Origin of the sequence: Actinomadura parmotrematis (assembly GCF_019458805.1) — a bacterium.
In the GTDB taxonomy this organism is placed as follows: Bacteria; Actinomycetota; Actinomycetes; order Streptosporangiales; family Streptosporangiaceae; genus Spirillospora; species Spirillospora parmotrematis.
The window spans coordinates 276644-322699 of the sequence record NZ_JAIBOA010000006.1 but is presented as its reverse complement, the minus strand read 5'-3'; the positions used below and the strand labels follow the sequence as shown (position 1 = coordinate 322699).

Here is a 46056-nt window from a genome sequence, read left to right as displayed (position 1 = left end):
TGAACGCCGTCTGCGCCTACACCACCCCCGACGGCCAACCACGCCTCGCCACCGGCGGCGACGACCGCACCGTGCGGATCTGGGACCCCGAGACCGGCACCGCCCTCAACGTCCTGCACGGCCACAACGGCCTGGTGAACGCCGTCTGCGCCTACACCACCCCCGACGGCCAACCACGCCTCGCCACCGGCGGTAGCGACCACACCGTGCGGATCTGGGATCAAAAAGAGCTGATCTCAAAGATGCCGGTCCACCACCGAGTAAACGCGATCACCATGTGTCCGACTGGGCTGTCTATTGGACTAGCCGCGGGACTACTCATGCTCGATATAAAAGAAGATCCCACTTCGTGAACATCCTCTTATAAATCGAATAGAAAGAAGTTGCATCCACTCGCTGCAACCATCCAAAAAACCTGGGTTCATCTTCCAGTCACTTCATGGAAGAACGAATCGGACTACACACCGATCACGATGCGATGAATACCGTCTATAACGGTGTCGGGGGCATGGGGGGATGGTTGCGGTCCCCCCTCGGACACGCATCGAACGCACATGTGGGGGCCAGGCGGCAGCCGGCCCCCACCGGCGTTTTCGGGGGCGGTGGGTCCGGCTGCCGGGGGAGATCCGCCTTGCCGGGCGGGCGGATCGTGGCAGAGTGGCGGGATGCCTGGTGCGCGGTACGGGATGGATGCGCCTTACGGGTTCGGCTTCGTGGGCCTGGTCGTGCTGGGGTTCTGGGTCACCGGGCTGGTGCTGGCGGTCACCGGCGGTCCGGGGGACGCGGTGCCCGCGCTGGTCTCCGGGACGCTGCTGGCGGGATGCCTGGTGCTGAGCCTGCACGCCACGCTGCGCGGCAAGTTCCTGGTCTGGCGGGACGTGCTGGACGGGCTGGACCTGCGGGGCGACGAGCGGCTGCTCGATCTCGGCTGCGGGCGCGGCGCCGTCCTGCTGGCCGCCGCCCGGCGCCTCCCGCGAGGTCGGGCGGTCGGCGTGGACCTGTGGCGCGGGCGGGACCAGTCCGGCAACACCCCGGCGGCGACCCTGCGCAACGCCCGCGCCGAAGGCGTCGCCGACCGCGTCCACGTGGTCGGGGGCGACCTGCGCAGGCTCCCGTACGCGGCGGAGAGCTTCGACCTGGTCGTGTCCAGCCTGACGGTGCACACCATCTTCGGCGCGGACGCCCGCGCCCAGGCGATCACCGAGGCGTACCGGGTATTGCGGCCGGGCGGCCGCCTGCTGATCGCCGACCTGGCGCGGACCCCCCGCGAGTACGCCGCGGTGCTGGCCGGGCTCGGTGCCCGGGACGTCGGCGTGCGCGGGCTCGGGTGGCGCGCCTGGTGGGGCAGCCCGTGGGTCCAGACGCGCCTGGTCTCCGCGCGCAAGCCCGCCGCCGGCTGAGCGGCGGCGACGGGTCAGGTACGGGTCCGGGCGATCCAGCGGTCGATCGACAGGTCCAGGGTCTCGCCGAGCTCGGCGAACCCGGCGGCGAGGTCGAAGGTGTCGGGCGCCAGGTGGTAGGCCAGGAACAGGCCGTCGGCGGCGGCCAGCGTGAAGGTCGCCAGGTGGGTGGCGACCTCGTCCCGCCGGGCTTCGGGGACCTCGTCCAGGACCGCCAGGAACTCGGTCCGGGCGAAGGCGAGGACCTCGCCGCGGATAGCGACGAACCGCTCGCGGGCCTTGGTCTCCACCGGCCGGTTCTCCAGCGTCAGCATGAGTCCGAGGCGCAGGAACTCGGGCTGGTCCTGGAGGCTGGCGGCTATCGCGGCGGCCATGGCCCGGGACGCGGCCGCCCGGTCGGCGGTCGCGGGCCGGTCGCGCCAGGCGGCCATGAGCCGGTCGCGCCACAGGTGGTAGCCGCGCTCGATGACGGCGGCGAACAGGTCGTCCTTGTCCTTGAAATGCCAGTAGATCGAGCTGTTGGGCAGGCCCGAGCGCTGCCGCACCAGCGACATGCTCGTCCCCTCGTAGCCGCGCTCGGCGGCGATCTCCACGGCGGCGTCCAGGATGCGCTTGCGCGACACCTCGCCGTGCTGCTGCCGCCGGTCGGTCTTCGGTCCAGCCATCGTGTCCGCCTCCCTAGGTGATTATCGCAGCCCCGGGCGGATCGCTGGACCGTTCGTTCCAGGGAGGTCTTGTCTCCGGCGGCGCCGTCGTCCATACTTCCCGTACTGATCGGTCCGGAGTGTATTAACCGATCCATTACTGGAAGGGGGCCGTATGGGGCTGCTGGAGACCGCGAAGGGGCTGGCGCCGGAGCTGGCGGCGTCGGCGGCGGAGGCCGACCGGTTGCGCCGGCTCCCGGACGGCACGTGGCGACTGCTGGTGGACTCCGGGCTGACGCGGGCGTTGCAGCCGGCCCGCTGGGGCGGCGGCGAGGTGCCGCTGGCGGAGTTCCTGGACGCGGTGATGGAGGTGTCGCGCGTCAACTCCTCGGCGGGGTGGGTGCTGGGCGTCATGGGCGTGCACCCCTGGCAGCTCGCGCTGTTCGACGAGCGGGCGCAGGAGGAGATGTGGGGCGAGGACCCCGCGCGCGTCCACTCCTCGTCCTACATGCCGACGGGCGAGGCGGTCCGGGTGGACGGCGGCTACCGGCTGAGCGGCCGCTGGTCGTTCTCCTCGGGCTGCGACCACGGGCACGGCGTGAACCTGGGCGCGATCGTCGGGACGGTCGACCTGGGCGAGGTTCAGGTCCCCGACTACCGGTCGCTGCTGCTGCTGCCCGGCCAGTACGAGATCGACGACAACTGGCGCACCGCCGGGATGCGCGGCACCGGCAGCAACGACATCGTGGTCGCCGACGCGTTCGTGCCCGACCACCGCGCCCAGTCGCACCTGGACTACCTGGGCTGGGCGCCGCTGCCCGGCCAGGAGCGCAACACCGGCCCGCTGTACCGGCTGTCGTGGTCGATGGTGTTCAACTTCGCGCTGGCGGCGGCGTTCTTCGGCACCGCCCGCGGCTTCTACGACCGCTGGACCGCCGAGACCTCCCGGCGCCGGATCCCGCCGGGGCTGTTCCAGCGCGACGAGCCGCTCGCCCAGGTCAAGCTCGCCGAGGCCGAGTGGACGCTGGACGCCGCGGTCGCCAAGCTGCGGCGCGCCTGCGCGGAGACGCAGGCGCTGGCCGAGGCCGGCGGCCGTCCCACCGACGCCGAGCTGGCCCGGGTGCGCTGGGACGCCGACCACGGCGCCGACCTCGTCGGACGGCACGTCAACACGCTGTACCACGCCGCGTCCGGCCGCACCGCGTTCACCGACCACCCGCTGCACGCCCCCTACCAGGACGTCCAGACGATGCTCGGGCACGCCTACCTGGCCCCCGACGCCCACGCCCGCAACTACGCCGGGGACCTGCTCGGCGCGGGCCACCAGGTCATCGCCGTCTGAGGCCGAGGAGGCCCGCCATGATCGAAGCCCTGGACTACATCGGCTTCCGCTCCCCGAACGCCGCGGAGTGGGAGACCTTCGGCCCCGAGGTGCTGGGCGTCCAGCTCGCCGCGCCCGGCCCCGGCGGCGCCGTGCGGATGCGCGTCGACGACGCCGCGCACCGCCTGACGATCCACCCCGGCGACGCCGACGACCTCGCCTACCTGGGGTGGGGCGTGCGCGGCCCCGCCGCCCTCGCCGACGCGGCCGCCCGGCTGGAGGCCGAGGGCCTCGACGTCCGGCGCGGCGACGCGGGCCTGGCCGCCGAGCGCGGCGTGACCGAGCTGGCCTGGTTCACCGACCTGTTCGGCTTCCGGCACGAGCTGGCCTGGGGGCAGCTCACCGAGCCCGCCGGCTTCCGTCCCGGCCGGCCGCTGTCGGGGTTCCTCACCGGCGGCCAGGGCCTCGGCCACGCCGTCCTGATCGTGCCCGACCTGGACGCCGCCGAGGCGTTCTACGGGCGCGTCATGGGGTTCCGGGTGTCCGACCAGATCGACATGCACGGCGTGCCGGTGCGGTTCTACCACTGCAACGGCCGCCACCACTCGCTGGCGCTCGTGCACGTGCCCGGCGTCGTCGGCTACCACCACCTGATGCTGGAGACGACCGCGCTGGACGACGTCGGCACCGCCTACGACGTGGTCCTGGAACGGGGGATCCCGCTGGCGATGACGCTCGGCCGCCACACCAACGACCTCATGACCTCCTTCTACGTCCGCACCCCGTCGGGCTTCGAGATCGAGTACGGGTACGGCGGCGTCCCGATCGCCGACACGCCGCCGTCACCGCGGGCCTTCGCCAAGACCAGCATCTGGGGTCATCACTTCCCCGGCGAGCCGCTGCTCCCGGGCATCGCCAAGCCGTTCCCGCAGGAGGAGCAGTGACCATCGCCCGCGACGTCGCCGTCGGCGACCGCACCTTCCACCTGCTGGAGTCCGGCGACCCGGCCGACGAGACCGTGCTGTGGCTGCACGGCTCGGGCCCCGGCGTCACCGCCGCGACCAACTGGGAACGCGTCCTGGCCGACCTGGCCGGCGACTTCCACCACCTCGCCCCCGACATGATCGGGTTCGGCGACTCCACCCATCCCGACCCCGCCCCGGCGAGCGCGTCGGCGTTCAAGGACCTGCGCGTCGACACCCTGCTGGCGCTGCTGGACGAGCTCGGCGCCGGCCGGGCGCACCTGGTCGGCAACTCCTACGGTGGCATCGTCGCGCTCGCCCTGGCGCTGAAGGCGCCCGAGCGGGTCGGCCGGATCGTCCTCATGGGCGGCGCCGGGGCGCCGGTCCCGCCGACCGGCGAGCTGCTGAAGCTGATCACCTACTACGACGACCCGACCGTCGAAGCCCTCGCGGCGCTCCTGCGGTCGATGGTCGCCGACCCCGGCGCGCTGGGCGCGGACCTGGACGCCATCGCCGCGTCCCGCATGGAGCGCATCGGGCGGCCCGAGGTGCGCCGCTCCCATCTGGCGACCTTCGCCGCCGACCTGCCCGGCCTCTACACCCCCGAGGACCTGGCCCGCGTCGACCACCCCGTCCTGGTCCTGCACGGGCGGCAGGACCGGCTGATCCCGCTCGCCGCCGGCGAGTACTTCGCCGAGCACCTGCCCGACGCGCGGCTGCACGTCCTGCCGAACGCCGGGCACTGGGCGATGCTGGAGCAGCCCGACCGGTTCGCCTTCCTCACCGGCGCGTTCCTGGCCGGGCGGTTCTGATGGACCCGGCGCGCTCGTTCCGCGACGTCCTCGGCCGCTTCACCACCGGCGTCGTCCTGGTCACCGCCGCCACCGACGACGGACCGGTCGGGATGGCCGCGAACTCCTTCACCTCGGTCTCCCTGGACCCGCCGCTGATCGCGCTCTGCGCGGCCCGCTCCTCCTCCACCTGGCCGCTCGTCCGCGAGCGGGGCGGCTTCGCCGTCACCATCCTCGGCGCCGGCCACCGGGACCTCTGCCTGACGTTCGCTACCAAGGGCGCCGACCGCTTCACCGGCCGGACGTGGGCGCGGACGCCCGCCGGGCATCCGCTGCTGCCCGACGGCCTGGCCTGGCTCGACTGCGAGATCGACACCGTCCACCGGGCCGGCGACCACGAGCTCGTCATCGCCCGCGCCGCCTGCTGGTCCCTCGCGGACGACGCCGGCCCGCTGGTCTTCCACTCCGGCCGCTACGCCCGGCTCGCCGGCTGACTCCCGGCGCACCCGCCCCGCACCGCCCGTCCTTCAGGAGCGCTCATGACCGGCAGGATCGACGTCCACCAGCACATGGTCCCCGACTTCTACGCCGCCTGGCTGCGCGAGCACGGCGTCGAGGCGCCCGGCGGGCGCGACCTGCCCGCCTGGAGCCCGCAGGAAGCCGTCGAGCTGATGGACCGCCAGGGCATCGCCGCCGGCGTCCTGTCGCTCACCACCCCCGGCGTGCACCTCGGCGATGCCGCCGAGGCCCGCGCCATGGCCCGCGAGGTCAACCGGTACGGCGCCGAACTGGCGGCCGGATCCCCGCGCCTCGGGCTGTTCGCCTCGCTGCCGCTGCCCGACGTCGGCGCCGCCGTCGCCGAGGCCGTCCACCCCCTGGACGACCTGCACGCCGACGGCGTCGTCCTGCTCGCCAACAGCCGCGGCCTCTACCTGGGCGACCCGGCGCTCGAACCGCTGATGCGCGTCCTGGACGAGCGCTCGGCCGTCGCGTTCGTCCACCCCGCCGAACTCCCCGGGACGCCGGGCGTGCCCGGCATCCCGCCGTTCGCCGCCGACTTCCTCCTGGACACCACCCGCGCGGCGTTCAACCTCGTCCGCAACGACGTCCCGCGCCGCCACCCCGGCATCCGGTTCCTCCTGGCGCACGCGGGCGGCTTCGTCCCCTACGCCTCCCACCGCCTCGCCGTCGCCGCGTTCGCCGAGACCGGCCGCGACCCCGCCGACGTCCTCGACGACCTCGCCTCCTTCTACTTCGACACCGCCCTGTCCTCCAGCCCCGCCGCCCTGCCCACCCTGCGCGCCTTCGCCAAGCCCGGCCGCATCCTGTACGGCAGCGACTGGCCCTTCGCCCCGGAACCCGCCGTCGCCTACTTCAACGACGCGATCGCGGGCGACGAGGCGATCTCCGCCGGCAACGCCCGCCCGCTCTTCCCCCGCCTGCGCTGAGGCGACGGGCGCGCTCTCGGCGGTTCAGCGGGAGGCCAGGAGGGGCCGGACGGGGGCGGGGTCGGCGCCGAGTTTCAGGTAGAGGCGGATCCAGGCCCGGTCGGCGCCGGTGGCGTCCTTGCGGTCGCAGTACCCGCGGGGCGCGTTGGCGGTGTAGTAGCGCAGGACGGTGAGGCCGCGGGCGCTGTCGCGGGCGTAGTCGCCGGACGGGCGCGCCGTCTGATGCCGCATGCAGGGCAGCGGGTACGGGGCCGCGCCGGTCTGGAACGCGCCGGTGCCGGCGCCGCAGGCGGTGAGGGCGCCCGCGAGGAGTGCGAGCAGGGGGAGATGGCGTTTCATGCGGGGCCTTCCTAGACCGATCCGTTGAGGCTGCGCAGGGCCAGGCCGGCGCCGACCGCGATGACCAGGGCCGCCGTGGCGAGGGGCGTGTAGCGGGTGAGGCGCCCGGCGCGGCGGGTCAGGGGGATCCTGTCCAGTACCCCGTGCAGCCGGACGAGCAGGAGCCCGGCGGCGGTGAGGGTGGCGGCCATGCCGAGCCCGTAGGCGAGGACGAGGCCGGCGCCGAACAGGGTGCGGCCGAGGGCGATCGCGCCCAGCAGGACGATGAGGGCGGACGGGCTCGGCACCAGGCCGCCGGAGATGCCGAGGCCGATCAGACCGGCCCGGCCGGAGCGCTCATGGGAGTGCCCGTGGCCGTGCCCGTGCCCGTGGCCATGCCCGTGCCCGTGGCCATGGCCGTGGGATCGGGGGGCGGGGGCGCCCACCAGTTGGAGGGCCGGGGCCGGTTCGGTGAGGACGGCGGCGTCCGCGCGGGAGCGCCAGGCCGAGCGGAGCAGCCCGACGCCGATCGCCGTGACCAGGAGGCCGCTGACGACGCCGAGCCAGGACAGCAGCGACTCGCCCGCCAGGCTCGCCGACGCGCTCAGCAGCAAGCCGAGGACCAGGACGCCGCCGGTGTGGGTGAGCGTGACGGTCGCCCCGACGGTGACGGCGTCGCGGATCCGGCCGCGCCGCCCCGCGATGTAGGCGGCCATGACGGTCTTGCCGTGGCCGGGCATCGCGGCGTGCGAGGCGCCGAGCACGACCGCCAGGAGCGTCGCCAGCAGGCCGACGCCGAACGTCAGGTGCGGCGTGCCGACGAGGGCGTTGAAGCGGGCGGTCAGGCCGCCGACCGCCCGGCTGAAGATCCCGGCGGTGGGCAGGCCGGGCAGGTCCCGGACGGTGGAGCCGAAGCCGGGACGGACGTCGAGCCGGGCGGAGCGCACGTCCAGCGGCGAGGTCAGCAGGTCGCCGGGGTACCTGCGCAGCTCGTCGCTGACGCTGCGGGCGGGCACCGGGGAGCGGTCGATCCGCACGTCGTCGCCGGTGGCGGTGATCTCGCGCCAGCCGATGCGGTCGGTGCGGAAGCGCCCGGCGAACTCGACGGTGGTCGCCGCCGTCAGCGCCGCCTTCGCCGTCAGCCGGCAGGTCAGGCGGCTGGTGCGCAGCCCGGCCGAACCGGGGGCCAGGGCGTAGGCGGACGAGGCGACGCGCCAGGTGAGCGGGCGTCCGCCGGCCTTGAGGGTGCTTGCGGCCGCGACGCCCGCGCACTGCTTCGCGGCGTAGGCCGCCGCCTCGGGCGGCGAGACGGCGCCCGAACGGTCGGTGTCGACGGCGTCCTGCTCCTGGAGGGTGGGGATCTCGGCGGAGTCGACGATGGCGGTGTCGTCCACGCGGTCGGCGGACAGCCGCAGCCCGTCGTAGTGGTTGACGGTGAAGTTGCCCAGCGGGTGCGCCGGGACGGCGGCGTCCGCGGCGGCGGGGAGCGCCGTCCAGGCCGCCAGGCCGGTGAGCAGCGCCGCGAGGGTGCGGGTCGTGGGGGTCATGTCGCCCTGCCGATCGCCGGGATCGTGAGATCGAGGTGAGGGTTGATGTCGCGGGCGGTGGCGCGGTCGCGGGCGGCGCCCGCGCGGTCGCCGAGGGCGGCCTTGATGTCGCCGCGGTGCCGGTAGAACAGCGCGTTGCGCCAGCCGAGGCGGGTGGCCTGCTCGGCGTAGCGCAGGGCCTCGGCGTCGCGGCCGTTCAGGTGCAGCGCCCAGGCCAGGGCGTCGGCGACGATGACGCTGCGGCGGCGGGACCATTCGGCGCGGGCGTGACGGAGCGCGGCGGCGCGGTCGCCGGTGTCGGCGGCGATCTCCGAGGCGGCGAGGTCGTCGACCACGCCGTTGGCCGCCTGGAGCCGCTGCTCCTCCGCCAGGACGCGCTCCTGCCCGGCGGCCTCGCCGGCACGGCCCGCGGCGCGCAGCAGCGCGGCGAGCTCGGCCAGGTACTGCGGCTGCGGGACGCGCGCGACGACCTGCCGGTAGCCCTGGATCGCGGCGCCGAGGTCGCCGCGCACGGCCTGCACCTTGGCGATGCCCTGCAGCGCCGGCACCGAGGACGGGTCGGCGGTGCGGGCGGCCCGGTACTGCCGGTCCGCCCGGTCGAGGTCGCCCGAGTGCAGGGCGAGCTCGCCCAGGTAGTAGCGGCAGAACGCGGTGTCGGAGGGGGTGTAGGCGCTCCGCAGCGCCTGCTCCAGGACGCGGCGCGCCCCGGCGTCGTCGCCGTGCGTCTCCAGCTCGTAGGAGGCGCGGGTGAAGGCCGCGACGCCGGGCGCCAGCTCGTTCATCCGGGCGACCGCCGCCGTGGCGGCGGGGTAGTCGCCGAGCTGGGTGTAGGCGTCGTCCAGCACCCCGTACAGGTCGGGGTCGGACGGCACGATCCGCCGGGCGCGCTCGCCCCAGCGGGCCGCCTCGCGGAACCGGTGGCGGGCGTTCGCCAGCGCCGCCATGCCGATCATCGCGGGGTGGTTGCCGTCGGACCCGTTCAGGGCGAGCGACCGCTTCAGCGCGCCCTCGGCCTTCGGGTAGTAGGCGGGATCGACGGTGATCCGCGCCTGCTGGACGTAGGCGGCGCCGAGCGCGGCCCACGTCCGGTAGTCGTCGGGGGTGTCGCGCAGGGTCGCCTGGTAGCGGGCGATGGTGCCGGCCGGCGCCGCCTCCGCGAGGGTGGCCGCGGACGGGTCGGGACGGCCGCCGCGCAGGACGGCGGTGGCGAGCAGGGCGGTCAGCGCGAGCGCCGCCGCCGCGACGCCGTAGCCGGCGTGGCGCGCGTTGATCCTGGTGAGCACGGTGCTCCTCCCTCGGGGTGGGGCGGCGGGCCGCGGGACGGCGGGCGGCTCCCGCCGCCCCGCGGCCCCGCGCTCAGCCCGCCTGGTTGACCGAGGCGGTGTGGGGCAGCGCCACGTAGGGGAACGTGCCGCCGAACGCCGACTCGTTGGCGTTGACGCCGTCGCCGTTGGCGAGCGCCGGGACGAGCTTGCCGGTCTGCGCGGCGCCCTCCAGGGCCTGCAGCGCGATGTCGATGACGTCGTCACCGAGGCGGCGGCCGTTCGGGAAGCCCTGCAGGTCGCCGCCGAGCACGCCGAGCCGGTTGGGGCGGGCGGCGGCCGGGACGGCCATGTTCAGCCGCAGCGTCTCGGCGGGGGTGAACCGCTTGGCCGAGACGTCCTTGTTGAGGAGCTGGCTGTTCAGGTCGGCCTTGATCGGGCCGGTGCTCTTGGCGATGCCGGTCAGGAAGATCTCGGCGAGGTCCCTGCGCGGCGTCGCCGGGGCCTTGATGCCATAGATCTGCTGGATCAGGGCGGGGACCTCGGGCTTCAGCACGCGGTCCACCAGCGGCTTGACCGTGTGATCCTGGGAGGGGTCGAGCCGGTTGAAGGCGTCCTTCAGCCCGGCCGGGGCGACCGCCTCGTTCACCAGCGGGTTGCCGAGGCGCGAGACCTGGTGCCAGCCGCCCGCGCGGTGGCCGCCGAGCCGGGCGTCGGCGCCCTGGCGGTCGGTGGTCGCCCAGACGCCGACGACGGGGTTGCGCCCGGCGTCGCCCTTCAGCGCGAGCGCCTTCTTGGGCACCTGCAACGCGAGGGTGTTCACGTTGTAGCCCTTGAGGGTGTCGTGCCCGGTCTCCTTGAGGTTCCCGCCGTACAGCAGGTCGAAGACCCGCAGGTCGGCGAAGAACGGGTCCTCGGCCTGCCCGGCGTAGGTCTTGCCGCCGCCGGCGACCGGCCGGACCGCCTGGGCGCGCAGCGCGCCGTAGTCGGGCATGGACGCGGCGCCGGTGCTGGACGGCGCGGCGATCGCGTCCTTGACGAGCGTCCGGGTGCGCTTCCCGGTGATCTGCTGGAGGGTGTAGTGCTGGCGGAACAGCAGCGTGGCGTCCTTGAGCGAGCGCACCGGCCCGTTGCTGTACAGGAACGTCCTGTTCCCGCGCCGGTCCTCGTTGCGGAACGTCCACCGGTAGGTGATGTCGGCCCGGCCGTCGCCGTCGTTGTCGATCTTGATGTTGTAGCGGGCGCCGGTCGCGAAGGGGTAGAAGTTCGGGCCGCCGTTCGGCTCCTGGAACGGGATCCAGTTGGCCACCAGCGACACCGTGCCGGGCGCGTCGGGGCTGGTGAAGGCGTACAGGTCGGTGGTGTCGGCCTGGGGGTCGCCCGCGATGAGGGGCGCCTCGCGGTGGCTGGAGGCGCTGGAGGTCGCCGGCGCGAGGGCGGCGAGGGCGCCGGCCGCTGCCAGGAGGCCGGTGCCGGTGGCGAGCACCACCGGCTTCTTGATTTTCTTCACGTTTCCGCGGAATCCCTTCGGGGCATCCGTAACGAGCGGGGGTCGCCGTTATCGGGATGCCGTTCCGCATCGATTCGGAGACGCCGCCCGCCCGGATTGGCCACCGCGACAATCGCCACCGACAATCACCTGCGAATGGCTCGCAGTTATTTGCGGGTATTAACGTCATTCGGGAATTAAGCCCGATTTGCGACCCCCGCCGGCCGCGCCGCCGGGACGGGCGCCGCTCAGCCCTCCAGGTCCTCCGCGGTCGGGACGGGACCGCCGCCCTCGGGGATCCAGCGGCCGGAGTCGTGCCAGGCGACGGCCTCGTGGAAGCCGTGCGTCGCGGCGAACTCCTGGAACCAGCGGCCCTCGGGCGAGTGGCGGGCGATGCCGTCGATGGTGTCACCGGTCAGCAGCATCCGCTTGGCCCGCTCGGCGCCGAGGCGGTAGACCCGCATCGCGGTCGTCGGGCAGCCCCAGATGCGGGCCGGCATGTAGCCGATGCGGGCGTCCTCGGCCATGACGACCAGATCGCAGGACAGGGCGATGTCGCTGCCGCCGGCGACGGCGAAGCCGTGCGCCTGGGCGATGGGTCGTCGGTGAACTCCTTCCTCGCGGCGAAGTCGCCGATCGGGTCCCAGGCCGTGCCGCCGTCCCCGGCACCCCCGGATGCTCACCGAAAGTGACGGTTATATCACCTGCGAGAGGGGGCGGACGGCGCCGCCGGACGGCAGGAACCGCGTCAGGCCGGAAAAATTGGCCTCAGGTGGCAAATTTCTTGACCCGTTCGACCGGCGGGCAGCATGCTCCCGTCCCCATGAAGGAACGAACTCACCGCTTCGCCCTGATCACTCTGAGTGCGGTCGGGCTGCTCGCGCTCGGTGCCTGCAAGGCGGATCCCGCACCCCTCGCGGCCGTCTCGCCCGCGTCGAGCCCGGCGGACTCCGCGTCCGTGTCCGCATCGGCGTCCGCGACGCCCGAGGCGTCGACGGCGACGAAGAAGGTCACCGAGACCCGGCCGATCCCGTTCACGACCAGGAAGGTCCGGGACGCCTCGCTCGCGCGCGGGACGACCCGGGTGAAGCGGCGCGGCGTCAAGGGGATCCGGACGCTCACCTACGAGGTGACCCTCACCGGAGGCGTGCAGACCGCGCGGAAGCTGGTCGGCTCGAAGGTCACCAGGAGGCCGGTCGCGCGGATCGTCGCCGTCGGCGCCAAGCCGGCGTCGCGGTGCGACCCGAACTACTCGGGCGTGTGCGTGCCCGTCGCGAGCGACGTGGACTGCTCCGGCGGCAGCGGCGACGGCCCCGCCTACGTCCGGGGGCCCGTCCACGTGATCGGCAGCGACATCTACGACCTGGACCGCGACGGCGACGGCGTCGGCTGCGACACCTGACGCGGCCCGCTACCGCGAGCGGGCGGCCTCCGGAGGCTCGCCGTAGAGGCCCAGGGTGCAGCACTTCGGGCCGCCGCCGCCCATCTGGAGCTGGGGCATGTCGATGGCGATCGTGTTGCAGCCGCGCTCGTCGAGGACGCAGAGGGCGGTGTCCAGGCGGTAGAACTTCTCGTGGATCAGCTGGAGGCCGAGGAAGGGGCGGCAGAAGAACTCCTGCGCCTCGAAATGCGCGGACTGGTCGGTGCGGAAGCCCGTCCCGGCCAGCATGGACCGCTCGGTGGCCAGGAAGTCGCCCTCGCCCTCGCTGGTCGCCTCCGACACCTTGACGTCGTAGCCGAGATAGATGCCGCGCAGCCGCTCCCACTCGTCCATGGCGGCCGCCAGGTCCGCCTTCGCGGCCGGCGGCGCCCGCGGGTTGTCCCCGGTGATCTCGTAGTGCTCCGGCGGGCACATCACCAGGTACAGCCGCCCGGTGTGCCTGATACCAGCGTGTCGCATGCTCTCCTCCGTCCTTCCGGAGAGCCCCTGCCCGCTACGCCGCCCGCTCGAATGGAAGAGTGCGCCGGGTTTTGTTGACGGAAATTCCAGAAAAGGCGTGGTCTGCGGCGATCACCCTGTTCGCTCCCGTTCGCGCTTGAGGAAGGGTGACGGGCGCTGCTAGCTTCGCCCGCGTGGACGACGCCAAGCGTGCACAGATGGAGGCCGTTGCGGGCTTTGCCGCGCTTCTTCGGGAATTGCGCGGCTCCGCGGGCGACCCGCCTTTCCGGGAGATGTCCGGGCGTTCCGGGGCGATCTCCCACACGACGCTGCACGAGGCCACGAAGGGGAACCGGCTCCCGAGCTGGGGGACGACCGCCGAGTTCGTCAAGGCGTGCGGCGCGGACCCCGGGGAGTACCGCGAGCGCTGGGAGAGCGCGAGCCGGACGGTCCGCGGGGCGCTCGCGGCCGTCCCGGCGGCGGTGGAGCCGCCCGGCGCGGTCGCGGCGCCGGTCCCCGACGTCGCGCCGCCGCCCGCTCCCCCGCCGGCGAGCGCGGGGCGCCGGATCCGGCCGGGGCTCGTGATCTGGCCCGCCGTCGTGGTGGCCGCCGGCGCGGTCGCCCTCATCGTCGTCCTCCAACGGGACTCCGGGGCCGGGGCGGACGCGCCGGGCGCCGTCCCCTGCCCGGTGCGGCCGACGCAGCCGGCGTCGGCGGCGGCCCGGCACGCGGGGGACGCGGCCGCGTTCGTCGCGGACGTCACGCTGCCCGACTGCGCGCACGTCGCCGGTGGCAGGACCGTCACCAAGACCTGGCGGATCCGCAACACCGGGACCGTGCGGTGGAAGGGCTACTCCCTGGTCCGCCTGGACGCCCCGCAGCGGGACGGGCAGTGCCGGACGGCGGAGCGCGTGCCGATCGCGGACACGCGGCCGGGCCGGACGGTCGACGTCCGCGCCGCCGTCACCACGCCGGACGGGCCCGCCTTCTGCTACGTGCGGTTCAAGATGCTGGACGCCGCGGGCAGGGTCGCCTTCCCGGGGAACCGGCCGGTCAACTTCCAGGTGGTCGTCGACCGCCCCTGACCCCGGGGGCGGGATCAGGGGCGGCCTGCCCGGCTCAGGAGCCCTCGGGGGTCAGGAGCTCAGGGCGATGCCGGCGTAGTAGGACTTGAGGATCTTCGCGTGGGTCCAGCCCGCGTTGGCGTGGTCCCGGGAGCCGTACTGCGACAGCCAGTCCCCGGTGACCCACCCGCCGCAGGCCGTGGACGTGGAGCAGTAGTGCGCCTCCAGGATCCTGCCGCCGCGGGTCATGCGGGTGGCCCAGGTCGCGTCCACGGCGGCGCTCGTCGCCGCGAGCGCGGAGCCGGGCCGGTAGACCTGGTTCGCGGTGGTGTCCTTGACGTCGTAGCACTGGCCCCACGGCGTCCTGGCCGCCGAGTGCAGCGCCCAGTACCAGCCGTAGCTCTTGACGGCCACCGCCCCGGCCCGCAGGGACTCCCTGGGCCAGCTCGGCACCCACTCGTTGGGCAGGACGTTCTTGACGTAGGTCTTGAACGCCACCCGGTCCACGCGCTGGAGCGAGACCCGGTACACGAGGATCGACGTCGGCGGCTCGCCGTTCGTGCCGTCGGTCTTGCACGACGTCGTCGCCGGGGAGAACCGGTGCGAGGCGTTCTGGTTCTTCAACGCCGCGCTCAGGTTGCCCTTGGCACCGGTCTTGAAGTCCTGGTAGGTGCCGCCGTAGTCGCTGTTGAAGTACACCCGCACCGTCTTGGACGACCGGTTCCACACCGACGCCGCCGCGTTCTTCACGCACCTGCCCTTACCGGCACCCGACCCCTTGAAGTCGAAACACGAGGGCTGCTTGGCACCGTAATCGGCCACCGAACCGGTGAAGTCCGACACCGACCCCTGCTGACCACTGTTGAAGTACAGGCAGAACTCCCCCGCCTCGCACACACCGTTCCGACCCGCCGCCGAGGCGGCCGGTGCGGCGGCGAGGGCCGTCCCGCCGAGCGCCGCCGCGAGGGTCGCCGCGGCGAGCCGCGCGATCAGCCGTGTGGTTCGCTTCGCCACCGTCGCCTCCGCCGCGCTACCGGACGTTGTAGCCCTGGGAGACCCAGAACGCCGTCGGGTTCGGGTTGTCCAGGTGCGGGTCGCCGACGCTCACGGACGCGTGCGTCTGCCGGCCGGGGCGCATCTCGACGTGGGTGTGCGCCGAGCCGCTGGACGAGACGCCGTGCCAGGACTCGTCGGCGATGACCTGGCCGCGGGCGACCGCCTGCCCGGCCTTCAGGCCGGAGCGCGGCGCGGTGTGCAGGTAGATGACGGTCTTGTTCGCGGCGGCGTTGTAGATCGCGATGGTGGACAGCCCGGACCGGCCGGTGGCGCCGCGCGCCACGTAGGTGACGGTGCCGGCCACCAGGGCGTGCACGTCCGAGCCGACGCTGCGGGCGATGTCGATGCCCTCGTGCCGGCCGACGGTGCTGGTGTAGCCGTCGAAGCCGCAGGTGATGCGGCCGCCGCTCGCCTTGTAGAGCGCGGTCGACATGTTGGTGCGCGCCGACGGGGAGAACTGGTGCGAGGCGTTCTGGTTCTTCAACGCCGCGCTCAGGTTGCCCTTGGCACCGGTCTTGAAGTCCTGGTAGGTGCCGCCGTAGTTGCTGTTGAAGTACACCCGCACCGTCTTGGACGACCGGTTCCACACCGACGCCGCCGCGTTCTTCACGCACCTGCCCTTACCGGCACCCGACCCCTTGAAGTCGAAACACGAGGGCTGCTTGGCACCGTAATCGGCCACCGAACCGGTGAAGTCCGACACCGACCCCTGCTGACCACTGTTGAAGTACAGGCAGAACTCCCCCGCCTCGCACACACCGTTCCGACCCGCCGCCGATGCGAGGGACGCGCTGGCGAGGCCGCCGCCGCTGAGCGCGACGCCGCCGAACGCCGCGCCGCCGAGCGCGGTGGCGGCGGTCGCCGCGATGAGGGCCTTGTTCCGTGTTCTCATTCCGGTTCTCCTTGTTCTCTGCACGACCTGGGCTCCGGGCGCGGATCAGCCGCGCCGGTACTCCTCCCAGGTGCGGACGGTCACCTTCGGCCCGTCGTCGGGGCCGCGGTTCGCGAGCCCGTTCAGGCCGAGGCAGTAGTCGCCGGCCTGCTGCTGGGCCTGCCGGGACAGGTCGGTGTCGCTGATGGCGACGGCGTGGATGTGCCAGGGCCAGTCGCCCTGCCGCGGGCTGCGCACCCAGGCGGCGAACCCGACGCGGCGGAGCGTCCGCGCGACCCGGACGCGGGTGGCGGCGTCCATCCCCTCGGCGGAGACGTCGACGACGCCGCCGCCGTCGTGGGTGCCGGCGGACGTGGGGTCGCCGCCGGGGTTGTAGGACCCCTGGTCCAGGGGGAGGCTCCGGCCGAGCAGCCGCTCCGCCTCGGCGAGCATGCTCCGCGTGCGGGCGTTGACGACGGCGCCGCCGACGGTCACGCGGGCGCCCGGGACGAGGGCGCGGGTGACGGTGAAGTGCCCCGCGCCGAGCTTGACGAGCGAGCTCTTGCCGGGCAGCCCGGTGGCGCCGAGGCCGGTGTAGCCGAGCGACTTCTGGTACTTGGCGTAGGCGGCGACCGTCGTCGTGCCGAAGGACCCGTCGACCCGCTTGGCGTCGAGCAGCTTCCGGTCGCGGAGGGCCCGCTCGACGAGGAGCACGCTCGCCTTCGCGCCCGGCGTCGGCTTCCGGTCGGGCCGGCGCGGGTCGATCTGGGCGGCCTTGACGACGGCCTCCATGTCCACCGCCGGCAGCGCCGCGGCGCCGGCCGTCTGAGCGCCGGCCGTCCGGACGGCGGGCGCGCCCGGCGCCCCGCCGAGGGAGGCGAGCACGGCGGCCGCCCCCGCCACGACGGCGGCGGCGGCGAGGGGGAGCTTCATCGTTTCTCCTGATGTGGCCGAGGGCGGTCTCCGGGGCGGGACCAACCGTCGTGAATCGCACATCTGTCCACAAGAGAAACGGTGTTGTCAGGTTGTCCCACGCACTTCCCGTACAGGCGTACGTACCGCCTTACGGGCGATCGGCACCGAAAGGGACGGCCAACTAATGATCATCAAGTGCGCGGTGCCCGCGCGGGCCGAACGCCGTTCCGACGGCGCCTGACGCGTTTCCGGCAGCGGGCCGGGGCGCGCGACGCGGAAGGCCCCCGCGTCGTCGACGCGGGGGCCTTCGGGTGCGGGGGACGCGCGGCGCGTCAGCCGGCGAGGACCGTGAGGCTGCGGCCGAGGCCGGTGGCGCGCAGCAGCTCGGCCATCTGCGGGCGGGGGCGGGCGAGGCGCAGCGCGATGCCGAGGCCGGTGGCGCGGCGCTGGGTGCCGATCAGCACGGCGAGGCCGGCGGAGTCGCAGCACCCCGCCTCGCCGAGGTCGAGGATCAGCAGCCGCGTGCTCCGCCCCAGCGCGTCCCGCAGGTGCTCGCGGAGCGCGGGGGCGGCGGCGGCGTCGAGGTCGCCGCGCAGGGCGACGATCGTGGCGGACGGTCCGGTGGAGGCGGTCGGGGACGCGGCCGGGGCGGCGGCGCTGCGGGCGGCGGTGGGGGTGGGCATGGCGATCTCCGATCGCTGGTGGACCGTCGCGGCCGCGGCGGGCGCGGTACGGACGGTTCCGCGGGCCGGCACGGCGGGCGCCCCATTACCGGATATTTCTACATTACAGCAGAGGAATGCCTTTTCCGATGCTGAACAATTTCCGACCGGATTTCCCCGTCGATTCCCGGCCTACCGGTCGGCGGCCTCCGCCGCGGGCGGCGCCCGCTCCGGCGCGGGCGCCGGGAGGGGCTGGGCGAGGACCAGGGTGAGGTCGTCGCTCACCGCCCGCGGGCGGATCAGGTCGAGCGTCTCGGCGAGGGCCTGCTGGAGGTCGGGGGCCGTCCGCGCGGGCCCGGCGAGGACGTCGGCGGCGAGTTCCTCGCCGCGCGGGCCGCCCGCGTCGGTGAGGCCGTCGGTGTAGAACAGCAGCCGCTGCGCGGGCGCCAGCCGGACGCGGTGCAGGAGCGGCTCGGGTTCGAGGCCGAGCGGCGGGGACGGCCGCGGCGGGTCCAGCGGCGTGACGCGGCGGCCGATGCGGAGCGGCGGCGGGTGCCCGCAGTTGACCAGGCGGACCTCGCCGTCGACGAAGTCGGCGAGCAGCAGCGTGACGAAGTCCTCGGGGCCGAGCTCGGGCCGCAGGCGGGCGTCGATGGTGCGGGCGAGGCGGACCGGGTCGGGCTCGGTCGCGGCGTGGTGCCGGAAGGCCGCGAGGACGGTGGCGGCGAGCGGCGCCACGTCGATGCCGTGACCCTTGACGTCGGCGATGAGCAGCCGCGCGCCGTCCGGGCGGGCGACGGCGTCGTGCACGTCGCCGCCGATCAGGGCGCCGTCGGTGGCCGACCGGGAGTGCGCGGCGAGGGCGACGCCGCCGAGCTCGGCCGGGAGCGGGCGGACGATCGCGCGCTGGGCGACGTCGGCGATGTGCGCCATCCGCGTCAGCGACGCGTTGGCCTGCGCCAGCGTCCGGTTCCGCCGGGACCGGGACCGCGCGGCGAGGACGGCCAGGCCGCCGCCGGCGGTGACCAGCAGCGCGCCCACCGGGGAGAACGCCCGGCCGGGCGGCGGGGCGGCCGCGGGCAGCACGAGCGCCAGGCAGGTCGCGGCGGCGGACGCGGCGGCGGTCAGCCGCACGCCGAGCCGGTGCGCGGCGAGCAGCGGGCCGGTCAGCAGCAGCCCCGTGAGCAGCAGCCCCGGCGGGGGCGCGGCGCTCCGGACGATGGCGAGCGCGATGGCCGCCTCGGCCGCCAGCGCCGCGAGGATCCAGCGCCAGGCGGGGCGCCGGTCGGGCTGGGTGTGCACCGTGCGCCTCCACGAGGGAATCCTGGATCCCGGCACTGCTCGCATGAGTAGCCAATTTCTCACTCTTGGTGATATCGCGCGAGCCGTTCCGGCAAACTGGTCCGTCTCCCGACCGGACGACCTGGGGCGTTGATCGCGATGACCCGAGCACGGCGGCCCGGCCGCCCGCCCGCCGCGACCGGCCGGCTCGTCGGCCGCGGCGCCGAGCTCGACCGCCTGACCCGGCTCTGCCGCGCCGCGCCGCTGGTCACCGTGACCGGCGTCGGCGGCGTCGGCAAGACCCGGCTGGCGCTGCGGGCCGCCGCCGAGCTGGAGCCCGCCTTCCCCGACGGGGTGTGGTGGGTGGAGCTGTCGCCGGTGGAGGACGCCGCGTCGGTGCCCTACGCGATCGCCGAGGCGCTGCCGCTGGTCGACCAGACGCGGCGGCCGATGCCGGAGGTGCTGACCGGCTACCTCGCCCCCCGCGACCTGCTGCTGGTGCTGGACACCTGCGAGCACCTCGCCGGCGCCTGCGCGCGGGTCGCCGGAGAGCTGCTCGCCGCCGCGCCGGGGCTGCGGATCCTCGCCACGAGCCGCCGCCCGCTCGGGCCGCCCGGCGAGCGGGTCGTGGTCCTGGACCCGCTGTTCGTCCCGGACGCCGCCGCCGTCCCCGCGCCGGGCGCGCCGGGCGAGGACGCGGTGACCCTGCTGGCCGAGCGCGCCCGCGCCGCCGACCCCGAGTTCCGGATCACCGCGGCGAACCGGGCCGACGCGGTGCGGCTCTGCCGGCGGCTGGACGGGCTGCCGCTCGCGATCGAGCTGGCCGCCGCCCGCCTCGGCGAGCTGCCGGTGGGCGAGCTCGCCGACCGGCTGGCGGACCGGTTCGCGCTGCTCGGCGACGGCGGGACCGCCGTCCCGGACGCCGACCCGCCCTGGCACCGGTCGCTGCGCACCGCGATCGGCTGGAGCCACGAGCTGTGCGGGCCCGCCGAGCGGCTGCTCTGGGCGCGGCTGTCGGTGTTCCCCGGCGAGTTCGACGCCGCCGCCGCCCGCGCCGTCTGCGCCGACGCGCGGCTGCCGGCCGAGCGGGTGGACGCCGCGCTGGAATCCCTGGAGCGCAACTCGATCCTGCTGTGCCGCCCCGCGGCGGACGGCCCGCGGTTCCGGCAGCTGGACACCCTGCGCGAGTACGGCCGGAGCTGGCTCCGCCTGCTCGGCGAGGAGGGGGCCGTCCGGCGGCGCCACCACGACCACTACCTGGCCCTGGCGCGGCGGTTCGACGCGGCCTGGCACGGGCCGGGGCAGATCGCCGCGATGGAGCGCGTCCGGCTGGAGATGCACAACGTCCGCGCCGCCCTGGAACACGGGCTCGCCGAGCCGGAGCGGCACCACGCCGCGCTCGACCTCGCCGGCCGGCTCGTCTTCCTGTGGATCGCGCACGCCCCGAAGGAGGGCGCCCACCACCTGGACCGGGCCCTCGCCGGCCGCTCCGGCCCGTCGCCCGAGCGCGCCCGCGCCCTGTGGAGCCGGGCCTGGCTCGCGATCGTGCTCAACGAGCCGGCGGAGGCGGCGTCCCGGACCGCCGAGTGCCGCCGCCTCGCCGCGTGGCTCGGCGACGAGGAGGCGGCGGCCTACGCGCTGTCGATGGACGGCGCCCACCAGGCGCTGTTCGGCGATCCCGCGCGGGCCGCCGACGCTCTGTGCGAGGCCGCGGACCGGCACCGGGGCCGTCCCGACCGCACCGCCGGGCTGCTGACGGCGCTCATCGTGCTCAGCACGGCGCTGCTGCGGCTCGGCGACGTCGCCGGCGCGATCGGGACGCTGGAGGAGGCGCGCGCGCTGAGCGAGCGGCACGGGGAGGAGTGGCTGCGCTCCTACTGCGACCTCTACCAGGTCAAGCCCGAGCTGGCCGCGGGCCGCCCGGACGCGGCCGAGCGGCGCGCCCTGGCCGCGCTGGCGGCCAAGGTGCGCATCCACGACACCCTCGGCGTCGTCCTGGCGATCGACGCGCTCGCCGGCACCGCCGTCGCGCTCGGCGACGCCGGGCGCGGCGCCCGGCTGCTCGGCGCCACCCGCGTCCTCGCCGAGGACGCCGGCATCGGGCTGCGGGGGCTCGCGGAGCTGCGCGTCGCCACCGCCGAGGGCGAGGCCCGCGCGGTCCTCGGCGACGGCGCCTACGACGCCGCCTTCCAGCAGGGGCGGGCGCTCGACCGGGACGGGGCCGTCGCCTACGCGCTGCGCCGCCGACCGCACCCGGAATACCCCTGAGGGGTATGTGGTTCTTCCCGCCGACGGTACGGGAACGCCACGGAAGGGGCAGTGATGGAGCACTCATCGCACGGGCACGCGGGACACCACGGCGGGGGCGCCTCGTGGCGCACGGCCGCGCAGGCCACGCTGCACTGCCTGACGGGCTGCGCGATCGGCGAGGTCCTCGGCATGGTCGCCGGGACCGCGCTCGGGCTCCACAACGCCGGCACCGTCGTCCTGTCCGTCGTGCTGGCCTTCGTGTTCGGGTACGCGCTGACGATGCGCGGCGTGCTGCGCGCCGGGGTGCCGCTGCGGCGGGCGCTCGCGATCGCCCTGGCGGCGGACACCGTGTCCATCGCCGTCATGGAGCTGATCGACAACACGGTGATGGTCGCCGTCCCCGGCGCCATGGACGCCGGGCTGGCGCGGCCGCTGTTCTGGGGCGCCCTCGCGGGCTCGCTCGCCCTGGCGTTCGTGCTGACCACGCCGGTGAACCGCTGGATGATCGGCCGCGGCAAGGGGCACGCCGTCGTCCACGCCCACCACTGATCCCCGCCCCGCGCGGCGGCTGCGGACGCCCGCGGACGGCCGGTGGTTCACCGATCGTCCGCGTGCGGCCACTGTCCGCAAGAGTGGCCTGCGCGGCCATTGTGCGGCTGTAGAACTCTCGTGTCGGTATCGGCTGATGAGAGGACACGGGGTGAAGAAGCTTCTGGCGGTAGGGGCCGCGGCGGCGCTGGTGGTCGGGGTGGCGGCGGCGCCGGCGGAGGCCGCGTCGGCGGTGCAGATCTACCGGGTGTACTACGACTCGCCCGGCAAGGACACCCGCTCCAACGCGTCGCTGAACGGCGAGTGGGTGCAGCTGCGCAACACCTCCTCGACGGCGCGGCAGCTCAAGGGCTACAAGCTGCGCGACAAGACCGGCTACACCTACACGTTCGGGACGTTCACCCTGAAGGGCAAGGCCACCGTGAAGGTGCGCACCGGCAAGGGCACGAACACCTCGGCGAACCGTTACTGGGGGCGTGGCTCCTACGTGTGGAACAACACCGGCGACACCGCCTACCTGCGCTACCCGAACGGCACGGCCGCGGACTCCTGCTCGTGGGGGAAGGGCAGCGGTTCCCGCTACTGCTGACGCGAGGCCGCCCCCGGTTCGCCGGGGGCGGCCGTTCGCTGTCAGCCCGTGGTGTCAGCCCGTGGTGTCAGCAGGTGTCGGGGGCGGGCTTGCCCGCGTAGCGGTCGGACAGGAAGGCGAGGGCGTCGCCGCTCCGCGTCACCATCTCCAGAGCGTGCTCGCCGATGGCGTCGCGGACGGTCTGCACGGTGGCGCCCTTGGTGCACCACGCCTTGACGAGCGCGTCGTCCTGGGCGGCGGGAACGATCTCGTCGGTGTTCGCGTGGTAGTCGAAGACCGGCGTCGCGGGGGCGGCGGAGCCGAGCGTGTTCAGCTTCAGCACGGCCTTGACCCTCGGCACCGCCAGCGGGTCGGGGACGGTGCTGTAGCCGGACAGCTTCTTGAACGGGAACTGGATCAGCAGGTCGGTCAGGCACTTGCCGCGCGCGTCGGCGAGGGCCTTGCGGCCCGCGTCGTTCATCAGCGGGTCGATGTCCATCTCGGGGAACTCGGTCGCGAGGCTCGCGGCGGCGGCGGCCTCGAAGCCGGAGAAGATCCCGCCGTCCAGGAAGCGGGCGACGGCCTCGGGGTCGGCGGGGGTGCCGCCCATCGCGGCGCCCTTCAGCTCGACGTCGGGCGCGTAGGACGGCTGCAGCTCGGCGGCCCAGCCGGTCGCCTGGGCGCCGCCGGAGTAGCCGTTCAGCGTCCAGGGGTTGTCCTTGCCGATGCCGGGGGCGGCGGTGAAGTTCTTCACGGCGCGGATGCCGTCGAGGACGGCGTGCCCGGCCTGCGGGCCGGCCATGAACACCGACTTCGGGCCCTCGTGGTCGGGCATCGCGACGGCCCAGCCCTTGTCGAGGAGCTGGGTGGACCAGGCGGCGCCCCAGCCGGCGATGACGCTGCCCGACGACAGGCCGTAGGACGGCGCGCACTGGGTGCCGGTGGAGTCCTCGGCGGCCTGCACGGACACGGCGGGCCGGGGGCCGGTGCCCGTCCACGCCTTCTTCGGCACCATCAGGCTGGTGACGATCAGCGTCGGCGCGCCGTGCGAGTCGTTGCTCCGGTAGGAGATCTGCCAGGTGTCGGTTTTCGTGGCGTAGTCCCCGACCTTCGGGGTGATCTTGCGGCTGGCGACGATCTGGCCGGGCCGGTAGCCGCCGATGTTCGCGGGCGCCGCGTAGAAGGGGTCCTGGTCGGGCGGGACGGACCCGGCGGCGGGCGGGGTGTCGGCGCGGGCGGGCGCGGTGAGCGCGGTGAGCGCGAGCGCGGCGGCCAGCGGGAGGGCGGCGGCGGCGCGCGCCCCGCGCCGTCCGGACGGGAGGGGTGGCATCGGGGGGCTCCTGGGGGGTGGGAGGCGGAACGTTCGCCTCGAATCTGGCGCGCCGGGGCGGCGGGCGTAAGCGGCCGCGCGTCAAAGTCCGGGACCGCTTTTAGCCGCCGCCGACAAGCTCCGGCGCGCCCCCGGGCGCCCCGGCGGGGAGGCGGGCCCACCCCCACCTGGGGCCATCACCTAGAGTGACGGGATGGAGGGCGAAGAGCAGATCATCAGTGTGGCCGCCCGGCTGTTCGCCGAGCTCGGCTACGACTCGACCGAGCTCGCGCTGATCGCCGACGCGGCCGGCACCGACACCGCCACCGTGCGCGAGCTGACCGGCGGCAAGGCCGACCTGTACCGCCGGGTGATGCTCCGGGCGTACCGGGCCGAGCAGGGGATGCTGGAGTCCGCCCTCGCCGGCTTCGCCCCGACGCCGCAGGGCGCGCGCGTCCTCGCGGACGCCTACCTGGACTTCTACGCCGCCAACCCGCAGATCGTCGCGCTCTGGATGCAGCGCTGGATGGGCGACGCCTCCGACGTCGGCGAGCTGGAGGCCGAGTACGCCGACCCGCAGGCCGCCAGCGCGGCCGCGGCCGTCGCCGCCGCGGTGCCCGCCGACGTCGACGTGTCGTTCCTGCTGCGGACGGCCGTCTGGTGCGTCTTCGGCTTCCTCACCGGCGGCCTGCCCGGCCACCCCGACCGCGCCGGCCGCGAGCGCACCGAGGACGAGCTCGCCGAGTTCCGCGCCTACTTCCACACCCTCCTGGAACGCATGCTCGCCCCCTGCCCCTGACGGGCGCGGCCTTCCCGCCCCGGCGACGGCATGATCGGGTTCGGGCGGGGTATCCGGCGGTCACGTCGGAGGAGGCCGGATGAGCGTGCGCACGAGCTGGGACAAGCTGGGCCGCAGGAGGCGGGTCAGGCGGGTCGCCCGGGAGGTCTTCGACTGGCGGGAGCTGCGGCCCGGCCAGAGCGAGGCGATGGACCTGCTGCTGCAGGGGCACGACGTGCTGCTCGTCATGCCGACCGGCAGCGGCAAGTCGGCCGTCTACCAGATCCCCGCCCAGCTCATGCCGGGACCGACGATCGTGGTGTCGCCGCTCATCGCGCTCCAGCGCGACCAGGTCGCCGCGCTCGCCGAGCGGAACGCGGGCGGCGCGACGATGCTGAACTCCTCGCGCCGCGCGTCCGACAGCGAGGCGTCCCTGGAGAAGATCCGGGCGGGCGAGACCGAGTACGTGTTCCTCGCGCCCGAGCAGCTCGCCAAGAACGAGGTGATCGAGCAGCTCGCGGAGGCGAAGCCGTCGCTGATCGCGGTGGACGAGGCGCACTGCGTGTCGGCGTGGGGCCACGACTTCCGGCCCGACTACCTGCGGCTCGGCGCGTTCATCGAGCGGCTCGGGCACCCGCCGGTGATCGCGCTGACCGCGACCGCCGCGCCGCCGGTGCGCGAGGACATCGTCGCCGCGCTCGGGATGCGCGACGTCCGGCAGGTCATCCGCGGCTTCGACCGGCCCAACATCACCCTGCGGGTGCGGCGCTTCGAGGACGAGCAGGCCAAGCGGCGCGCGCTGATCGAGGACGCGGCCGGGCGCGACGGCCTCGGCCTCGTCTACGTCGCCACCCGCAAGGACGCCGAGTCCTACGCCGCCGACCTCGCCGCGGCGGGCCTCCGCGCCGAGCCGTACCACGCGGGCATGAAGGCCGCCGAACGCGAGCGGGTGCACGACCTGTTCGCCACCAACGGGGTCGACGTCGTCGCCGCCACGTCGGCGTTCGGGATGGGCATCGACAAGCCGGACGTCCGGTACGTGCTGCACAGCGCGCCGCCGGAGTCGCCCGACTCCTACTACCAGGAGATCGGCCGCGCGGGCCGCGACGGGGAGCCCGCCGAGGCCGTCCTGTACTACCGGTCGCAGGACCTCGGGCTGCGCCGGTTCTTCGCGGCGGGCCGCCCCGACGAGAAGATGCTGGAGCGCATCACCGAGCTGCTGCACGCGACCGGCGCGTCCGTGCAGACCGGCGAGCTGCGCGAGACGCTGGACGTCGGGGCGTCCAAGCTGACCGGCCTGGTCAACCTGCTCCAGCAGGTCGAGGCCGTCGAGGTGGACGAGCAGGGCGACCTCCGCTACGCCCCGGACGGGCCGCCGCCGGACGAGGCGGTGGCCGAGGCGGTGGAGTTCGACGAGAGCCGCCGCCGGGTGGACGACTCGCGGATCGACATGATGCGCGCCTACGCCGAGACGACGGGCTGCCGCCGCCGCGCGCTGCTGGAGTACTTCGGCGAGCCGTCCCCCGCCTACTGCGGCAACTGCGACAACGACCTGGCCGCCGACGCCCCGCCGGAGGCGGAGCCGGCCGCAGCGGACGAGGGCCCGTTCCCCGTCCGCTCGGAGGTGACGCACGCGGCGTGGGGCCAGGGCACGGTGATGAGCGTCGAGCCGGACCGCATCACGGTGCTGTTCACCAGCGAGGGCTACAAGACGCTGTCGCTCGCCGCCGTGGAGAAGGAGGACCTGCTGACGCGGGTCTCGCCGCCCGCCCCGGCCGCGGGCGAGGCGGCGCGGAAGTCCGGCAAGCCCGCGAAGAAGCCCGCCGGGAAGCCCCGCAAGCGCGCGAAGGCCGCCAAGTGACGCACGCGTCCCTAGACTCGGTCCCGTGGACCGAGACGAGGGCCGGGGCGGGCGCCAGGACGCGGGCGCGGGCCGGGACGCCTACACGGCGGGCCGGGACCTGCACGTGCACCAGGCCGCGCCGGGCTTCTCCGTCCAGGCCCGCGAGATCCACGGCGGCGTGCACTACGGCGCGCCGGCGGCCGCCCGGGGCGGCGTGGGGCGGGACGCGGCGCGGGCGCTGCGCGTGCTGCTGCTCATGGCCGACCCCGGCGCCGCGCTCGGCGCGGGCCTGAGCGCGGAGCTGCGCGAGGTCCGGCGGAGCCTGGAGCGCCGCCGGACCAGGGAGATCGCGCTCACCGTGCACACGGCCGCCCGCCGCGGCGACCTGGTCGACCTGATCGCCGAGGCGCGCCCGGACGTCCTGCACTTCGCCGGGCGCGGCTCCGCCGGCGCGCTGCTCTTCGAGACCGGCGACGGCGCCCCCGCGCCCGTCACGCTGCCGGTGCTCGCCACCCTCCTGGAGCGGACGGTCGGCCGCCTGGAATGCGTGCTGCTGAACGCCTCGCACGGCGGCGCCCGCGCCGGTGACCTGCTCGGCGTCGCGGACACGGTGATCGGCCCGGCGGACCGCCTCGGCGCCGAGCCCGCCGTCAGCTTCGTCCGCGGCTTCTACACGGGCCTCGCCACCGCCCGCACCGTCCGCGAGGCGTTCGGCCTGGGCACCGCGCAGATGGAGCTGGACGGCCACGACAGCGGCGTCATGCGCTGCACCTGACACCGGCCTTCCGGGGCGGAGCGGTCCGGTGTCGCCGGGCGTTCACCGTGTTCCCCATTATTTTTACGGGAATTGTTGGCTACCGTCGTGGCCATGGCTGATTCTGCACTTCGGGGGCGTGCCCGGCCGGTGATCGCGATCGTCGGCGGCGGGGCGAGCGGGACGCTGACGGCGATCGGGCTGCTGCGGGGCGGGACGGGCGCGCGCGTCCTGCTGATCGACCGGGACGGGCGGCACGGGCTCGGCGCCGCCTACTCGACGACCGACCCCCACCACCTGCTGAACGCGTGCGCGTCGCGGATGAGCGCGCTGCCCGACGACCCCGGCCACCTGCTGCGCTGGGCCGCCGGGCAGGGCGTGCCCGCCGAGGGCGCGGACTTCCTGCCGCGCGCGCTGTACGGGCGCTACCTGCGCGCCACGCTGGACGCCGCCGAGGCGGCCGCGCCCGGCCGGCTGGAGCGGGTCACCGGGACGGTGGCGCGGATCGCCGAGGAGCCGGACGGGGTGCGGCTCGGCCTCGCGGGCGGCGGGACGGTGGACGCCGACCTGGTCGTGCTGGCGACGGGCAACCCCGCGCCCGCGCCGCAGCCGTTCGCGCGGTGCGTCGCCGACCCGTGGGCGCCGGGGGCGCTCGCGGCGCTCTGCGACGGGGCGCCCGTCCTGGTGGCCGGGACGGGCCTCACGATGGTCGACGTCGCGGTGACCGTGACGCGCGAGGCGCCCGGCGCCGTGGTGTACGCGGTCTCGCGGCACGGGCTGCTGCCGCGCGCGCACCGATGTCCGCCGGCCCCGCCGGCGGAGGTGGTGCTGCCGGCGGGGCCGCTCGGGCTGCCCGCGCTGATGCGGGCGGTGCGCGAGGCCGTCCGGGAGAACGGCGGCGAGTGGCGCGCGGTCGTGGACGGGCTGCGGCACCAGGTGCCCGGCCTGTGGGACGGGCTGGACGAGCGCGACCGGCGGACCTTCCTGCGGCTCGTCGCGCGGCACTGGGAGGTGCACCGGCACCGCATCCCGCCGGCGACGGCCGAGCGCGTCGCGCGGCTCCGGGCCGAGGGGCGGCTCCGCGTCCTGGCGGGGCGGGTGCGGGCCGTCGAGGAGGAGGCGGGCGGGCTGCTGGTCCGCCTGGACGGCGCCGGGGGCGGCGCGGGGGGCGGCGGCGCGGACGTGCGCGTCGGGCACCTGGTGAACGGGACGGGGCCCGGCCGGGAGGCGGCGGGCACACCCTTCCTCGGGTCGGACGCGGTGCGCCACGACCGGTTCGGGCTCGGCCTGGACGCCGCGCCCGACGGGTCCGTCCGGGGCCTGGACGGGCGGGCGAGCCGCCGGATCTCCACGCTCGGGCCGACGCTGCGAGGCGTGCGCTACGAGACGACGGCCGTCCCCGAGATCCGCGAGCAGGCCGCCGCGCTGGCCCGGCTGGTGGCCGCCCGCGCGGCGGCGCTGGGGGCGGGCGCGGCGGCCGGGGCGGGCGTTCCGGCCGGTTGAGGCGGGGCGGGGGCATGCCGCCCGCTGTCCGGTAAGTACCGTTCCGTAGGATCAGGACCCATGATCCGCTCACGGCCGGGCCCGTCGCCGGGGGCCGGCCCGTGACGCCGCCCGAGGCCAACGCGCTCTGCGCGGACGGCCCGTGCCGCAACACGCTGGTGCGGGTGGAGCAGGACATCGGCATCGTCCAGGTGGCGGTGCCGAGCGGGCGCCCCGTCGCGGCCGCCCGCTACCGGATCACCCGCGAGCGGGTGCACCACCCCTCGCGCAGCGCCCCCTTCATCGTCCTCCGCTGGATCGCCGACGCCTGAGCGGCGGCCGGTCCCACAGTTCACCCGACCTTTACACGGGGCGATCGAGAGCGCCGTCCGCGGCTACAGCCCGCCGCGGTCCGAGCGGCTGTGCGGCAGCCTCGGGCCGGCGTCCGCCGCCGCCCGCGAGGCCGCCCGCCTCACCGCCCGCTGAGCGGCGCGCGTACGCCCGCAGACCGCTCAGCGCGGTGCGGCCGTCCCCGGATGCGCCGGCGGGAGGGGGCCGCCGGGAGAGGGTTGGTCACTCCTTGCGAGCGATGGGCGGATTCGATCGTGTCTGCTCGGTTACGCTGCTGCGCGGTCCGGTGGTTCTCGATGGCGGGGTGTGCATGGTTGCGCTGAGCGACAGGGAGCGGGTCGGCAGGGGGCTGGAGCTGCTGGTGGGGCTCGGGCCGTTCGTCGACCGGCACATGCGGAAGGCGGTCGGCAAGGACTGGCTGGCCCGGCTGGAGCAGCGCGACACCGAGAGGTTCGGGCACGCGAAGAAGTACGACCTGCACGATCCGCGCTACCTGCTGCGGGTCGTCACCGAGGAGCGGGACGTCTTCAAACCGGTGCTGTCGCCGCGCGGCGTCGGGATCGCGTCGCGGCTGCGGGAGGTCGGGAACAAGTACGGGCACGAGTTCGACGACGCGGCGTTCGACCGGGCGTCCGCGGACCGGGCGCTGGCCGACATGGCCGAGCTGCTGCGGCTCGCCGGGGCCACCGCGCAGGCGGCGGACGTGCAGCGGATCGGGGCGCCGGGCGCGCCGAAGAAGGCGCCGGCGAAGAAGGCGGCGCCGAAGAAGAAGCGGAGCGGGGGGAAGCGGGCCGCGCCGGTGGCCAGGGCGGCGCCCGCGCCGGTGAAGGCGAAGCGGGGGTTCCCGCGGTGGGCCGGGTTCGCGGCGGTGGGGGCCGGGGCCGTCGTGGTGCTCGGGGCGGGGTACGCGGTGTTCGCCGATGACGGGGCGGCGGCGAACGACCCGTATCAGGGGAAGTACGCGGGCAAGCCGGTCGGGGCGACGCTCGGGACGTACAAGGGCATCGACCTCAGCGACGGGTACCGCCTGCTGCTGGTCGACGATCCGGCGCATCCCGCGAAGGGCGACGGCGCCGACCTGGCGCGGGTCGGGAACGTGCTGAAGGCCGCCGACGAGCGGCTCGCGGTGCTGGGGAAGAAGGGCAAGGCCGGGTTCGCGCGGTGCCGCGACACGACGCGGTACGCGGCGGCGCTGCCGCTGACCGGCAAGGGCCTCGTCGGGCAGCGGTTCTGCGTGACGACGGACCGGGGCGCGGTCGGGCTGTTCACGGTCCGGGGCCTGCACAGCGGGACGAGCCGGTACGTCACGGTCGATCTGGTGGTGTGGAAGGGTCCTCGCCGCTGACCGGCGCGGGCGGAGTGGGGCGGCCGGCGACGGCGTCGCCGAGGGCGGTGGTGAAGCGCTGGACGGGCGCGCGCCAGCGGCGCTCGCGGGCGGCGGCGCGGGCCAGCTTGCGGTCGCCGCGGCGGGTGCCGGGCCGGTAGCGCCAGCGCGCCCAGGGCGAGGCGGGGCGGGCCAGCCGGATCGCGCCGACGATCGAGAAGACGCCGACGAACAGGCCGAGCAGCCCCGTCCAGACCTTGCCCTTGAGCAGGGTGACGGTGGCGAAGGCGAGGTTCAGCAGCAGGGTGAGGGCGATCGACCAGACCTGGAGGACGCCGCCCGCGCCGTCCAGGTCGGCGAGGCCGAGCGGCCGCAGGCCGAGCAGGGCGAGGCCGCTGAGGGCGACGGCGATGAACACGACCTGCACCGACAGGCGGCCCTGCTCGGACCAGTAGACGTCGCTGAGGTGCAGGACGAGCGCGAACTCGTCGAGGACGAGGGCGGTGCCGACGCCGAACAGCGCGGCGAGGAGCCCGGCGGCGAACGTGTCGGGACCCGGGACGACGAGGCCGCCGATCCCGCCGACGCACATGAACACCAGGCCGAACACCACGTGGTGGATGTGGTGCCCGCCCGGCGTGACGTTGCCCGGCCACCAGCTCACCTGGCGGCGGATCATCCGGACGCTGAACCGGATGAACAGGAACGCGCAGACGAACGCGGTCAGGAAGCAGAACAGCCGCAGCCGCCCGCCGTCGACGATGTCGTGCCTGAACCACTCCCCCATGCCCGTTTCCTGCCCCGGGACGGGCGGGGGGCGCGGTCGCCGGGGGATCTTTGTCAGGTCTTTCGCTACCGTTCGGGCATGTTCGGTCCGCAGCTCACCGTGGTGCACGTCGAAGGGGAGACGATCCGGGGCCGCTGGTGCCACGTCTGGTACCGGGACGGCGACGGGCGGTACTTCATGGACGACCTCACCGTCTACGCCAACGGACGCGTGCAGGCGCGCGCGGGGATGGACTTCGCGGGGCTGCGCGCGCTTGGAGGACGGCCGGATCGCATTGCAGGACCCGGCGGCGCCACCGCGCGAGGAGAAGCGAGCGTGGAACGGGCGCGCGTCCGAGCCGCTGACCACGGACGGCTTCCTCGCCGAGGCCGCCGACGTCGCCGCCGAGCTCAGCGGCCTGCCGACGTCGCAGCGGCGGTTCTGGGACGTCGCCGAACGGTTCGCGGCCGAGCTGTCGGAGGAGAACCGGCTGCTGCTGCGCGCCGCGTACCTGGACGTGCCGCCGCACAAGCGGATCTTCGTGCTGGGCGACATGGACGCGCAGGACCTGCCGATGCGCATCCTCGCGACGGCGCTCGGCGAGCCGATCGGCGGCGACGGCCCGCCGGCCGGCGCCGCGCGTCGTCACGCTGAACCTGACCGTCCATCCGAACGGCGTACCGGACGATCCCGGCGACGCGCTGCTGCGCAACGAGCTGCCGTTGCCCGTCCGCTACCGGGGGCGGGAGTATCCGTCCGTCACGCACGCCTACTGGGCGCTGGCAGCGGCCGATCCCGGCGACCACGACCGCGTTCGGGACGCCGCGACCGCGCGCGACGCGCACGAGCTGGGCGGGCGCGTCCCGCATCCGCCGGACTGGCCGGACGTGCGGACGGCCGTGATGGCCGAGCTGCTGCGCGCCAAGTTCGCCCAGCACCCGCAGGCGGCGGACCGGCTCGTCGCGACGGGCGACGCGCGGATCCTCTACACCGGCTTCATGGAGTCACGGCACTGGCTGGCCGCCGGTGGCGGAAGCGGCGAGGGCCTGAACTGGATGGGACGGCTGCTCGAACTGATACGCGCCGAAATCCTCTGGGAGCGGCGGGAGCCGGGAGTCAGCTGAGGCCGAGGTGGCGGGCTTCCAGGGCGTAGGGATGCGGGGCGGCCGCCGATCCTGCCCGTGCGCTGGGAAGAGAACGTGCCGCACCGCATCATGCGGTGCGGCACGCCCGTTGGATCGCGCCGTGCCACGACCCAACGCTCTCCCCTTCAGGACGTGGCCTCCTCGCCCTCGCCTTCGGCCACGTCCCGCTCCCCCTCTTTCAGCTCCTCGGGCAGGTCCTCGCGCTCGTCCACCGGGACGTCCCGGGGCACGATGCGCGGCTTCTCCCCGGGCGCGGTGGCGGCCTCCCCGCCGCCTCCCGTCCCGGTGCCCGAGCGCAGGGCCACCGCGTCCGACTCGCCGCCGAGGGCTCCGACGCTGGTCATGGGGGTTCCCCTTCCATCGAGGTCGCTTCCTCCCTTATCTCCACTGATCGGCGTTTACACATCCGGGCGGGCGCGGCGCCGCTCCTCGTCCTCCAGGAGCGGCCCGATCCGGAACGGCACCTGGTGCGTGAGCACGATGGACGTGGTGCTGCGCCGCACCCCGGGGCACGCCAGGATCGCGTCGATGACCTCGTGCAGCTGGCTCCCGTTCGGCGCCGCCGCCCGCACCAGCAGGTCGCCCTGGCCGGTGATCCCGAGCACCTCCAGGACGCGCGGGATCGCCGCGAGGGCCTGCGCGGCCTCGCGGAGCCGGCCCTGCGCGACCTCCAGCGTCACGAACGCGGTGAGCTCGAAGCCGAGCGCGCCGATGTCGACCTCGCGGCCGCGGTGCCCGATGACGCCGTCGCGCTCCAGCCGCTCGGCGCGGGCGTGCGCGGTGTTGCGGGCGATGCCGAGCCGGGCGGCGAGCTCGGTGACGCCGATGCGGGGCTGCTCCACGAGCCGCCGCAGGATCCTGATGTCGAGCGCGTCGACGCGGGGCACAACGCTCACCTCCGGGGACCGGTCCCTGATCATGTTGAGCAATCCGCTCAACTTCCAGACCATCATCTTGCAGGGTGCGCAGCCCGCGAGGGTCAATGACGTGGATCACACCACTTTCCCCGTGAGGTGCCCGATGCCCGACCCGTTGCGCGACCGTTTGGAGCTGGAGACCGGCCGCGTCGCCCTCGGCGGCGTGCAGGCGCTGGTCCGGCTGCTGCTCGACCAGAAGCGCGCGGACGCGGCGCGCGGCCTCCGCACCGCCGGGTTCGTGTCCGGCTACCGGGGCTCCCCGCTCGGCGGCCTCGACCAGCAGCTGGAGCGCTCCGGGAAGCTGCTGGACGCCCACGACGTCCGGTTCGTGCCCGGGGTGAACGAGGAGCTCGCCGCGACCGCCGTCTACGGGTCGCAGCTCGTGCAGCAGCTCGACGGGCCGCGCTTCGAGGGCGTGTTCGGCCTCTGGTACGGCAAGGCGCCCGGCGTGGACCGCTCGCTGGACGCCTTCAAGCACGGCAACTGGCTCGGCACCGCCGAGCACGGCGGCGTCCTCGTCGTCGCGGGCGACGACCCGTCCTGCAAGTCGTCCACGCTGCCGTCGGCGACCGAGGGCGCGCTCGCCGACGCGTTCATGCCGGTGCTCGTGCCCGCGTCCGTCGGCGACGTGCTGCGCCTCGGCCGCCTCGGCTTCGAGATGTCGCGGTACTCGGGCGCCTGGGTCGGGTTCAAGGTCGTCACCGACGTCGCCGACGGCTTCGAGACGGTCGACGCCGCGCCCGTCCCCGCGCCCGTCCGGCCCGACTTCGCCTGGCGCGGCAAGCCGTGGAAGGTGACCCGCAAGCCCGGCATCGACATCAAGACGACCACGGCGATGGAGCCGGAGGTGCTGGAGGGCCGCCTCGCCGCCGCGGCCGCGTTCGCGCACGCCAACGGCATCGACCGCATCGAGGGCGCCCGCGACGGCGCCCGGATCGGCCTCGTCGCCGCCGGCCGCACCTACCTGGAGCTCCGCGAGGCCCTCGACCGGCTCGGCCTGGACGACGCGGGCCTCGCCCGGCGCGGCGTCCGGCTGCTCCGCCTCGGCATGATCCACCCGCTGGACGCGCGGCGCGTCCGCGAGTTCGCCGCCGGGCTCCGCGAGATCATCGTGGTGGAGGAGAAGCGCCCGTTCGTCGAGACGCAGCTCAAGGACCTGCTCTACGACCTCGACGACCGGCCCGCCGTCCTCGGCAAGCCGCTGGTCCCCCTGGACGGCGGCCTGGACGCCGACCGCCTCACCCGCGCGCTCGCCCGCCCCCTCGCCGAGCGGCTCGGCGGCCTGGACCTCGCCCACCCGGTGCTGAAGCCGCGCGTCCCCAAGATCGACCTGCTGACGGCGGCGCGCACCCCGTTCTTCTGCTCCGGCTGCCCGCACAACCGCTCCACGGCCGTGCCGGACGGGTCGCTGGCGGTGTCGGGCATCGGCTGCCACATCATGAGCGCGTTCATGGACCGCAGCATCGGCACCACGCAGATGGGCGGCGAGGGCGTCGTCTGGGTCGGCGCGTCGGCGTTCACCGAGACGCCGCACCTGTTCCAGAACCTCGGCGACGGCACGTTCTTCCACTCCGGCAGCCTCGCGATCCGCCAGTCCGTCGCGGCGGGCGTCTCCATCACCTACAAGCTGCTGTACAACAACGCGGTCGCGATGACCGGCGGGCAGGACGCCGACGGCGGCTCCGACCCGGCCGCGATCACCCGGATGCTGCACGCCGAGGGCGTCGCGCGGATCGTCGTCGTCGCCGACGACCCCGGCAAGTACGGGCGCCGCGCCCCGTGGGCGCCCGGCGTCACCGTCCGGCACCGCGACGCGATGGACGCCGTGCAGCGCGAGCTGCGCGAGGTGCCCGGCGTCACCGTGATCCTCTACGACCAGGAGTGCGCGGCCGAGCGGCGCCGCAAGCGGAAGCGCGGGCAGGCGCCCGACCCGGTGACGCGCGTCCTCATCAACGAGGCGGTGTGCGAGGGCTGCGGCGACTGCGGCACCAAGTCCAACTGCCTCAGCGTGGAGCCCGTGCAGACCGAGTTCGGGCGGAAGACGCGCATCAACCAGACGTCCTGCAACAAGGACTACTCGTGCCTGGACGGCGACTGCCCGTCCTTCGTCACCGTGGCTCCCGGCAAGAAGGCCGCCGCCGTGGGGCTGGCGCCGATCGGGGCGCTGCCCGATCCCGTCGCGATCCCCGAGTCGGGGGACGTGCTGCTCGTCGGCATCGGCGGGACCGGCGTCGTCACCGTCGACCAGGTCCTCGCGACCGCCGCGATGCTGGACGGCCGGTACGCGCGCTCCCTCGACCAGACGGGCCTCAGCCAGAAGGCGGGCGCGGTCGTGTCGCACCTGCGCGTCACCGCGTCCCCCGCCGACCGGCCCGCGATGATCGGGACCGGCGGCGCGGACGCCTACCTGGTGTTCGACGCGCTCGCCGGCGCCGCCGACGCCAACCTGGACCGCTGCGCGGAGGGCCGCACCACCGCGGTCGTGTCGACCAGCGAGGTCCCGACCGGCCGCATGATCACCGACGTCGCGGCGGCGCTGCCGCCGAGCGCGCGGCTCGTCCGCCGCATCGGCGCGCGCAGCCGCGACCTGCGCGCCCTCGACGCGCTCGCGCTCGCCGAGGAGTGGTTCGGGGACGCGACGCCCGCGAACTTCATCGTCGTCGGCGCCGCCTACCAGGCGGGCGCGCTGCCGATCTCGGCGACGGCGATCGAGGAGGCGCTCCGCGTCAACGGCGTGCAGGCCGAGCGGAACGTCCAGGCGTTCCGGGCGGGCCGGCGGCTCGTCCTGGAGCCCGCCCCGGCCGAGCCGGAGCCGGTCGCGCGGACCCTCGCCGACGTCCTCGCCGCCCGCGTCCCGGAGCTGACCGCCTACCAGGACGCCGCGCTCGCCGACCGCTATCTGGCGGCGGTGCGGCGCGTCGAGGCCGCCGAGACGGCGGCGGGCGTCGCCGGGACGCCGCTGGCGGCGGCGGTGGCCCGCAACCTGTTCAAGCTGATGGCCTACAAGGACGAGTACGAGGTCGCCCGCCTGCACCTGGACACGCAGCGGCGGGCCGAGGAGCAGTTCGGCGAAGGCGCCACGGTGAAGTACCTGCTGCACCCGCCGGTGCTGCGCGCGCTCGGCATGAAGAAGAAGATCGCCCTCGGCCGCACGGCCCGGCCCGCGTTCCGCGCCCTGCACGCCATGCGGCGGCTGCGCGGCACCGCGCTCGACCCGTTCGGCGCGACCGCCCAGCGCCGCACCGAGCGCGCCCTGCTCGCCGAGTACCTGGCGGTCGTGGACGAGCTGGCCGCGTCCCTGTCGCGCGACCGGCACGACCTCGCCGTCGAGATCGCCGAGCTGCCCGACCTGGTGCGCGGCTACGAGCACGTCAAGACCGCCGGCGTCGAGCTGTACCGCACCCGCCTCGCCGGCCTGCTGGAGCTCTGGCGCGAGGACGCCGCCCTCCCCGTCTCCTGACCCGCCCCGAGAACGGAACGCCGCCCGGCCCCAACGACGTGGCCGGGCGGCGTTCGGCTCTCCGGAGAATGTCGGAGGCCCCTCCTAGGCTCGTCCCGGACGAGGACGAGGGAGGCGGCATGGGCGGGGACTGCTGGGCGCAGCGGGGGCCTTACCGGGAGGACCTGGAGGCGGCCTTCCGGGAGATGCAGGCGCGCGAGCTGGAGCGGCGCGGGATCCCCGGCACCATCGAGGAGCTGTGGCACGACGAGGACTGGATCGAGGAGATCATGACCGGCGGCACCGCCAGCGTCCTCGACCAGGCCGAGTTCGCCGGCCCCGGCGGCCCCGACGGCGCCGCCTGCCTGCGCCCGCTGTCCGACGCCGAGGTCCGGGCGTGGGCGCCCGGCGGGCGGCCGACCGCGGCGGAGTGGGAGGCCGCGCTCGACTCCGACGCGCTGGACTACCCGATGCGCTCGGCGGCCCGCTGCACCGTCCTCTACGACGAGCGCGGCGAGCCCGCGGAGATCGGCTACTGGGGCGTGACCGCCGACTGATCCCCCCGAAGGGCAGAATGTCCGGATGGGCGGGGTCATCGGGGCGGCGGGCGGCGTGGCGGGGGCGCTGCGGCGGCCGGGGTATCTGGCGGGGGCGTGGCCGTGGCGGTCCGCCTGGTACCTGGTGTCGGGGACGGGGCCCGCGCTCGTCGCGGCGCCGTTCGCGATGGCGGCGCTGGCGGGGCGGCCCTGGTTCCTGGCCGCGCTGGCCGCCGGGCCGTTCGCGGCGGTGCCGGTCGGGCGGTGGGAGCGGCGGCGGCTGCGGGCCGTCGATCCGCGGCCGGTGCGCGACGGGCACGCGGGCGGGCCCCGGCTGCGGGAGGCGGCGACGTGGCGGGAGCTCGCGTGGCTCGGCCTGCTGGTGACGGCCGTGCCGGCGGTGGCGGCGGCGCTGGCCGGGGCGGCGCTGATGCTCGGGGTGTTCCTGGTCAGCCCGCTGCTGGCCGGTGAAGGACCGGTCGCGGTCGGGTTCGCGACGGTCGGGTCGGTGGGCGGGGCGCTGGTGTACGCGGGGGCGGCGCTCGCTCTGCTGCCCGTCCTCGGGTACGCGGCGGGCGGCGCCGCGCTGGCGGAGGCGTGGGCGGCGCGGCGGCTGCTCGGGACGGGCCCGCGGGACGAGCTGGTCGAGGTGACGCGGTCGCGGGCGCGCCTGGTGGACGCCTTCGAGGCCGAGCGGCGGCGGATCGAGCGGGACCTGCACGACGGCGCGCAGCAGCGCCTCGTCGGCCTCACCCTGCAGATCGCGCTGGCCCGGCTGGAGGTCCCCGACGGCGGCCCGGCGGCGGCCGGGCTCGACGCCGCGCACCGGCAGGCCAAGGAGCTGATGGCCGAGCTGCGCGAGCTGATCCACGGCATCCACCCGCGCGTCCTCACCGACCGGGGCCTCGCGGCGGCGCTCGGCGAGCTCGCCGACCGGTCGGCGGCGCCCGTCGCGGTGGACGTCCGGCTGGCCGGGCGGCTCGCGCCGGAGGTCGAGTCGACCGCCTACTTCGTGGCGGCCGAGGCGCTCGCCAACGCCGCCAAGCACGCCGGCGCCCGGCACGTGGCGGTGCGGGCGCACCGGTCCGGCGGGCTGCTGGTGCTGGAGGTCGCCGACGACGGCGCGGGCGGCGCCGCCGCGGCGGACGGCGGCGGCCTCGCCGGGCTCGCCGACCGGGCCGCGGCGGTCGGCGGGAGAATGCTGCTGTCCAGTCCCCCAGGAGGCCCGACCGTGGTCAGAGCGGAGCTCCCGTGCAGCCCGTCCGCGTAGTGCTCGCCGAGGACGGGGTGCTGCTCCGCGAGGGGCTCGCCGGGCTCCTCGCCCGCTTCGGGTTCGAGGTGGCGGCGGCCGTCGGCGACGCCGGCGCGCTGCGGGCCGCCGTCGCCGCGCACGCGCCGGGCCTCGTCGTCACCGACGTGCGGATGCCGCCCGGCTTCACCGACGAGGGCCTCCGCGCGGCCGTCGAGCTGCGCCGCGCCGACCCGGCGCTGCCGGTCGTCGCGCTCAGCCAGTACGTGGAGCTGAGCTACGCCGCCGACCTGCTGGACTCCGGCGACGGCCGCCGCGTCGGCTACCTGCTGAAGGACCGGGTCGTGGACGTCGCCGAGTTCGCGGACGCGCTCCGGCGGGTCGTCGCGGGCGGCACGGTCGTGGACCCGAAGGTGGTGCGGCAGCTCGTCCGGCGGCGGCGCGACCCGCTGGAGCGGCTGTCGCCGCGCGAGCGGGAGGTGCTCGCGCTGATGGCGGAGGGCCGGTCCAACGCGGCGATCGCGCGGGAGCTGGTGGTCTCGGAGGCGACGGTCGGCAAGCACGTCGGCGCCGTCCTCGCCAAGCTCGACCTGCCGCCCGACGACGGGACGCACCGGCGGGTCCTCGCCGTCCTCGCCCACCTGCGCGGGGAGGGCGGGTCCGCAGCAGGGTGAACAAGCGTTTACCCTGGGGGTGAACGGCTGTTCACCCCTCTCCCCCTCCGGAGCGCCATGTCCGAGGCCGCGCAAGCGCCGCACCCCCGTCCGATGGTCGCCGTCCTGGCGTTCTGCGGCGTCGTCGTCGCCGTCATGCAGACGCTCGTCGTCCCCCTGCTCCCCCACGTCCCCCGCCTCACCGGCGCCTCGCCCGCCGCCGCGAGCTGGCTGATCACCTCGACGCTGCTGACCGGCGCGGTCTGCACGCCGGTGCTCGGCCGCGCCGGCGACATGTACGGCAAGCGGCGGGTGCTGCTGGTCTCGCTCGGCGTGCTCACCGCCGGGTCGGCGCTGTGCGCGGTGTCCTCGCACATCGGCGTGCTCGTCGCGGGGCGGGCGCTGCAGGGCGCGGCGCTCGCGGTCATCCCGCTCGGCATCTCGATCATGCGGGACGAGCTGCCGCCCGCCCGGGTGCTGAAGTCGATCGCGCTGATGAGCTCGACGCTCGGCATCGGCGCCGCGATCGGGCTGCCGGTCGCCGCGCTGGTCGTCGAGCACGCCGACTGGCACACCATGTTCTGGGTGTCGGCCGCGATCGGCCTGCTGGACGTCGCGCTCGTCCTCGCGTTCGTGCCCGAGTCCCCGGTCCGCTCGCGCGGCCGGTTCGACGTCGCCGGCGCGCTCGGCCTGTCGGCGGCGCTGACGGCGCTGCTCCTCGCGGTCACCCAGGGCGGCTCGTGGGGCTGGACGTCGGGGCGCGTCCTCGGGCTGCTCGCCGCCGCCGTCGCGATCACCGCCGCGTGGGGCGCGTTCGAGCTGCGCGTCGCCGCGCCGATGGTGGACCTGCGGGTGTCGGCGCGCCCGGCGGTGCTGCTCGCCAACGTCGCGGCGCTGCTCATCGGGTTCGCGTTCTACGCCAACTCGCTGTCCACCGCGCAGCTCGTGCAGGAGCCGGCCGCGACCGGGTACGGGCTCGGCGCGTCGATCGTGGTGAGCGGCCTCTGCCTGCTGCCCGGCGGCCTCGCCATGGTGGTGCTGTCGCCGGTGTCGGCGCGGATCTCCGCCTCGTTCGGGCCGAAGGTCGCGCTGATGGTGGCGGCCGCGCTGATCGCCTGCGGGTACGCGGTGCGGTACTTCACCAGCGGCCACCTGTGGACGATCGTGGTCGGCGCGACCGTCCCGGCGGCCGGCACCGCGATCGCCTACTCGGCGCTGCCCGCCCTGGTGATGAGCGGCGTCCCGCTCACCGAGACCGCCGCCGCCAACGGCCTGAACACGCTGATGCGGTCGGTCGGGCAGGCGTTCTGCAGCGCGGCCGTCGCGGCCGTCCTCGCCAACGTCACCTCGACGGTGAGCGGCCGCCCCGCACCGACGCTGCACGCCTACCAGCTCGTGTTCGCCATGGCGGGCGTGGCGGCGGCGCTCGCGCTCGCCGTCACCGCGTTCGTGCCGGGCCGCCGCCCGCGCGCGTCCGCCGCCGTGGACACGGATGCGGCACTGCGCGAACAGGCGGCCTGAACGGCGACAATGGCGCGCATGACCGGAGGCGGACGGAACGCGATCCTGCTGGCGGCGCGGCGCGCGTTCGCGCTGCGGCCCTACGCGGAGGTGACGCTGCGCGGCGTCGCCGCCGACGCCGGCGTGAGCGCCGCGCTGATCGTCAAGCACTTCGGGACGAAGGAGGGCCTGTTCGAGGCCATCGCCGACTTCGACCCGGCCGCCGCCGAGCTGCTCGGCGCCCCGCTGGAGCGGCTCGGCCGGCACATGGTGCTGGAGCTCGTGCGGGCCCGCCGCGGCCCGCTCCGCGACCCGCTGCTGCGGGTGGTGTACTCGCTGGCGATCAGCGACGAGCGGGCGCTGCTGCGGCGCCGCTTCCGCGACCAGGTCACCGCCCGGATCGCGGCGCGGCTGGACGGCCCGGACGCCGCGCTGCGCGCCGAGCTCGCCGTCGGGCTCCTGCTCGGGCTCGGCGCGACGCTCAGCCTGCACCGGTCGGGCGCGTCGGCGGAGGCGTCCGCCGAGGAGATCGCCGACCTGTACGCGCCCGGCCTCCAGGGCCTGCTCACCCCCGGCGGCGTGGCCGGATCTTAGGGGAGAACGGCGCGATACCCGCTGGTGGGGCGCCCGGTCCGGGCGGCAGGGTGGCGGTGTGCCCAGATTCCACCGCGCCTGGCCGGTCGCCGCCGTCGCGTTCGTCGCGCTCGTCGGCGCCGCCGGGTTCCGCGCCACCCCCGGCGTCATGATCGTCCCGCTGCGGGACGCGTTCGGCTGGCCCGCCGCGACGACGTCGCTCGCCGTGTCGGTCAACCTCGTCCTGTACGGGCTGACCGCCCCGTTCGCCGCCGCCCTCATGGACCGGTTCGGGATCCGCCGCGTCACCGCCGCCGCGCTCGCGCTCATCGCGGCGGGCAGCGGCGGCACGGTGTTCATGACGGCGAGCTGGCAGCTCGTCCTCTGCTGGGGCGTGCTCGTCGGCCTCGGCAGCGGGTCGATGGCGATGGTGTTCGCCGCGACGGTCGCGGGCCGCTGGTTCGACCGGCACCGCGGCCTCGTCATGGGCGTCCTCACGGCGGGCGGCGCGACGGGGCAGCTCGCGTTCCTGCCGCTGCTCGCGTGGCTGGTGCAGGAGCACGGCTGGCGGTCGGCGTCGGTCGCGACGTCCCTCGGCGCGCTCGCCGTCGTCCTGCCGGTCGTCCTCGTGCTGCGGGACCGGCCGGCCGACGTCGGGCTGCTCCCCTACGGCGCGACCGCCCCCGCCGACGGCCCGCCGCCCGCGCCGGGCGCGGCCCGCGCGGCGCTCGCCGGGCTGCGCGACGCCGCCCGGCACCGGGAGTTCTGGCTGCTCGCGGGCGGGTTCTTCATCTGCGGCGCGTCGACCAACGGGCTCGTCGGGACGCACTTCATCCCCGCCGCGCACGACCACGGGATGCCCGAGACGACGGCGGCGTCGCTGCTCGCGCTCGTCGGCGTCTTCGACATCGTCGGGACGGTCGCGTCGGGCTGGCTCACCGACCGCGTCGACAGCCGGCTGCTGCTCGGCTGGTACTACGCGCTGCGCGGCCTGTCGCTGCTGGTGCTGCCGCTGCTGTTCGCGTCCTCCCCGCACCCGTCGATGCTGGTGTTCGTGCTGTTCTACGGCCTGGACTGGGTCGCGACGGTGCCGCCGACGGTGGCGCTCGCCCGCGAGGTGTTCGGCCCGGCGCGCGGCACCGTCGTGTTCGGCTGGGTGTTCGCCGCCCACCAGCTCGGCGCGGCGGCCGCGGCGACGGCGGCGGGCCTGGTCCGCGACGAGCTCGGCGCCTACACCCTGGCCTGGTGGGGCGCGGGCGTGCTCTGCCTGTTCGCGGCGGGCATGTCGCTCGGCATCGGCCGGGACGCCGCGGAGCGCCCGCCCGTCCCCGTGGTGGAGCAGGTCGCGGGGTAGGGCCGGCCCTACCTCCGGATTGGGGGCTCGCGTCGATTCGGCGGGCGGGGGCGGCGCGGTGGGATCGGATCATGCGCAATGCGACCGAGTTCCACGGGGTCTCCAAGGAGTACGGGCGGGGCGAGGCCCGCGTCCGGGTGCTGGACGGCGTCGACCTCGCCCTCCCGGCGGGCGCCTGGACGGCGGTGATGGGCCCTTCGGGCTCCGGAAAATCGACGCTGCTGCACTGCGCGGCGGGCCTGGAACCGGTGACGTCCGGGCGGGTGCTGCTGGACGGCGAGGTGATCACCGGTGTGCCGGAGGGGGTGCTGACGGGGCTGCGGCGGCGCCGCGTCGGGTTCGTGTTCCAGGATTTCAACCTGATCGGGTCGCTGACCGCCGAGCAGAACGTGGCGCTCGCCGCGAAGCTGGCGGGCGCCCGCGTCCCGCGCGCCGCCGTCCGCGCGGCGCTCGGCGAGGTCGGGCTCGGCGACCGGCTGCGGCACCGGCCCCGGGAGCTGTCGGGCGGGCAGCGGCAGCGCGTCGCGCTCGCCCGCGCGATGGTGACGCGCCCGGCGGTGCTGTTCGCCGACGAGCCGACGGGCGCGCTCGACTCGGCGTCCGCGCGGACGGTGCTCGACCTCCTGCGGGGCCTGGTCGACGGCGGCCAGAGCGTCGTCATGGTCACCCACGATCCGGGCGCCGCCGCCCGCGCGGACGCCGTGGTGTTCCTGCGGGACGGGCGGGTCGCGGACCGGCTGGTGCGGCCCGCCGCCGCGCAGGTGGCGGCGCGGCTGGTCGAGCTGGAGGAGGTCGCGTGCTGAGGCTCGCGGTCAGCACGGTCCGGGACCGGTGGGCGCTGTTCGTCGGGGCGTTCCTGACGGTGGCGTGCGGCGTCGCGCTCGTCCAGTCGTCGTTGCAGGTGCTGATGGCGACCGGGGAGCCGAAGGTGCCGCCGGGAGTCACGGGAGCGCGCGCGGAGGAGATCCGCGAGGGGTACGTGGGGGCGGCGACGCTGCTCGGCATGACGGTCCTGCTGGCGGGGTTCCTCGCGGTGTTCATCGTGGCGTCCACGTTCGCGTTCACCGTCGCGCAGCGCCGCGCCGACCTCGCGCTGCTCCGCACGCTCGGCGCCGGGCGCGGCCACCTGCTCCTGCTGCTGCTGGGCGAGGGCGTGCTGCTCGGGCTCGCCGGATCGGCGGCGGGCGTCCTGCTCGGCGTCCCGGCCGCGTGGACGCAGACGCGGCTGCTGACGGGCCTGGACATGCTGCCCGGCTCCTTCGCCGCGCCGTGGTCGTTCCGGCTGGTGGGGGTGTCGTTCGCGGTCGGCGCCGGCGTCGCGGTGCTCGGGGTGGCGGGCGCGTCGGTGCGGGCCATGCGGGTGCGGCCGATGGAGGCGCTGCGCGGCACCGGCGGCGCGGAGCGCGTCATGACGGCGGGCCGCTGGTGCGCCGGGCTCGGGCTCGGCGGCTGCGCGGTCGCGCTCGCGGCGTCGGCGCGGCCCGGCGACCTGCTCGGCGCGCTGCTGATCGCGCTGGGCGTCTCGGTGCTCGGCGCGGTCGCGGTGAGCCGCCTCAGCCCGCTGCTCGTGCCGCTCGCCGGGCGCGCCCTCGGCCTGGCGATGCGGGCCGCGACGCTCGGCGACCTCGCGCAGGCGAACCTGCGCGACGGCGTGCGGCGCAGCGCGTCCACCGCCGCGCCGCTGATCGCGCTCGTCGCGCTCGCCGTCGGGCTCGCCGGGATGCTCGGCTCGCAGGCCCGCGCGACCGGCACCGACCTCGTCCGCCTCACCGCCGGCGACCTGGTCGTCGCGTCCACCGGCGCGGACGCCGCCCGCATCGCGGCCGTGCCCGGCGTCGCCGACGCCTCCACCCGGCTCACGGTGGACATGGCCGTGCGGGTCGAGCAGCGCGGGCCGGCCGGGACGCGCCGCGCGACGTACCACGCGGGCATCGTCGCGGTGGACGGTCCCGCCTACCGGCGCACGCACCGGGTGGCGCCGCGCAGCGGGTCGCTGGACCTGCTGCGCGGGCGGACGATCGCGGTCGGCGCGGGCCTCGCCGCCGAGGGCGTCCGGGTGCGGCGGCCCGCCACCGCCGTCATCGGCGGCCGGACGGTGCGGCTGCGCGTCGTCGCGGCGATGCCCGAGCGGCTGGAGAACGGCGCGGAGCGGTTCCTCGTGCCGCTGTCGCTCGTCCCGGCCGGGCTCGCGGCCCGCGCCCCCGCCGAGACGGTCGTGCGGGTCGCGCCGGGCGCGCGGGCGGCCGACGTCGCGGCGCGGCTGCGGCCGCTCGGGACGGTCCGGACGGTGCGGGGGTGGGCGGACGCGCGGGTCGCCGCGCAGGCGCGCGGCAACAACGCGATCATGGCGGTGCTGCTGGGGCTGTCCGGCGGCTACGCGGCGCTCGCCGTCGTCAACGCGATGCTGATCGCGGGCGCCGAGCGGCGCGCCGAGTTCGCCGTCGCCCGGCTGACCGGGCTGGCGCGGCGGCAGGTCGTCGCCGCCGCGCTCGCCGAGGCCGCCGCCGTCACCGCGATCGGGCTGCTGCTCGGCGGGGCCGTCGCCGCCGTCGCGCTCGCGCCGCTCGCGACGGTGCCGGGCACCCTCGCCGTCCCCTGGACGCTGATCGGGCTGCTCGCCGCGGGCGCGTTCGCGGTCACGGCGGCGACGAGCGTCGCGAGCACCCTCGCCGCGACCCGCGAACCCCCGATCCGCGCCGCCGCCGCCCGCTGACCCCCCGGTCACCGAAAGACGAGTTGCGGCGTGTTGCCCTGCGGGAGCGCTCCCATGGGTCAACACGCCGCATCTCATCCGGGGGTGACCGGGGGGTCAGCGGTGGGCGCCGGCGACGCGGACGCCGGGCCAGGCGGGGTCGTCGGGCCAGCCCGCGACGCAGGTCACGAACCCCGAGCGGTCGACGAGGCGGGCCGGGAGGCCCTGCCCGGCGAGCCAGGCGGGGGCGCCGACGCCCCGCACGAGCGCGGCGACGCCGGCCGCGGCCGCGTCCACGCAGGTCCCGGCGACGACCGACACCGTCCGCCACGGGCCGCGCACCGGGCGGCCGGAGCGCGGGTCCAGCACGTGGGTGAGCGCGGCGCCGCCGACGGTCCGCGCCCGCACCGCGAGGCCCGCCGTGGCGAGGCCGCCGGGCGCGTCCAGCGTGACGTCCTGGCCGGGCGGCGGCGCCCCGTCGGGGTAGGGGCGGTGGTCCCGGGCGGCCCGCACCGGCCAGCCGCCCTCGGGGACCTCGCCCGCGGCGGCGACGTCCCCGGCGAGGTCCACCAGCACCCCGCAGCCCGCCGCGCGGGCGGCGCGGGCCGCGGCGAGGCCCGCGGCGTACGCCGTGCCGAGCGCGCCGACGTCCAGGCGCGTGCCCACCGGGACGCGCACCGTCCGGTCGCCGAGCAGCTCCACGCGCCGCCACGCGCCGGGCGTGCGGGGCGCCGGATCGGCGAGGCCGCCGGTGCGGCGGGCCGCGTCCAGCGCGGCGGCGAGCAGGCCGTAGCAGAGGGCGCCGACCCGGACGGGCGCGCCGTCCGCGCGGTTGAGGGCGGCGAGGTCGGAGTCGTCGCGGTAGGCGCCGCAGGCCCGCTCGGCCTCGGCGGCCGTCCGGTCGACCTCGCGGCGCGCGGCGTCCACTTGGGAGGGGTCGGCGACGAGCAGCCGGGCCCGGCCGCCCCACAGCGGGTAGTAGACGGCGGCGGCGTGCTGGGCGGCGCGGGGCATCACGGGCCTCCTGGCGTGTCGTCCTCGCGCGCGGGCGAGGCGGGCGGCGGTGCACTCGGTGGTACGGAGCCGGCGGCCGCGACGTTGACCCCGCGCGGCG

Annotated in this window: 45 protein-coding genes and 2 pseudogenes; 30 read left to right on the top strand and 17 right to left on the bottom strand. The window is 75.6% G+C overall.

The window, feature by feature from the left end; translation table 11 throughout:
• Both K1Y72_RS12325 and K1Y72_RS12320 read left to right on the top strand, forming a co-directional pair.
• The coding region (locus tag K1Y72_RS12325; protein WP_372452871.1) for a WD40 repeat domain-containing protein at window positions 1-353 on the top strand (353 nt) is incomplete at its 5' end.
• A gap of 312 nt (window positions 354-665) precedes the next feature.
• On the top strand, window positions 666-1400 hold the full coding sequence (locus K1Y72_RS12320) for a class I SAM-dependent methyltransferase (protein ID WP_220166171.1): 735 nt from the start codon (window positions 666-668) through the stop codon (window positions 1398-1400).
• A gap of 14 nt (window positions 1401-1414) precedes the next feature.
• On the opposite strand, the gene K1Y72_RS12315 is transcribed toward K1Y72_RS12320, so the two are convergent.
• Window positions 1415-2065: a TetR/AcrR family transcriptional regulator gene (locus K1Y72_RS12315; RefSeq protein WP_220166169.1), complete on the bottom strand. Its 651-nt coding sequence runs from the start codon at window positions 2063-2065 to the stop codon at window positions 1415-1417.
• A gap of 154 nt (window positions 2066-2219) precedes the next feature.
• Here K1Y72_RS12315 and K1Y72_RS12310 point away from each other — a divergent pair, with 154 nt between their 5' ends.
• From K1Y72_RS12310 to K1Y72_RS12290, 5 genes are read left to right on the top strand one after another with little or no spacing between them, the layout of a single operon-like run.
• Window positions 2220-3386 carry an acyl-CoA dehydrogenase family protein gene (locus K1Y72_RS12310; protein ID WP_220166167.1) on the top strand — a complete coding sequence of 389 codons (1167 nt, stop codon included), beginning with the start codon at window positions 2220-2222 and terminating at the stop codon, window positions 3384-3386.
• Window positions 3387-3403: 17 nt separating this feature from the next.
• A complete protein-coding gene (locus tag K1Y72_RS12305) occupies window positions 3404-4309 on the top strand; it encodes a VOC family protein (protein ID WP_220166165.1) in 906 nt (301 codons plus the stop codon).
• The gene (locus K1Y72_RS12300; protein ID WP_220166163.1) at window positions 4306-5139 is read left to right on the top strand and encodes an alpha/beta fold hydrolase; all 834 of its coding nucleotides are present in this window, start codon (window positions 4306-4308) and stop codon (window positions 5137-5139) included. Before K1Y72_RS12305 ends, K1Y72_RS12300 begins: the two co-directional genes overlap by 4 nt.
• Window positions 5139-5612, top strand: a complete 474-nt coding sequence (locus tag K1Y72_RS12295) for a flavin reductase family protein (protein ID WP_220166161.1) — start codon at window positions 5139-5141, stop codon at window positions 5610-5612. Before K1Y72_RS12300 ends, K1Y72_RS12295 begins: the two co-directional genes overlap by 1 nt.
• A 45-nt stretch (window positions 5613-5657) precedes the next feature.
• Window positions 5658-6566, top strand: a complete 909-nt coding sequence (locus K1Y72_RS12290) for an amidohydrolase family protein (protein ID WP_220166159.1) — start codon at window positions 5658-5660, stop codon at window positions 6564-6566.
• A 24-nt stretch (window positions 6567-6590) separates the two neighbouring features.
• Here K1Y72_RS12290 and K1Y72_RS12285 read toward each other — a convergent pair whose 3' ends face one another.
• The 5 genes from K1Y72_RS12285 to K1Y72_RS12265 form a co-directional block, all read right to left on the bottom strand.
• On the bottom strand, window positions 6591-6905 hold the full coding sequence (locus K1Y72_RS12285; protein ID WP_220166157.1) for a hypothetical protein: 315 nt from the start codon (window positions 6903-6905) through the stop codon (window positions 6591-6593).
• Window positions 6906-6916: 11 nt separating this feature from the next.
• Window positions 6917-8431 (bottom strand): High-affinity nickel-transporter, encoded by a 1515-nt coding sequence (locus K1Y72_RS12280; protein ID WP_220166155.1) that lies wholly within the window; start codon window positions 8429-8431, stop codon window positions 6917-6919.
• Complete coding sequence (locus tag K1Y72_RS12275) at window positions 8428-9714, bottom strand: tetratricopeptide repeat protein (protein WP_220166153.1); 1287 nt, start codon at window positions 9712-9714, stop codon at window positions 8428-8430. Before K1Y72_RS12275 ends, K1Y72_RS12280 begins: the two co-directional genes overlap by 4 nt.
• A gap of 73 nt (window positions 9715-9787) precedes the next feature.
• A complete protein-coding gene (locus K1Y72_RS12270) occupies window positions 9788-11203 on the bottom strand; it encodes a DUF4331 domain-containing protein (RefSeq protein WP_220166152.1) in 1416 nt (471 codons plus the stop codon).
• Window positions 11204-11430: 227 nt separating this feature from the next.
• Window positions 11431-11865 carry an enoyl-CoA hydratase-related protein gene (locus tag K1Y72_RS12265; RefSeq protein ID WP_308287029.1) on the bottom strand — a complete coding sequence of 145 codons (435 nt, stop codon included), beginning with the start codon at window positions 11863-11865 and terminating at the stop codon, window positions 11431-11433.
• 140 nt (window positions 11866-12005) lie between these two features.
• Between K1Y72_RS12265 and K1Y72_RS12260 the strand changes: the two genes are divergently transcribed.
• Entirely contained in the window at window positions 12006-12584 is a 579-nt protein-coding gene (locus K1Y72_RS12260; protein ID WP_220166151.1) for a G5 domain-containing protein, read from the top strand.
• Between the two features lie 9 nt (window positions 12585-12593).
• Here K1Y72_RS12260 and K1Y72_RS12255 read toward each other — a convergent pair whose 3' ends face one another.
• The gene (locus K1Y72_RS12255) at window positions 12594-13082 is read right to left on the bottom strand and encodes a hypothetical protein (RefSeq protein ID WP_220166150.1); all 489 of its coding nucleotides are present in this window, start codon (window positions 13080-13082) and stop codon (window positions 12594-12596) included.
• 272 nt (window positions 13083-13354) lie between these two features.
• Between K1Y72_RS12255 and K1Y72_RS12250 the strand changes: the two genes are divergently transcribed.
• Complete coding sequence (locus K1Y72_RS12250) at window positions 13355-14146, top strand: NBR1-Ig-like domain-containing protein (RefSeq protein ID WP_220166149.1); 792 nt, start codon at window positions 13355-13357, stop codon at window positions 14144-14146.
• A gap of 51 nt (window positions 14147-14197) precedes the next feature.
• Here K1Y72_RS12250 and K1Y72_RS12245 read toward each other — a convergent pair whose 3' ends face one another.
• The 5 genes from K1Y72_RS12245 to K1Y72_RS12225 form a co-directional block, all read right to left on the bottom strand.
• Window positions 14198-15139, bottom strand: coding sequence for a SpoIID/LytB domain-containing protein (locus K1Y72_RS12245; RefSeq protein ID WP_220166148.1), 942 nt, complete (start codon window positions 15137-15139; stop codon window positions 14198-14200).
• Between the two features lie 16 nt (window positions 15140-15155).
• The gene (locus tag K1Y72_RS12240; RefSeq protein WP_220166147.1) at window positions 15156-16073 is read right to left on the bottom strand and encodes a peptidase inhibitor family I36 protein; all 918 of its coding nucleotides are present in this window, start codon (window positions 16071-16073) and stop codon (window positions 15156-15158) included.
• A 45-nt stretch (window positions 16074-16118) separates the two neighbouring features.
• Entirely contained in the window at window positions 16119-16985 is an 867-nt protein-coding gene (locus K1Y72_RS12235) for a peptidoglycan-binding protein (RefSeq protein WP_220166146.1), read from the bottom strand.
• 314 nt (window positions 16986-17299) lie between these two features.
• A complete protein-coding gene (locus tag K1Y72_RS12230; RefSeq protein WP_220166144.1) occupies window positions 17300-17650 on the bottom strand; it encodes an STAS domain-containing protein in 351 nt (116 codons plus the stop codon).
• 171 nt (window positions 17651-17821) lie between these two features.
• Complete coding sequence (locus K1Y72_RS12225; RefSeq protein WP_220166142.1) at window positions 17822-18931, bottom strand: PP2C family protein-serine/threonine phosphatase; 1110 nt, start codon at window positions 18929-18931, stop codon at window positions 17822-17824.
• A 138-nt stretch (window positions 18932-19069) separates the two neighbouring features.
• Between K1Y72_RS12225 and K1Y72_RS12220 the strand changes: the two genes are divergently transcribed.
• The 3 genes from K1Y72_RS12220 (at window position 19070) to K1Y72_RS12210 (ending at window position 22298) form a co-directional block, all read left to right on the top strand.
• The gene (locus K1Y72_RS12220; protein ID WP_220166140.1) at window positions 19070-21178 is read left to right on the top strand and encodes an ATP-binding protein; all 2109 of its coding nucleotides are present in this window, start codon (window positions 19070-19072) and stop codon (window positions 21176-21178) included.
• A 54-nt stretch (window positions 21179-21232) separates the two neighbouring features.
• A complete protein-coding gene (locus tag K1Y72_RS12215) occupies window positions 21233-21709 on the top strand; it encodes a DUF4396 domain-containing protein (RefSeq protein ID WP_220166139.1) in 477 nt (158 codons plus the stop codon).
• Window positions 21710-21860: 151 nt separating this feature from the next.
• Window positions 21861-22298: a lamin tail domain-containing protein gene (locus K1Y72_RS12210; protein ID WP_308287027.1), complete on the top strand. Its 438-nt coding sequence runs from the start codon at window positions 21861-21863 to the stop codon at window positions 22296-22298.
• A gap of 67 nt (window positions 22299-22365) precedes the next feature.
• Here the strand turns inward: K1Y72_RS12210 and K1Y72_RS12205 are convergent, their stop codons facing one another.
• Complete coding sequence (locus K1Y72_RS12205; RefSeq protein ID WP_220166135.1) at window positions 22366-23607, bottom strand: lipase family protein; 1242 nt, start codon at window positions 23605-23607, stop codon at window positions 22366-22368.
• 193 nt (window positions 23608-23800) lie between these two features.
• Here K1Y72_RS12205 and K1Y72_RS12200 point away from each other — a divergent pair, with 193 nt between their 5' ends.
• The 6 genes from K1Y72_RS12200 (at window position 23801) to K1Y72_RS12175 (ending at window position 30139) form a co-directional block, all read left to right on the top strand.
• Window positions 23801-24385 carry a TetR/AcrR family transcriptional regulator gene (locus tag K1Y72_RS12200; RefSeq protein ID WP_220166132.1) on the top strand — a complete coding sequence of 195 codons (585 nt, stop codon included), beginning with the start codon at window positions 23801-23803 and terminating at the stop codon, window positions 24383-24385.
• A 79-nt stretch (window positions 24386-24464) separates the two neighbouring features.
• On the top strand, window positions 24465-26225 hold the full coding sequence (locus K1Y72_RS12195) for a RecQ family ATP-dependent DNA helicase (protein WP_220166130.1): 1761 nt from the start codon (window positions 24465-24467) through the stop codon (window positions 26223-26225).
• Between the two features lie 25 nt (window positions 26226-26250).
• Window positions 26251-26982, top strand: coding sequence for a hypothetical protein (locus K1Y72_RS12190; RefSeq protein ID WP_220166128.1), 732 nt, complete (start codon window positions 26251-26253; stop codon window positions 26980-26982).
• 93 nt (window positions 26983-27075) lie between these two features.
• The gene (locus K1Y72_RS12185; protein WP_220166126.1) at window positions 27076-28464 is read left to right on the top strand and encodes an FAD/NAD(P)-binding protein; all 1389 of its coding nucleotides are present in this window, start codon (window positions 27076-27078) and stop codon (window positions 28462-28464) included.
• 101 nt (window positions 28465-28565) lie between these two features.
• Complete coding sequence (locus tag K1Y72_RS12180) at window positions 28566-28775, top strand: hypothetical protein (protein ID WP_220166124.1); 210 nt, start codon at window positions 28566-28568, stop codon at window positions 28773-28775.
• Between the two features lie 329 nt (window positions 28776-29104).
• Complete coding sequence (locus K1Y72_RS12175) at window positions 29105-30139, top strand: Swt1 family HEPN domain-containing protein (RefSeq protein ID WP_220166122.1); 1035 nt, start codon at window positions 29105-29107, stop codon at window positions 30137-30139.
• On the opposite strand, the gene K1Y72_RS12170 is transcribed toward K1Y72_RS12175, so the two are convergent.
• Window positions 30099-30905: a hypothetical protein gene (locus tag K1Y72_RS12170; RefSeq protein ID WP_220166120.1), complete on the bottom strand. Its 807-nt coding sequence runs from the start codon at window positions 30903-30905 to the stop codon at window positions 30099-30101. The two genes, K1Y72_RS12175 and K1Y72_RS12170, sit on opposite strands and share 41 nt — an antisense overlap.
• A 78-nt stretch (window positions 30906-30983) precedes the next feature.
• On the opposite strand from K1Y72_RS12170, the pseudogene K1Y72_RS37725 reads away from it, so the two are divergent.
• From K1Y72_RS37725 to K1Y72_RS12165, 3 genes and pseudogenes are all read left to right on the top strand, one after another.
• A pseudogene (locus tag K1Y72_RS37725) lies at window positions 30984-31145 on the top strand (DUF7638 domain-containing protein); the annotation flags it as partial.
• A gap of 13 nt (window positions 31146-31158) precedes the next feature.
• Window positions 31159-31521, top strand: a pseudogene (locus K1Y72_RS37720) (DUF7639 domain-containing protein); the annotation flags it as partial.
• A gap of 85 nt (window positions 31522-31606) precedes the next feature.
• Complete coding sequence (locus K1Y72_RS12165; protein WP_220166118.1) at window positions 31607-32008, top strand: NADAR family protein; 402 nt, start codon at window positions 31607-31609, stop codon at window positions 32006-32008.
• A 146-nt stretch (window positions 32009-32154) separates the two neighbouring features.
• On the opposite strand, the gene K1Y72_RS12160 is transcribed toward K1Y72_RS12165, so the two are convergent.
• The gene (locus tag K1Y72_RS12160; protein ID WP_220166116.1) at window positions 32155-32373 is read right to left on the bottom strand and encodes a hypothetical protein; all 219 of its coding nucleotides are present in this window, start codon (window positions 32371-32373) and stop codon (window positions 32155-32157) included.
• Between the two features lie 54 nt (window positions 32374-32427).
• Window positions 32428-32916 (bottom strand): Lrp/AsnC family transcriptional regulator, encoded by a 489-nt coding sequence (locus tag K1Y72_RS12155; RefSeq protein ID WP_308287026.1) that lies wholly within the window; start codon window positions 32914-32916, stop codon window positions 32428-32430.
• 133 nt (window positions 32917-33049) lie between these two features.
• Here K1Y72_RS12155 and K1Y72_RS12150 point away from each other — a divergent pair, with 133 nt between their 5' ends.
• From K1Y72_RS12150 to K1Y72_RS12110, 9 genes are all read left to right on the top strand, one after another.
• Window positions 33050-36406: an indolepyruvate ferredoxin oxidoreductase family protein gene (locus K1Y72_RS12150; protein ID WP_220166112.1), complete on the top strand. Its 3357-nt coding sequence runs from the start codon at window positions 33050-33052 to the stop codon at window positions 36404-36406.
• A gap of 119 nt (window positions 36407-36525) precedes the next feature.
• Entirely contained in the window at window positions 36526-36942 is a 417-nt protein-coding gene (locus K1Y72_RS12145) for a hypothetical protein (RefSeq protein ID WP_220166109.1), read from the top strand.
• A gap of 25 nt (window positions 36943-36967) precedes the next feature.
• Window positions 36968-38191 carry a sensor histidine kinase gene (locus K1Y72_RS12140; RefSeq protein ID WP_220166107.1) on the top strand — a complete coding sequence of 408 codons (1224 nt, stop codon included), beginning with the start codon at window positions 36968-36970 and terminating at the stop codon, window positions 38189-38191.
• On the top strand, window positions 38173-38844 hold the full coding sequence (locus K1Y72_RS12135; RefSeq protein WP_220166105.1) for a LuxR C-terminal-related transcriptional regulator: 672 nt from the start codon (window positions 38173-38175) through the stop codon (window positions 38842-38844). Before K1Y72_RS12140 ends, K1Y72_RS12135 begins: the two co-directional genes overlap by 19 nt.
• Window positions 38845-38937: 93 nt before the next feature.
• Window positions 38938-40344 carry an MFS transporter gene (locus tag K1Y72_RS12130; RefSeq protein WP_258572291.1) on the top strand — a complete coding sequence of 469 codons (1407 nt, stop codon included), beginning with the start codon at window positions 38938-38940 and terminating at the stop codon, window positions 40342-40344.
• Between the two features lie 18 nt (window positions 40345-40362).
• On the top strand, window positions 40363-40917 hold the full coding sequence (locus K1Y72_RS12125) for a TetR/AcrR family transcriptional regulator (RefSeq protein ID WP_258572290.1): 555 nt from the start codon (window positions 40363-40365) through the stop codon (window positions 40915-40917).
• Between the two features lie 58 nt (window positions 40918-40975).
• Window positions 40976-42250 (top strand): MFS transporter, encoded by a 1275-nt coding sequence (locus K1Y72_RS12120; protein WP_220166100.1) that lies wholly within the window; start codon window positions 40976-40978, stop codon window positions 42248-42250.
• A 71-nt stretch (window positions 42251-42321) separates the two neighbouring features.
• Window positions 42322-43053, top strand: coding sequence for an ABC transporter ATP-binding protein (locus K1Y72_RS12115; protein WP_220166098.1), 732 nt, complete (start codon window positions 42322-42324; stop codon window positions 43051-43053).
• Window positions 43047-44963: an FtsX-like permease family protein gene (locus K1Y72_RS12110; RefSeq protein ID WP_220166097.1), complete on the top strand. Its 1917-nt coding sequence runs from the start codon at window positions 43047-43049 to the stop codon at window positions 44961-44963. The genes K1Y72_RS12115 and K1Y72_RS12110 overlap by 7 nt, the downstream gene beginning before the upstream one ends.
• Before the next feature lie 96 nt (window positions 44964-45059).
• Here the strand turns inward: K1Y72_RS12110 and K1Y72_RS12105 are convergent, their stop codons facing one another.
• Complete coding sequence (locus K1Y72_RS12105) at window positions 45060-45956, bottom strand: FAD:protein FMN transferase (RefSeq protein ID WP_220166096.1); 897 nt, start codon at window positions 45954-45956, stop codon at window positions 45060-45062.
• Window positions 45957-46056: the final 100 nt, after the last annotated feature.

Coding starts and splice junctions, on each gene's coding strand:
- K1Y72_RS12125 (WP_258572290.1), top strand. CDS start 40,363: ATGACCGGAGGCGGACGGAACGCGATCCTGCTGGCGGCGCGGCGCGCG.
- K1Y72_RS12240 (WP_220166147.1), bottom strand. CDS start 16,073: ATGAGAACACGGAACAAGGCCCTCATCGCGGCGACCGCCGCCACCGCG.
- K1Y72_RS12105 (WP_220166096.1), bottom strand. CDS start 45,956: ATGCCCCGCGCCGCCCAGCACGCCGCCGCCGTCTACTACCCGCTGTGG.
- K1Y72_RS12130 (WP_258572291.1), top strand. CDS start 38,938: ATGGTCGCCGTCCTGGCGTTCTGCGGCGTCGTCGTCGCCGTCATGCAG.
- K1Y72_RS12255 (WP_220166150.1), bottom strand. CDS start 13,082: ATGCGACACGCTGGTATCAGGCACACCGGGCGGCTGTACCTGGTGATG.
- K1Y72_RS12150 (WP_220166112.1), top strand. CDS start 33,050: ATGCCCGACCCGTTGCGCGACCGTTTGGAGCTGGAGACCGGCCGCGTC.
- K1Y72_RS12185 (WP_220166126.1), top strand. CDS start 27,076: ATGGCTGATTCTGCACTTCGGGGGCGTGCCCGGCCGGTGATCGCGATC.
- K1Y72_RS12260 (WP_220166151.1), top strand. CDS start 12,006: ATGAAGGAACGAACTCACCGCTTCGCCCTGATCACTCTGAGTGCGGTC.
- K1Y72_RS12220 (WP_220166140.1), top strand. CDS start 19,070: ATGACCCGAGCACGGCGGCCCGGCCGCCCGCCCGCCGCGACCGGCCGG.
- K1Y72_RS12175 (WP_220166122.1), top strand. CDS start 29,105: ATGGTTGCGCTGAGCGACAGGGAGCGGGTCGGCAGGGGGCTGGAGCTG.
- K1Y72_RS12235 (WP_220166146.1), bottom strand. CDS start 16,985: ATGAAGCTCCCCCTCGCCGCCGCCGCCGTCGTGGCGGGGGCGGCCGCC.
- K1Y72_RS12280 (WP_220166155.1), bottom strand. CDS start 8,431: ATGACCCCCACGACCCGCACCCTCGCGGCGCTGCTCACCGGCCTGGCG.
- K1Y72_RS12310 (WP_220166167.1), top strand. CDS start 2,220: ATGGGGCTGCTGGAGACCGCGAAGGGGCTGGCGCCGGAGCTGGCGGCG.
- K1Y72_RS12160 (WP_220166116.1), bottom strand. CDS start 32,373: ATGACCAGCGTCGGAGCCCTCGGCGGCGAGTCGGACGCGGTGGCCCTG.
- K1Y72_RS12205 (WP_220166135.1), bottom strand. CDS start 23,607: ATGCCACCCCTCCCGTCCGGACGGCGCGGGGCGCGCGCCGCCGCCGCC.
- K1Y72_RS12250 (WP_220166149.1), top strand. CDS start 13,355: ATGTCCGGGCGTTCCGGGGCGATCTCCCACACGACGCTGCACGAGGCC.
- K1Y72_RS12145 (WP_220166109.1), top strand. CDS start 36,526: ATGGGCGGGGACTGCTGGGCGCAGCGGGGGCCTTACCGGGAGGACCTG.
- K1Y72_RS12200 (WP_220166132.1), top strand. CDS start 23,801: ATGGAGGGCGAAGAGCAGATCATCAGTGTGGCCGCCCGGCTGTTCGCC.
- K1Y72_RS12305 (WP_220166165.1), top strand. CDS start 3,404: ATGATCGAAGCCCTGGACTACATCGGCTTCCGCTCCCCGAACGCCGCG.
- K1Y72_RS12295 (WP_220166161.1), top strand. CDS start 5,139: ATGGACCCGGCGCGCTCGTTCCGCGACGTCCTCGGCCGCTTCACCACC.
- K1Y72_RS12170 (WP_220166120.1), bottom strand. CDS start 30,905: ATGGGGGAGTGGTTCAGGCACGACATCGTCGACGGCGGGCGGCTGCGG.
- K1Y72_RS12195 (WP_220166130.1), top strand. CDS start 24,465: ATGAGCGTGCGCACGAGCTGGGACAAGCTGGGCCGCAGGAGGCGGGTC.
- K1Y72_RS12230 (WP_220166144.1), bottom strand. CDS start 17,650: ATGCCCACCCCCACCGCCGCCCGCAGCGCCGCCGCCCCGGCCGCGTCC.
- K1Y72_RS12215 (WP_220166139.1), top strand. CDS start 21,233: ATGGAGCACTCATCGCACGGGCACGCGGGACACCACGGCGGGGGCGCC.
- K1Y72_RS12115 (WP_220166098.1), top strand. CDS start 42,322: ATGCGCAATGCGACCGAGTTCCACGGGGTCTCCAAGGAGTACGGGCGG.
- K1Y72_RS12290 (WP_220166159.1), top strand. CDS start 5,658: ATGACCGGCAGGATCGACGTCCACCAGCACATGGTCCCCGACTTCTAC.
- K1Y72_RS12315 (WP_220166169.1), bottom strand. CDS start 2,065: ATGGCTGGACCGAAGACCGACCGGCGGCAGCAGCACGGCGAGGTGTCG.
- K1Y72_RS12140 (WP_220166107.1), top strand. CDS start 36,968: ATGGGCGGGGTCATCGGGGCGGCGGGCGGCGTGGCGGGGGCGCTGCGG.
- K1Y72_RS12285 (WP_220166157.1), bottom strand. CDS start 6,905: ATGAAACGCCATCTCCCCCTGCTCGCACTCCTCGCGGGCGCCCTCACC.
- K1Y72_RS12320 (WP_220166171.1), top strand. CDS start 666: ATGCCTGGTGCGCGGTACGGGATGGATGCGCCTTACGGGTTCGGCTTC.